This window comes from Arthrobacter sp. RIT-PI-e (assembly GCF_001187915.1).
Lineage (GTDB): Bacteria > Actinomycetota > Actinomycetes > Actinomycetales > Micrococcaceae > Arthrobacter_D.
The window spans coordinates 56,711-113,217 of sequence record NZ_LGIU01000033.1 but is presented as its reverse complement, the minus strand read 5'-3'; the positions used below and the strand labels follow the sequence as shown (position 1 = coordinate 113,217).

Genomic DNA, 56,507 nt, shown 5'->3' with positions numbered 1-56,507 from the left:
GCGGAGCCCGCGGAGGGATCGAGGACGTCCTCGCGGCGGTCGGGGGCGGGTGCGCCGTCGTCGGCCGATCCGGAGGACGGTCCGCCGGCGGTGGATCCCGTGGCGTCGTCGGGGTGGGACGAGCCGTCCGAGGTGGTGCCGTCCGCACCCACGGGTGCTCGGCCCACGAACTCCGGTTCCTTCTCCTCGGGTGGGACGGGGGAGGCGGGGCCGAGCGGATGGTCCGCAGGCAGTGCCGCGCCGCCCGGGTTTCCCGCGCTGCTCGAGTCCATCATGATGCTCTCCGTCCGGTGGGTCTGCTGGGGTCCAGGGCGAGCCTGCCGCATGCCGCCCGCGCTGTCCAGCCCCATAAGTGCGGGTGCGGACGGCGTGTCCCGAACGGTGAACTAAGTATGCTTAGGGTATGGGCCCGATGACGACGCCCCTTACAAGGAGGTAGGACGATGGCTGGATACTTCAAGCTGGTCGATGCGCACGACGACGGATTCCGTGTGAAGCTGACCGCCCCCGACGGCACGCTCGTCGCGGTCTCCACCTTCTTCGCCTCGAAGGCGGAGGCGATCGCCGGGATCGAGCTCATCCGCGAGATCGCCGGCACCGGCCCGATCGTGGACCACAGTCGCGTGGAGGCCCCGAAGCAGGATGAGCAGCTGTTCGGGCTGCGGGGCGCATCGGAGCGTGCCGGGGACGTGGTCCAGGACGCCTGATGCACCGACACGACGTCGGCTCGGTGTACCACTGTATACAGTGATGTGGAGGGTGGAATAGGATGGGACCATTCCACAACCTCTCTGAAGGGAGCCGACGTCATGACGACTGCGGACTCATTCGGCGCGAAGGGCGTACTCGATGTCGCCGGTGCCGAGTACGAAATTTTCAGGCTCAGTGCGGTCGAGGGTGCCGAGAACCTGCCGTTCAGCCTCAAGGTCCTGCTGGAGAACCTGCTCCGCACCGAGGACGGCGCGAACATCACCGCCGACCACGTCCGGGCCCTCGCCCAGTGGGATGCCGCCGCGGAACCCGACACCGAGATCCAGTTCACCCCCGCACGCGTGATCATGCAGGACTTCACCGGTGTCCCCTGCGTGGTCGACCTCGCAACGATGCGTGAGGCCGTCGCTGACCTCGGTGGCGACCCCAAGCGCGTGAACCCCCTGGCGCCTGCCGAGATGGTCATCGACCACTCCGTGCAGATCGACGCCTTCGGCAACGCCGGCGCCCTCGAGCGCAACATGGAGATCGAGTACCAGCGCAACGGCGAGCGGTACCAGTTCCTCCGCTGGGGCCAGACGGCCTTCGACGACTTCAAGGTTGTCCCGCCGGGCATGGGGATCGTGCACCAGGTGAACCTCGAGTACCTGGCCCGCACGGTCATGACCCGCGAGGTCGACGGCGCACTGCGCGCCTACCCCGACACGTGCGTGGGCACCGACTCGCACACCACCATGGTCAACGGCCTCGGGGTGCTCGGCTGGGGTGTGGGTGGCATCGAGGCCGAGGCCGCCATGCTCGGCCAGCCCGTCTCCATGCTGATCCCGCGCGTGGTGGGCTTCAAGCTCACCGGTGACATCCCCGCCGGCGCCACCGCCACGGACGTGGTGCTCACCATCACCCAGATGCTGCGCAAGCACGGCGTGGTGGGCAAGTTCGTCGAGTTCTACGGCGAGGGCGTGGCCTCCGTGCCGCTCGCGAACCGCGCGACCATCGGCAACATGAGCCCCGAGTTCGGCTCCACCGCCGCGATGTTCCCCATCGACGACGTCACGCTCGACTACCTGCGCCTCACGGGCCGCCCCGCCGAGAACGTGGCGCTCGTGGAGACCTACGCGAAGGAGCAGGGCCTCTGGCACGACCCCTCGCGCGAGATCCGGTTCTCCGAGTACCTCGAACTGGACCTCTCCACCGTGGTGTCCTCGATCGCCGGGCCGAAGCGGCCCCAGGACCGCGTGGAGCTCAGCAAGGCCAAGAGCCAGTTCCGCGAGGACCTGCGCAACTACTCCGACGACCCCGATCTCGGGTTCGCGCCCGGCGCCACCGTGGACGAGTCCTCGCAGGAGAGCTTCCCGGCGTCGGACTCCCCGAGCTTCACCCCGGGCACCACGGCGTCCGTGACGGGCGAGAACGAGGAGCCCCGCGAGACCGTCGACGACGCCGCCCCCGCACGCACGCGCCCGTCCAGGAAGGTCAGCGTGAGCATGGGCGACGGCCGCGAGTTCGAGCTGGACCACGGTGCGGTCAGCATCGCGTCCATCACCTCGTGCACCAACACGTCCAACCCCTCCGTGATGCTCGCCGCCGCCGTGCTGGCGCGCAACGCCGTGGAGAAGGGCCTCGTGTCCAAGCCGTGGGTCAAGACCTCCGTGGCCCCGGGCTCCAAGGTGGTCACCGACTACTACGAGAAGTCGGGACTGATCCCGTACCTGGAGAAGCTCGGCTTCTACACGGTGGGCTACGGCTGCGCCACCTGCATCGGCAACTCGGGTCCGCTCGAGGACGAGATCTCGCAGGCCATCCAGGACAACGACCTCGCCGTCACCGCCGTCCTGTCCGGCAACCGCAACTTCGAGGGCCGGATCAACCCGGACGTGAAGATGAACTACCTGGCCTCGCCTCCCCTGGTGGTGGCCTACGCACTGGCCGGCACCATGGACTTCGACTTCGACTCCGAGCCGCTCGGCCAGGACGAGGCGGGCAAGGACATCTTCCTGGCCGACATCTGGCCCAACCCGGTGGAGGTCCAGCAGGTCATCGACGCCTCGATCGACGAGGACATGTTCACCTCGAGCTACCGCACCATCTTCGAGGGCGACGAGCGCTGGCAGTCCCTGCCCACGCCCGACGGCGACACCTTCGCCTGGGACGCGGAGTCCACGTATGTGCGGAAGCCCCCGTACTTCGAGGGCATGCAGCGCGAGGCGAGCCCCGTGGAGGACATCGACGGCGCACGCGTGCTGCTGAAGCTCGGCGACTCGGTCACCACCGACCACATCTCGCCCGCGGGATCGTTCAAGTCGGACACCCCGGCCGGGCGCTACCTCACCGAGAAGGGCGTGCAGCGCAAGGACTTCAACTCCTACGGCTCCCGCCGTGGGAACCACGAGGTCATGATCCGCGGCACGTTCGCGAACATCCGCATCAAGAACCAGCTCCTCGACGGCGTCGAGGGCGGGTTCACGCGTGACTTCTCGCAGGCGGATACGCCGCAGGCGGCCGTGTACGACGCCGCGGAGAACTACCGCGCCGCCGGTACGCCGCTGGTGGTCCTCGCCGGCAAGGAGTACGGCTCCGGGTCCTCGCGTGACTGGGCCGCCAAGGGCACCGCGCTGCTCGGCGTCAAGGCCGTGGTGGCGGAGAGCTACGAGCGCATCCACCGCTCCAACCTGATCGGCATGGGCGTGCTGCCCCTGCAGTACCCGCAGGGCCAGAACGCCGAGAGCCTCGGTCTCACCGGTACGGAGACCTTCTCCGTCAGCGGTGTCACCGAGCTCAACGAGGGCCGCACGCCGGGCACGCTCCACGTGACCGCGACCCCGGCCGACGGCGGTGCACCGGTGGAGTTCGACGCCGTCCTGCGCATCGACACCCCGGGCGAGGCGGACTACTACCGCAACGGCGGCATCCTGCAGTACGTGCTGCGTCAGCTCGCCGCCTGACGAGCAGCGGGTACGGGCCGGGAGCGAGCGCTCCCGGCCCGTACCTCCCGCGGGGTCCCGACCCCGCGCCAGACATCCGACACCCGGGAGGAGGTGCCATGGCCGAGTCCGTCGATCATCCGACGCGCGTGGACGGCGACACCATCTTCCGGGCGCTGCGCGGTGAGATCCTCGCCGGCGTCCACCCGCCGGGCACCGCCCTCCGGGAGGTGGTCATCTCGGAGCGTTTCGGGGTGTCCCGTACCCCCGTGCGCGAGGCGCTCAGCAGACTGCAGCACGAGCGGTTGCTCGAGCGCGCCGCACGAGGTCTGCAGGTGCCGCAGATCGACCCGCAGCAGGTCATCCAGATCTACGACCTGCGGGTCATGCTGGAGGAGGAGGCCGCAGGCCAGGCCGCCCTCAACCGGGGCGACGCCGATCTCATGCGCCTGGAGGCGCTCCTGGAACGGGACCGCGCCGTGGTGGACCCCGAGGACACCGTGCGCGTCACCAACAACCTCGAGTTCCACACCTCGCTCTGGGCCGCTGCCCGGAACCCGATCCTGATGGATCTGCTGCAGCGGCTCTCCACCCACCTCATCCACACCCCGCGCTCCACCCTGTCCGTGGGCAACCGCTGGCAGGAGGTGCTCGGGGAGCACGAGGCGCTGATCAGTGCCATCGCCGAGCGGCGCAGCGATGACGCCCGTGCACTGGCCCGCACCCACATGGAGACCGCGCGCACGCTGCGGCTGCAGCTGCTCCGCACCAGCGCGGCGGGCTGAGCGGTGGTCCCCGCCGGCAGCCGCCTCCTGCTCGACGTCGACACCGGGATCGACGACGCCGTGGCCCTGATGTACCTGCTGGCCACCCCCGGCGTCGGCATCGAGGCCATCACCTGCACCGCGGGGAACGTCGGCGCGCAGCAGGTGGCGATCAACAACCTGGCGCTCCTGGACCTCTGCTCCTACGCAGGGGTGGAGGTGGCGGTGGGCAGCGAGGTCCCGCTGGAGGTGCCCCTGGTCACCACGGAGGAGACGCACGGCGACCAGGGGATCGGCTACGCCGTCCTGCCGACGCCGCGGGGACACGTGTCCGGCCGGCACGCCGTCGACGTCTGGGTGGAGGCCGTGCGGAGCCACCCGGGGCAGATCACCGGCCTGGTCACCGGTCCGCTCACCAATCTGGCGCTGGCCATCCGCGCCGAGCCACGGCTCCCGCTGCTGCTGAAGGGCCTCGTGATCATGGGCGGTGCCTTCCACCACCCGGGCAACACCACGCCCGTGGCCGAGTGGAACACGCACGTGGACCCGCACGCGGCCAAGGAGGTCTACGCGGCCTACGAGGGGCTCCCCGTGGAGAAACTGCCCGTGGTGTGCGCGCTGGAGACCACCGAGCGCATCGAGTGCACGCCGAGCCACGTCGACGCGGTGTCGCGCGCCGCCGGGGCGGGCCCGGAACTCCTCGCGACGGACCAGCCCGAGGGCACGCGGAGTGCCAACGGGAACGCGGTGATCGCCTGCCTGTCCGACGCCCTGCGCTTCTACATGGAGTTCCACCGGCTCCACGACCAGGGGTACATCGCGCACCTCCACGACCTGTTCGCTGCGATGGTGGCCACCGGGGAGGCCCAGGTGCAGGAACGGCTCGCCACCGTGGACGTGGAGACGGACTCCGCCCTCACGTTCGGCCAGACCGTCGCCGACGTCGCCGGCATGTGGAAGCGTGCACCGAACGCCCGGATCGTGACCGGCAACGATCCCGCCGCGGTGTTCGAGCTCATGGTCCGGCGGCTCGCCGCTCTGGCGAGGACGCACGGGTGACACCATGCGCCGCCGACCCCGCGGGCACCGGCTGCCGCAGGCAGGGCCGCCGCTACACTGGTGCTGCCCGCAGTGCTGCGCGGCCTGCGCCGAGGTGACATGAAGCGCGTACACCGCCGTCGCGCCCAAGGAGCACCGTGAGTTCACCCCTGACCCTCGCCCCCGGGCCCGCCACGCAGCGTCCCCGGCGTGTGCTCCTGGCGCTCGGCGGTACCCTCATCCTCGCCACGTACCTGTTCCTCGTGGTCCTCCAGCCCGCCGAGATCGCCGGGGGCGTGGGCAGCACGGCGTCGCTCGTGTCCCTCTTCGGCTTCCTGGGCGGCGGAGCGCTGCTGGTCGCCGGGATCCTGCCCACGCTGAGCACCAGCTCGCTGGTGGTCATGCCGCTCGGGATCGCCCTGAACATCGCGATCGGGCAGATCGCGGGCTCCCTCGGGATGCAGATCTACCTCGACGCGATCGGCACCGTGCTCGTCGCCGTCCTCGCCGGTCCCGCGGCAGGGGCCGCCACCGGGGCACTGAGCAACGCCGTCTGGGGGCTCTTCAACCCCTTCGCACTGCCGTTCGCCGCCGGCGCCGCGCTGATCGGTCTCCTCGCGGGACTCGCCGCGAAGTACGGCGCCTTCCGCAGGGTGTACCTCGCGCCGGTCGCCGGGCTGGTGATCGGTGCCATCGGCGGGATCGTGGCCGCACCGGTGGCGGTGTTCATGTTCGGGGCGGCGGGTACCGTGGGCACCAACGCGATCATCGCCGCGTTCCGGTCCATGGGGGACGTGCTGCTCGTGGCCGCCACCAAGCAGGGGCTGCTCTCCGACTCCCTGGACAAGATCGTGGTGTTCGTCCTGGTGGCGCTGATCGTCTACGCCCTGCCGCAGCGTGCCGTGCGCCAGTTCCCCTTCGCACGGAACCACCGCGTGCTGGGCGCCAGGTCGGCCGCCGTGGCCCCTGGGCCGACGCCGTCGGGCCCCGTCACCGCGACGCCGCCGCGCGGGGATGCCGCTCCCGACGCCTGAGCGTCGACGACGACGATGCCGCGCCGCCGGACCCTCGATCCCCTGACCGAGTTGCTCGCAGCGGTGCTGCTCGTGGTCCTCGTGCTCGTGGTGAACCGCTGGGAGTTCTCACTCGGCGTCCTGGCCCTGGTGGTGCTGCCCGCCGTCCTGCTGTCCGGGAAGCCGCGGCAGATCGGTGTGGCACTCGCCGTGGTGGCCGGCCCGCTCCTGATCTCCTCACTGCTGCTCCACGGCCTGTTCTTCCCCGAGGGCGTCTCCGTACTGGCGACCCTCGGCCCGGCCCGCGTGACGTGGGAGGGGCTCACCTTCGCGACGATGATGGGGCTGCGCATGGCCGTGTTCACCGGCGTGCTGCTCACCGCGGCCATGACCCTGGACATCCCGCAGCTCCTCGCGGCCATGACGCATCGTGGGTGGGACCGGAAGCTCGTGTTCGTGATCGGCTCCGCCCTCGGACTCATTCCCCATGTGGCGCTCCGGGCCGGGCAGATCACGCGTGCCCAGCAGTCCCGCGGACTCGTGGTGGGGCGCAGCCCGCTCTCCCGTCTCCGCGCCCTGCTGGCCGTCACCACACCCCTGGTGATCGGATTGCTCACCGATGCCTCCGAGCGCACCTCCATGCTGGAGGCCCGCGGGTTCTCCTCGTCCGGGGCTCGCACGAGCTACCTCACCGACACCGACACCACCGGCCAGCGTGCGACGCGGTGGGTGATGACCGGCGTCGTCCTGGTGTTCTCGGTGGTGTGGCTGGTGGTCACATGATGCGTCTGGAGTGCCATGCCTACGCCTACGACGACGGCGGTGCGCCCGCACTGGCGGATCTCACGTGCGAGGTGCGCGCGGGGGAGTACGTGGTGGTGGCCGGGGCGTCCGGGTCCGGGAAGACCACGCTGGCGCGGCTCCTCGCGGGACGGACCGGAGGCGACGCCGGTGCCGTGTTCCGCGGGACCCTCACCCTGGCGGATGAGATGCTCCTCTTCTCCGGGAACCCCGACGACCCGCGGATCGACCCCGCCGCGTGGAGCGCCGTCGTGGCGTACGTAGCGCAGGGCGCGGTGGGTCAGCTCTCCATGATGTCCGCGACCGTGGCCGAGGAGATCGCCTTCGGGCCCTCCAACCGTGGTGTCCCCACGGGCGAGCTGGTCCGGCTGGTGGGGGAGGTCGCCGGCGCCCTAGGCCTCAGGGACCTGCTGCACCGGGATCCCCGGCGCCTCTCGGGCGGTCAGCTGCAGCGCACCGTGATCGCGGCGGCGATGATGCAGCGTTCGCGGTTCCTCGTGCTCGACGAACCCTTCCAGGGTCTCGACGACACCGCCGCGGCGGACGTGGCCGCAGCCCTCGACGCACTGCGGGCGGGAGGCACGGGCGTGGTGGTGTGCGAGCCGATGCTGCCGCGATCCGCACCCGACGGCGCCCGGGTACTGGGGTTGGAGGGCGGCAGGGTGGTCCACGAGGGTCCGCTGGCCGAGGCCCTCACGGCCGGGTTGGGGCGCTTCGGGATCGGCACGGCGGGGGGGTCCCCCCGTTTGGTGGCCGGAACCGAGGCCGTCGGCGGGGGCCGTCCCGGGCCGGGCGGATCCCGAGGATCCGTGCAGGTGCCGGGTGTCACCGCAGCCGGGTCCCGGGAGCTGGTCTCGGTGCGGGATGTCCGGTGCCGGTACCGCTCCGCTTCGAAACGTCCCACGTCGGGCCGCTCCACTTCACGCCGTGATTCGTCGAAGCGCGCATTCTCACGCCGAAACCCCGATTGCCGCGCCGCTTCGCGCCGAGGTGATGCCTCCAGCGCCGATGACCACGGCGCCGATACGATGGGGGACGGACTCCGGGGCGTGGACCTGAGCGTCGTCGCAGGTGAGATCGTGGCGGTCACCGGGGCCAACGGCTCGGGCAAGTCCACCCTGCTCCAGCTGCTGAACGGTCTGCTCCGGGCTGACTCCGGTTCCGTCACGGTGGACGGGACACTCATCACGCGTCAGGCCACGGGTGCGCTCGCGCGCCACGTCGGCTTCCTCTTCCAGGACACGGACCAGCAGCTCTTCGAGCGGACCGTGCTGCGCGAGGTGTCCTACGGCCCTCGAATCACCGGGGCGGGGAAGGCGGAGGCGCTGCAGCGGGCGTCGGACGCACTCGAGCGGGTGGGTCTCGGTGAGTTCGGCGGCAGCCATCCGTACGAACTCGGCTTCGTCCAGCGCCGGTTGGTGGCCCTGGCCTCGATCATGGCCGTCGGGGCTCCCGTGTGGGTGCTGGACGAACCGACGGCCGGCCTGGACGCGGCCACGCGGGATCTGCTGGCCGGACTGCTCCTGCAGCATGCGGCGGGCAGTGGTGCGGTGGTGCTGGCCACGCACGACGCCGCCTTCGCCCGGTCCGTCGCGTCCTGGACCGTGCGGCTGGTGGGCGGACGGCTCGAGCAGATCGACGCCGGGTGATCTCTTCCGGTGGACACCGCGCCGACCCGCCCGGGTGGGTTCGACGGGATGGGTCCGACGGGGTGGCAGTGCGTCCACAGGCTGAATGGGTGCCGGCTCATCCCGGGGTTGTGCCGGCGAATGAATATCCGGTTCCTCGGACCCGTCTGCAGAACCTGCAGGTCGCGGGGAGGATCGCGGCAGGGCCATGGGCAATGACCCTGGATGGCGCTGAGTGATCGCTCGGTGCGTATCGGCGATGGTGAAGCGGCCGCACGTCAGGGACATTCGATGCGCTACTCGATGATCTGTGCCTGGGGTAGTGCTGCCAGGAAGCGACGACGTGATCTTCTTCCGGGGTGCACGATGACAGTGCGTGCTGCGACGAGTGCAAGAGGCAGGTCGCTCGCGGAGTCCGTGTAGAAGGTTGCGTCCTGGATCGGGATACCCGCTGCTCGAAGGCTGTGGATCTTCTGCGTTCCGACGTTGTGGAGCAGAAGACGAGGAACTCGTTTCACGAAGGAGATGCGTGATGCGACCAGTTCGACCTCGGAAAGCTCACATGCTTCGAGGAGTCCTTCGACGAGGTGCTGCTCCGATGCTGTGACGACGATGACGCGCGATGATTCCCGGGCATCGCGGCAGAGCTGTACCAGGTCCGCCCTGACGAACGAGGGTCGACCGGCCAGCTGCCGTCCTTCGGTGACGGCGAGAGCGCGGTACTCGGGTTCACCCAATCCGGCGAAGGTCACACGGACGGCGAGTCTGTTGGCTCGTGCGGCCAGTTCACGGTGGGATCCGGCGATCAGGGCGACGGCGTAGAGGGGCAGGACGGCGAGGAGACGGAAGGGTTTGTATTTCAGACGACGGGTGATCAGTGCGGCCATCGTGTCCTTGGTGGTGAGGACGCCGTCGAGGTCGAACAAAGTCACATCCGTTTGTTGCTCCATGATCGGAACCTACCGCAGTATCCAGGAGTGCCTCGAGGCCGTCAGCGATACCGACTCACCGCGTCGACCGTTCGAGAGATTCTGGTCTCAGGTCTCAGGTCTCAGGTCTCAGGTCGAGTGCCCTGGTGCTTCTCCCGGTCCGGGGTCGGCTGACGACCCCTTCATCTCTGCCGAGGTGGCGGGACGGGCCCACTGAGCCTTGGGCCACGGATTTCCCTGCTGGGTATCGGAGGTCTCTTGACCTCGAGGAGCGAGGACGGTCACAGGGCGGTCGGTCTCTACCGGGGTGATCTGGAACCCTCATGTCCGAGGAGGCGTTCTTCGAGCTGCGCCCGGACATCAGGCCATTCCGTCGTCGTGATCCCGAAGTACGCGGTGTCACTCACGGTTCCGTCCGCCGCTATCCGGTGGGACCTGAGGATGCCTTCCGGGCGTGCTCCGAGGCGTTGGATCGCACGTGCGCTCCGGGTATTACGGACATCGCAGCGCAATCCCACCCGGTTCACGTGCAGTTCCTCGAACGCATGGGTGAGCAGCAGCAGTTTCGTCGCCGGGTTCGTCCGTCCACCCCAGAACTGTCGGCCGTACCAGGTCGAGCCGATCTCGATGCGCCTCTGGGACGGGACGAAGTCGTAGAACGTGGTCGAGCCCACCGGTTCGCCGGTCGCGGTGTCGCGGACCGTGAACGCCATCCGCCCAGGGTCGGCGATCACCACCCGAAGACGGGCGGTGAACTCGTCGACCGAGGCAGGCCAGGATGACGGCATGCCGGCCCACAGGTCCTCGTCCGTCAGTTCCCAGAGTGAGGGCGCATCGTCCTCGGTCGACGGGTCGAGGCGGACAAGAGGACCGGAAAGAGAGATCGCGTGCTGCGCCATGACTCGAGGGTAGTGTCGCAGCCCCGTGCCATGGACTCCTCAGCGGGGGTGAAGTACTCGATGGCAGTGCCATCGGGGTCCCCGAACCTGACAACAATTCTGTGCTCGCAGGGGGTACCGCCGGGAAGTGCGAAATGTACGATCGCGTCAGGGTTCTCCAGCCACGGCACCCACACGTCCCGACCGGACAGAGTCGCCGTAGCGTTTGGTATCTCCTTGAGGGTGTCAGCCTCCGGAGGGGGAGGAGTGCCGTTGCTTGAGGGCAGCAGTCCATGACAGGCGATCAGGGCTACAGCCGCTGCTGATCCGGTGAGGAAGCGGGTGCGTCTGGAAAGTGACGGTCGACCGGGGTTTCGGGACGTAGCGGCCCATCATCTTCGGCTTCGAGGTCAACGATCCGCACCTCACTGTCCTGGTTCATGTTCTGCTCCGGCCGTTCTCCACCTTTTCTCCTCCCGCTGATCTGAAGCGCATCGAGTAGAACAGATCCGGTGAACATCCAGGTGCTTGTCTTCGCCTCCAGAACAAGCACGCTGCGGAGTGCTGACTATGGCGGCCTCGTTCACACCCATGGGGCAGGGTGAGATCCATCGGTCGTCGCGGTTCACGTTCTCGCTGACATGGCCACCTGTCATGGTCGTGCCGGCGGAGCGGTGTCTATTTCTCGTCTGGTTCAGATGTCGGCGTGCCGAGACTCCACGGTTCTTCGGGTTCTGTTGACTCCGCAGCTTGAACGGTGTCGACCTCCCACTGCTCGGAGGCCTCTGTCAGTGGAAGACGGACAGGATTCTGATTCCCTTCATCACTGATTTCCGGGTAGGTCGGCGGCACGTTCTCGGCACTGGTCATGCGCTGATCGTACTCATCCCAGGGTAGGTACGCTGCAGGATCACCAGCGGGACGCCGAACAGCACAGGACTGCTGCGGTCAAGTCCCTGGTGGTGGTGTAGCGGTCGGTGATCCTTTTTCATTTCAGGCGCTGAGCTCGAGGTCAGTGTCGGTGGTCGCCGCTTTCCCGGTGTCGGTGATGAGAGTGGGACGGCTCTTGGTGAGGATGTCGAGGCCGAGGTAGCGGCGGCCTTCGGCCCATTCATCGGTTTGCTTAGCCAGGACGGCTCTGACCAGGCGAATGATCGCGTCCCTGGATGAAGAAGCTTCTCGAGGACGCCGACGACGGGGATGCCGCGCTGGTGTAGTGAGCCGACCGTCTCGAACGGCATCGATCCGGAGACCCCGCGGCCCGGTTGATGCTGGACATGCTCGTGACCCTCGCACGGCACGATTGAGCCCGCGTCGATGCCCGCGTTCTCGCCGTCAGGCAGGCCGGGACCTGCTCCGGACAGCCGTCCATGACCCCGACCACACCCCTGCGATGATCGCCGAGAAGCTCGGCATCGTTGTCGATGCCCGCGCAGAGATCGAACGGTCGAGGATGCAGCACCGCTTGTCGGCTGGTGCAGAGCCACCCCGGATCGACAAGCACGAGCAGCCGACGAAGCGCCGGTGCCTTGGCCTCGGGTCCCGTCCTGGGGTGGGCGGGCGACGGGGAAGGAGACTTGCTTTATATCTCTACCGTGGAGATACTCGGTCATGGCCACTTTGCACACTCCTCAGAACTCTTCCTCAGCTCCCGACACGGCCGGTCCCGGGTCGGACAGGCTCCGTCAGGTCGTCGTCACGGTGAGCGAAATCGTCAGTCTCCTCGGGCCGCTCATCGGGTTCGGGCTCGTCGGCTCGCAGGTGAACGAGTCCTCGGGCGGTGACCTCTCCTCGGACGCGACACTGATCGCGCCGGGAGGACCTGCCTTCTCCATCTGGTCGGTGATCTACCTCGGGTTGTTCGTCTACACGATCCTCCAGTGGCTCCCGTCCCGTGCACGCGACCCCCGGATCCGGGCCACGGGCTGGCTGGCGGCACTGTCCATGCTCCTGAACGCGGCATGGCTGGTCGTGACGCAGCAGGGGTGGATCTGGGTGAGCGTGCTCGTCATCATCGCGCTACTGGCCACCCTCGTGCAGCTGGTCCGGCGGCTCGCCGATCGACCGGCACCCAGCTCCGTGGTGGACCGGATCGTGGTGGACGGGACCTTCGGCCTCTACCTCGGCTGGGTGGCTGTCGCAACCGCGGCGAACATCGCTGCCGCCCTCGTCTCCTCGGGCGTGGCGGCGACGGGCTCCGGCGCGGAGTGGGCGTCCGCGGCGTTGGTCCTCCTCCTGGCCGGCGCCCTCACCCTCCTGCAGTCCCGGGTGGGCGGACGGTGGGCGGTCACCGCGGCGTCGGTCTGGGGGCTGGCGTGGATCGCCGTGGCACGGCTCTCCGACCAGCCGGAGTCCACCGTCGTCGCCGTCGCGGCGGTGGTGGCTGCGCTGCTCGTCCCGAGCGTCACCGCCGTCGTCGGTTCCCGCCGGCGGTCCCGGTCACCCCGGACCGACAACGCCTGATCCCGCCGGGAGATGGTAGAGCACGTCGGGGGATGAGGAAGGAGCCCGTCCTCGACGCGTCCGCGATTCCCCCGGATGTCCGACGAGGCATCTAGGGTGAGGTCATGGACAGCTTGCACGAGAGGCACCGCACCGTCCGCTCCGACGGAGCCGATCTGGCCGTGTTCGAGTACGGCCGGGAACCCGCGCCGGGTACACCCACCATCCTCTTCCTCCACGGCTACCCCGACGACCACCGGGTCTTCCTCCCCGTGATGAAGGAGCTCGCCGCCACCCACCACCTGGTGGCCTTCGACACGCGGAACGCCGGGCGGTCCGCTCCCCGCGACGGTGCGGGCTTCACGCTCACCGAGCTGGTGGACGACGTCGTCGCCGTGCTGGAGAGCATCGACGCCCCCGACGGCGTCCGGCTCGTGGGCCACGACTGGGGCTCGATCCAGGGGTGGGCCGTGGTCCAGGACGCGCGGACCGACGGCCGGATCACGGACTGGACCAGTATCTCCGGACCGGATCTGCGGCACTTCTCGCGGTGGTTGCGTGGACGCCTGAGGACGCCGCGGCTGGTGCGGCAGGGAGTGGGCCAGGTGCTGCGCAGCTGGTACGTGGGTGCGTTCCAGCTCCCGGTGCTCCCCGAGCTGGCCTGGAGGTACGGGCTGACCCGCCGTTACGAGCTGGGTGCACGGCGCAACGTCGGCGCGGACCCGGTCCGTGGGCTCGCGCTCTACAGGGCCAATATGCTCTCCGGCGCCACGCCGCCCCCTCGCCGGGCGGTGTCCGTCCCCGTGCACGTGATCGTCCCCCTGAAGGACCCGTTCCTCTCACCCCACCTCGTGGACGGTCTCGGGGAGTGGGTGGAGGACCTCACGGTGACCACCGTCCCCGGGAGCCACTGGTGGATCGCCGCGCGGCCCCGCGCCTTCGCGGAACTGCTGGTTCCGGCGCTGCGGGACGACGGCGACGCCGCCTGACCGGGAGCCCTGCCGGTGGCCGCCCACGATGGGGCCGGCCGTACCGCCCACCGTTCCGAGGGGCCTCAGTGCGGTGCGGGGACACCTGCTCCGACGGGTCTCAGGCCTCCAGCAGGCCGCGGATGTCCTCCGCGGTGAGCGCGGAGCTGAACACGGCGTCGTCGTCCATCACGGACGTGAACAGCTTGGCCTTCTGCTCCTTGAGCTTCATGACCTTCTCCTCGATGGTGCCCTGGGACACCATCCGGTACACCATCACGTTCTTCGTCTGGCCGATGCGGTGGGTACGGTCCACGGCCTGCGCCTCCGAGGCCGGGTTCCACCAGGGGTCCAGCAGGAAGCAGTAGTCGGCCTCGGTGAGGTTCAGGCCGAAGCCTCCGGCCTTCAGGCTGATGAGGAACACGGGGGCGCGCCCCTCCTTGAAGGAGTCGATCACCTCACCCCGGCTGCGGGTGGAGCCGTCGAGGTAGGCGTACTCGATCCCGCGGGCGTCCAGCTGCTCGGCGGCCTTCTTCAGGTAGGACGTGAACTGGCTGAACACCAGGGCCCGGTGCCCCTCGGCGAGGATGCCGTCGAGGTTCTCGAACAGGACCTCGAGCTTCGCCGACGGCACGCCCTTGTGCTCGGGGTCCACGAGGGAGGCATCCAGGCTCAGCATCCGCAGCAGGGTCAGTGACCTGAACACGATCATGCGGTTCCGGTTCATGTCCTCGATCAGGCCGAGGAGCTTCTGCCGCTCGCGCTGCAGGTAGGTCTCGTAGATGCGCCGGTGCTCCGGGTGGAGCTCCACCTCGAGCACCTGCTCCTGCTTGGGCGGCAGGTCCGAGGCCACGGCCTCCTTGGTGCGGCGCATCATGAGGGGGCGGATGCGCTTGCGCAGCCGGATCAGGGGGCGGTTGTCCCCGATCTTCTCGATCGGGGTGCGGTAGTCCTCGGTGAACTTCCGGGCGGACGGGAAGAGCCCCGGGGCCACGATGTCGAACAGGGACCACAGCTCCATGAGGTTGTTCTCCATGGGCGTGCCGGTGATCGCGAGCTTGAACGGGGCGTCGAAGTCCTTGGCCGCCTGGTGCACCTTGGAGGCGCGGTTCTTCACGAACTGCGCCTCGTCCAGCACCAGCCCGGACCACGGGAGGTCCTGGTAGGCGGGGAAGTCCAGCCGGAAGAGCGTGTAGGAGGTGATCACCAGATCGGCGTCGCCGATCTGCTCCTGCAGGGGTACGCCGGAGGCGCCCTGCGTGTCCGTCACGGCCACCACCTTCAGCCCCGGGGCGAAGCGGTGCGCCTCCTTGGCCCAGTTGGGCACCACCGAGGTGGGGGCCACCACCAGGAACGGGGCCTCGAGCTCCGTGGTCTCCTTCGCGTGGGTCACCAGGGCCAGGGCCTGGAGCGTCTTGCCGAGACCCATGTCATCGGCGAGGATCCCGCCCAGCTGGTGGCGCCACAGGAAGGCGAGCCAGTTGAAGCCCTCGGCCTGGTAGGGCCGCATGCTCGCCACCAGACCGGCCGGGGGTGGTGTGGCACCGACGTCGGTGACCTCGAGCAGCCCGCTGACGGCGTCGCGCCAGGACTGTGCCTGCTCGGTCTCGTCCGCGAGGTCCTCGAAGTCCTCCCACAGTCCCGCCTGGTAGCGGCTGATCTGCAGGGTGGCCCCGGGCTCCCACTCGCTGAGGGCGCGGGCCTCCTCGATGAGGTCGCGCAGCTGGTCGAAGACCGGTTGCGCGAGGGAGAGGTAGGTGTTGTCCACGAGCTTGAGCTTCTTGGCTCCCTGCGCCAGGGCCCGGAAGATCGAGTCGAACGGGATGGTGCGCCCGCTCACCGTGACCAGCACTCCGAGATCGAACCAGTCGCGGTTCTCCGTGTCCACGGTGCTGATGTGCAGGGTCGGTGTCTCGGTGAGCTCCCGGTAGTCCGGCTGCTCGCCGATCACCTGGACCTCCACGCTGGGAAGCTCCTTCAGCTGCGGCAGGACCTCCTCCACGAACTCCACGGCCGCCATGTCCTCCAGCCGCACGGCTTTCAGCGGACGTGGTCCGAGGGTCCTGCGCACGCTCGCGGCGAGGGCGTCCTCGGCATCGGAGTCCCGGTAGCCGTCGTCGCTCCCGGGGCCGCCCCGCCGGAAGGCCCTGCGCTGCACCGAGTCTCCCAGGGTGTAGTCGAAGAACCAGTCGAGGAGGACGTCGCCGTCCTGACCGTAGGTCGTGGTGAGCACGAGGACCGGGGGCTGGACCTCCGGCAGCTCGACGCTGCCGTCGCTGCTCTCCACCTCCAGGGACTGCCGGAGCCTGGGGTAGTACTCCTGCAGGAAGAGGGAGGTCTCCTCCTCGGGGATCGTGACGGTGCGCCCTCGCTGCAGGAGCTCGATGTCCTTGGGCGTCATGCGCCGGGCGGTCGGGGCGAGCGTGATGGCATCCCCCGGGGCCACGGTGTAGATGCCGTGGGTGCTGATCACGTGGGCGGTGTCCGCGGGGTGTGCCCGGCCGTCGATGTCCAGCGCCGGGTTCAGCTGCAGCGTGCCGTCAGCGGCCGCCGTGGCGTCGAGCTTGAGCACGGCCCGGGTGGCGAGGTCGATGGTCACCGACTTCCGGGAGCCCACGAACTCGATCCCCAGGCGCTGGGCCTCGTCCAGGAGCTGCCAGAGCAGCGGGTTGCTGAAGTCGTCCAGGTACAGCCAGGAATCGTTGTTGCCGAAGTAGTTGACCCCGGTGCCGCGGTGCAGTGCGGGGAACTGGGAGAACCAGCGGTGCTGTTCGGCGTCGAGCTTCAGCCCGTACGTCTGGTAGCTGATGCTGCCCCAGGACAGGTTGTTCTTGATCCACTTGCCCTTGCCGTTCTGACTGACCGGCCGCACGCCGAGGCGTGTGTTGAGGGTGCGCTGCCCCTGACGCTCGGCTGCGGAACCCCAGCGCTGCACCGCGACCTCGGGGGTCCGCAGCTCGAACTGGAGACCGAGCCGGGTGAGCTGCGCCGGTGCGCCCGCGGCGTCGTCGTCCGCCTCGAGGAGCTCCGTGAGGGACGCCTGCCAGCCCTCCGGGACCGTGGTCCGCGGCGCCGGACGCGCACCGAGCTCGCGTTCGTGCTGCGCCAGCAGGTTCTCGGTGTTGCTCTGCAGTGCCGTGGCGGCCACGTGCTTGCAGTCCGCCCCTACCGGGCAGCTGCAGAAGTTCTCGAGCGGCCGGAAACGGCCGTCACCCTTCACGCCGAGGCGGAGCTTGGTCCGGTAGTCCGCCGGCGCGGTCCCGCGGACCTTGCCGGTCAGGACCTTCGAGGTGCCGTCCCAGCTCAGGGAACTGACGGCGCCGTCCTTCGCGTAGGTCTGGCCCCGCTGGAAGGCGACCCCACCCACGATCCGGATGATGTCGGTGACATCGACCATGGGGTGGCTGGATTCGGGCATAATTCCATGCTCTCACGGGGCGGTGACGCCGGACCGCAACAGGTGGTCCTCACGACGACGGCCACCCGGGCGTCGCTCACCAGGAGCAGACCACCGACCGCCGATCAGCCGTGCCGCACCTGCTCCAGCCGCCGCTGCACGGCCTCGAGCTCGTCGCTGAGCGCCTGGAGCCGCTCGGAGTTCTGCTCCACGCTGAGCGCCCGGACCAGGACGTCCTGGCGCTCGCGGAGCTCGGTCTCGGTGGGTCCTGCTGCGGAGGGGGTCGCATCGCTGTCGGTCATGGACCCAGTCAAGCAGAGCGGGCGCCGCGCACGGGAGATGGTGACGGTGCTGCGGACCTCCCCGCGGAAATAGATGTGCCCGGGCAACCGTTCTGACAGGGGCCCCGCAGCACACCCCGCCGTGACGGCCGGAAATTGAGAGGTGCACCCATGACCATCCCCCTGTCCATCCTGGACCTCGCGCAGGTAGCCGAGGGCTCCACCCCGGCAGAGACCTTCGCCTCCAGCGTCTCGCTGGCCCAGCACGCGGAGACGTGGGGGTACCGGCGCATCTGGTACGCCGAGCACCACAACATGGGGAGCATCGCCTCCTCCGCCACGAGCGTGCTCGTGGCCCACGTGGCGGCGCACACCTCCCGGATCCGCCTCGGCGCCGGCGGCGTGATGCTGCCGAACCACTCACCGCTGACCATCGCCGAGCAGTTCGGCACCCTGGAGAGCCTGCACCCCGGGCGGATCGACCTCGGACTGGGCCGCGCCCCGGGCAGCGACCAGGTGACGGCGCGGGCGCTGCGCCGGGACCCGATGTCCGCCGACAGCTTCCCGCAGGACGTCCTGGAGCTGCAGGGCTATCTCACCGGTAACACCCGCGTGCCCGGGGTCCAGGCCACGCCGGGCAGGGGTACCGACGTCCCGCTGTACATCCTTGGGTCCTCGCTGTTCGGCGCCCGGCTCGCGGCTACACTGGGACTGCCGTTCGCCTTCGCCTCCCACTTCGCGCCGCAGGCGCTGCAGGACGCCGCGGCGATCTACCGCCGCGAGTTCAAGCCCTCCGAGCAGGCGGAGAAGCCCCACCTGATCGCCGGCGTCAACGTGATCGCCGCGGACAGCGCGGAGGATGCGCACCACGAGTTCCACGAGGCCATGCTGCGCCGGGTCACCCTCCTGCTCGGGCGGGGACAGACCTTCACCCGCGAGGAGTCCCAGGCCATCCTCGCCTCACCGGGCGGGCAGCAGCTGGCCGACATGGCACGCTACAGCGCCGTGGGCACCCCGGACGTCGTCCGCGACTACCTGGAGCGCTTCGCCGCGCAGGTCGGGGCGGACGAACTCATCGTCGCCACGCAGGCCGAGAGCACCGAGTCCTGGCTGCATTCCTTCGGGTTGCTGGCCGGTGCGATGCTCCCCGTGAGCGCCTGATCGGGGTCCGATCCAAGTTCGTTGCCCATCCTGCTTGCCATTACCCTCCTCGGGCTGGTTAAGTGGGGGGTGGTTGTAGTGTTGCGCATTTGTATTTCGCGCGGTTTAGCCCTCGCGGGACAAACCCGTCTCTGAAAAAGCGGACAAGCACGCCGCGACTGGGGCGTTCCGAAAGTCGGAACGCGTCTGAATTTCAGAAGGATGAATAAAAATGGCAACAGGTACCGTGAAGTGGTTCAACGCTGAAAAGGGCTTTGGATTCATTGCTCCCGACGACGGAAGCGCAGACGTGTTCGCACACTTCTCCGCCATCAATGCAAGCGGCTACCGCTCGCTTGATGAGAACCAGAAGGTCAGCTTCGACACCGAGCAGGGCCCCAAGGGTCCTCAGGCGTCGAACATCCAGCCCCTCTAGGGTTCGGATCTTCCTCTAGATCTTTTCGAGAGAACAGGTCGGACTTCGGTCCGGCCTGTTTTTCGTTGTCCGGGTGTCCCCGCTCGCCATCGCGCCGATGGAGCTAGGATCGGGGCACCGGACCGTGGCCAAGGCCACGGACCGGTGTGCGCGCGGAAGGACCGCGAGCACGGTACGCGGTAGTCGACGAGGAAGGAGCCCACCATGAGCTTCATGGACAAGGCGAAGAACAAGGCCGAGGAGCTGTCCGGCAAGGCCAAGGAGGCCGTCGGCAACGCGACGGACAACCAGGAACTCAAGGCCGAGGGCCAGGCGGACCAGGGCGCAGCCACCACGCGTCAGGCCGGCGAGAACGTCAAGGACGCCGCCGGGAACGTCAAGGACGCGTTCAAGGGCAAGTAGTCCCGAGGACCGTCCCGCAGGGCCCCGCACCCCTCGGTGCGGGGCCCTGCGGTGTTCGTGGCAGGGTGCTTCCGGGCCGGGTGAGCGCTCGCCGCATCGGCTCCCGTGCGGCTTCTTCCCGTCTCTGGGCACTTCTTCCCGGCGTGTCCCGCCCCGACACGCCCACAGGCGCCGGAACGCGTACGGGAAGCCGCCCGACGTCGTCCGTGCGTTGGGCCGCCCCGCGCGTGTCTGGAAGAATCGGGGGACACCCACGAGCAGGAGCCACCCATGAACCCCCGCACGCTGTTCCGCATCGTCGCTGTCGCGGAAGCGGTGACCTGGGCCTTCCTGCTCCTCGGCATGTTCCTCAAGTACGTCACCCGCACCACCGAGGACCTGGTGCCCCCGGCCGGCGCCGTCCACGGGTTCGTGTTTCTGTGCTTCGTGGTGGTCACGGTGTTCATCTGGATCAACCAGCGGTGGTCGGTGACCACCGGACTCCTGGGCCTGGCTTCCGCCGTGCTGCCGTTCGCCACCGTCCCGTACGAGCGGTGGATCGAGCGGCGCGGCATGCTCTCCGGCACCTGGCGGCTGGCCCCCGGCGCCGAGGCGCCGCGGAACGCCGTCGAGCAGGTCCAGGCCTGGGTGCTCCGGAGCCCGCTCTCGGCGCTGTTCGTCGCCATCATCTCGGTGTCCACGGTGTTCGCCGCACTGCTCCTCGTGGGCCCACCCGATTTCTCGAACTGAAGGACGCCCCGTGTCAGATCTCAGTGGAACCTCCGACGACGAGCGGTTCTTCCTCCACAGCGGACGCCGCTGGCGGAAGACCGACCCGTCCCTGCCCGAGGACGTGAAGGCGCAGCTCATGTCCCACCTCGGGCGCGGGCGCTCCGGGGTGCGCAACAGTGCCAAGGGCGACGACGGCGCAGCGCTCCCGCGCGCACGGCGGACGGTGCAGCTGGCCAAGGAGGGTCTCGGCGAGCGGGGTACGCCCTGGTGGGAGCAGTCCGCGGCCGAACGCACCGCACGGTGGACCACGGCGCTGGAGGAACTCGACGGGATGCAGGCGCTCCGTCGGGGCGGTGCGTCGAGGAAGGGTCCCGCCGGTGCCTGAGCCGGCGACCTTGCCGACGACCGGGAACCTCCGTACCGAGATCCTGAGCATCGCCGAGCGGCGGGGGAGGGACAAGACGTCGTGCCCCTCGGAGGCGGCGCGCAGCATCGGGGCCGACGCGTGGCGGGGGCCCATGCCGGCTGCGCGCCGGATCGCCTTCGGCCCGGCGGACGGGGGCGTGGTCCAGGGGACGCAGCACGGGGGGCCGGGGGAGCGGGGTGCCCGCGGCCCCGTCCGCAGCCGCGGGTGGACCCCCCCGCCGGCGGCCTCAGCAGCCGGCCCCGCTCCGCGCGTGCCGGCTCCCGCCGCGCCGCAGGCCCTCCTGGAGGTCCTGCGGCGCGGTGTCACGGAGGGTGGGCTCTGGGTGAGGTCCCGACGTAGAGGTGCTACCGCCGCACGAGCTCCGGGTGGTGGAGCTCGGTGACGTCCGGGTGCGCCCGGGCCCGTCCCTTGAGCATGTTGGAGCCGTAGGAGGACAGCATGGGGTTCTCGGGATCGTCCGAGATACCGCGTGCCGCGGACCTCAGCTCCTCGGAGAGGGGTACGGGCTCGATCACGGCGTCCAGGCGCGGTGACCAGAAGAACGGGATCGCGTACCGGTCCACGCCGGGCGCCGGTGCGGTGACGCGGTGGATGGTGGCGGCGAGGTAGCCCTCGGTGGCCACCTCGAGCATCTCCCCGAGGTTCACCACGAGTGCCCCCGGGACGGGGGTGACGGGCACCCAGTCGGAGGCTCCGTGGGGGAGCACCTCAAGACCTCCCACCTGGTCCTGCAGCAGCAGCGTCACGAACCCGTAGTCCGCGTGGGCGCCGACACCCTGCGAGCCGGCGTCCTCCACGACGCCGCCCACGTAGTGCACCAGCTTGGCCATCCACGCAGGGGTCCCCTCGAAGGGTTCGGTGAAGTAGTCCTCCGGCAGGTCCAGGGCGACGCCGATCGCGGAGAGCAGCTCCGCGCCCACGCCGGACATCAGCTCGGCCCACACCATGGCCTGCTCCTCGAGCTGCGGGAGCGTCTCCCGCGGCCACAGGTTGGGCCCCTGCAGGAGCCAGTAGGGCTCGTCCGCCGGGTGGTCGGTGCGCGGTGCGCGTTCGGGGGAGAAGTCGATCTGCTCGCGGGAGTCCGGCCGGCCGCGCGTGATCTCCGTACCGAGCCCGGCGTAGCCGCGGAAGTGCGGGGAGAGCCGGTTGTGCAGAGCGAGGCGGTCCTGGAGCGGGAGGTCGAAGAACCGGCGCGTGATGTCGAAGAGGTCATCCACCTGGGTGGGGGCGGCGCCGTAGTTGACGACGTGGAAGAAGCCGACGGTGTGGGCGGCGTTGCGCAGTTCCTCGATGAAGCCGGGGGTGAAGGAGCCATCGACGGAGCGTGCGGTACTGAGGTCAAGGGTGGGAATCGATCCCGGAGGTTGCTGCATCTGCAGGAGACTACGCCCGTGCAAATGAGGTCCATGTCTTTGCATTACGCCGTGTTGCGGCGCCCTTCGTCGGAGCTCCGGCCCCCGATCCCCGCCAGCGCGTACACCACCCGGAGGCCGCCGTCGATCCCGCGCCAGTGGCGCCGCAGTGCATCCTGGCCGGCGCTGCGCACCACTGCGCGCAGCACGACGGCTATCAGCACGACGTCGTCCGCGTATCCGATGACGGGCAGGAAGTCCGGTACGAGATCGATCGGGAGCACGAGGTAGACCACGAGCCCCAGGAGCAGGATGCGTACCCGCCGGCGGAGGGAGCCGTCCGCGGCGAGTCGGCGGACGAGCCGGAGGATGTCCGGCCCGAGGCGCAGGCCGTCCTTCAGCGAGATGACCGTCGGGATGGCGCCGTGCGTACACCGCGAGACCGGCGAGGAAGAGCGCGTAGGTGAGTGCGATCGCGGCGACGACCTGGAGGGCGGGGTGCCAGTCCATGACGATCACAGGTTCACGGAGCCAAGGCCGCGTGCAGCACGGCCGCGATGCTCCCGGCCACCTGGTCCTCGCTGACGGCCTCCGGGTCCGCCGCGCACTCCACGGCCATGCCGTTGACGGTGGCCAGCAGGACGGTCGCGAAGACCGTGTAGTGCTCGGGGTCCGAGGGGGCGCCGAAGGCGCCGGCCCGCTCGGCCAGGGTGGCGGCGAGCAGGGTACGCCGTGTGCGCCGGTCCTCCCGGAACACGTCCCCGACCTCCGGGTCACGGCCGGCCTGGAGTGCGAACTCGACCACGAGCGTGTGCCAGCGCTGCTCGCGGATGACATTGCGGGCCAGGTAGCGGGCCGCGTGCTGGACGGTCTCCTCGAGCGTGGTCAGTTCCTCGACCTGGGCGAGGACGTCCGCGGCGGTGTCGGCCAGGCGCTCGCCCAGCAGGGTGGCGAACAGCTCCTGCTTCGAGCCGAAGTTCGAGTAGACCGCGCCCTTGGTGTACCCGGCGCGCTCGGCGATGGCGTCGAGTCTCGCGGCGACGTAGCCGATCTCCTCGAACACCTCGCGGGCGGCGGCGAGCAGCCCGGCGCGGACGTCCTCGCGTCGCGGACGACGCCGGGGGCTGCCCGCCGTCGTCGTGGTCCTGTCGGGGATGTGCGGTGTCATGAAGCCTCCTGCAGTTACGATACCATTGGTATTGAATACTCGAAGTATTGAAATTGAGGATCGCCATGGACACCCCCTCCCCGCCGCAGCAGGACCCCGCACTCTCCGTGGACGACCTCACCCTCCGCGCGGGGAAGCGGACCATCTTCGAGGACGTCACGTTCGACGTCCCCGGCGGGTCGCTCGCGGTCCTCGCGGGAGCGTCGGGCAGCGGCAAGACCGCGCTGGCGCTCGCCCTGGCGGGACGCCTGGACGTCACGACGGGGCGCGCCACCGTGCTCGGTCAGGACCTCCCACGGCGGGCCGGGAGGGTCCGGCGCCGGGTCGGCTTCACGGGGAACAGCACCGTGGTACCGCTGGACGAGACCCTGACCGTCAAGCACCACGTGGCGGACGCCGTCCGGCTCGCGGGCCCGTGGTGGGATCTCTCCGCGACCTCCGCCCGCGTGGATGCGGCCATCTCGGCCGCCAACGACCTCGGAGCCGCGCTCGAGGGCGTGTTCGGCGCGGACGGGGCAGCGGCCCAGTTCGCACGGGCCCGCCTGCGCCGGACCGAGCTGGCGCGCGATGCCTCTCCCACGGCGCGCTTCGCCCTGGGCCTGGTCCTCGCGCTCCTGGCGGCCCCGGACGTCCTGGTGGTGGGCGACGTGGCCCAGCTCCGCACCGCCGCCGAACGCCGTGCCGCGTGGGCCGCACTGCTCACCGTGGGACGCCTGCGGGACGACGACGGGGCCGACCCCCTGCCCGTCGTCGCCACCTGCCAGGACTGGCAGGAACTGGACGAACTCCTCGATCCGGGCCACCGCCCCGGTGTCCTGCCGCTGCGCCCCGTCCCCGTCCACGCGCTCGACGCCGTGACCCCGACGCACCCGGCGCCCGCGGACGGTGCAACCCCCGACCCTCTCCCAGCCCCCGAAATCAGGTAACCCGTGTTCTCCCTGCTCCGCACGGAACTCTCCCGCTTCCGCATCACCCTGAAGTCCAGGGCCGCCCTGCTGGTCATCGCCATCATCCCCGCGCTCTACGGCGGGCTGTCCCTCGCCGCGACCGGGGACCCCACCGGGCACCTGGACCGGCCCCCGGCCGCCGGCGTCCACGGGGACCCGCCCGCCACCAGCACCGGACCGGACGGCACCGAACGGACCGTCGCGGCGGGCGCGGAGCTGACGGACACCCTGATCGCCTCCGGCGACGCCGGGTTCACCTGGGTGGCGGTGGACGAGGAGGACGCCGTGGCAGGCCTCGCCGACGGCACGTACGCGGCCACCATGACGATCCCCGCCGACTTCTCCGGCACACTCACCTCGATGGGGGGCGAGGATCCGGCACGGGCGATGCTCGACATCACCACCGATGACGCCAACAGCTACATCGTGGGGCAGGTGGGCAACACCGTGGCCGCCACGCTGCAGCGGCAGGCGCGCTCGAGCGCCACGGAGGACACCCTCGACAGCATCTACCTGGGCTTCTCCTCCCTGCACGGCAAGCTCGTGGATGCGGGCAACGGTGCCGGTGAGATCGCCGACGGTGCACAGCGCGCCGACGAGGGCACGGCCTCCCTCGTGGTGGGGCTCGGCGATCTGGTGGCCGGGGCGGACGCCGCGGCCACGGGCAGCGCCCAGGTGGCCGGCGGTGCCCCCGGCCCCACCGCCGGGGCCGGGGACCCCGCCGCAGGCCTGACCCAGCTCGACCCCCCTCCCGCCGCCCTGGTGCCGCAGACCCGGCAACTCGCCGGCGGAGCGGCGGCGGCCGCCACGGGCGGGACCACGGCGGCGGATGCCGCCACCCGGCTGGCCGCCGGCACGCCGACCGGGGCCGACGGCGCCGCACAGCTCGCCCCCCCCGCGGCGCAGCGCCCCACCGGCGCGCGGGCGGCGGCGGACGGCGGCGTGCAGGTGGGCGACGGCGCCGGCGCCCTGTCCAGCGGGGCCGCTACGCTGCAGACCGGGGCCGACCAGGCCGCCACCGGTTCGCGCACCGTGGCCGACGGGCTGGCAGGGCTCAGCGCCGGGTACGCGACACTGACGGCCGCCGAGCGGCTCGCGGCCCGGCGGCGGCCCGCGGCCGCGGCGGGCGCGGCGGCGGCCGGCGGCGGGCTGGTGGCCGCGGGGGCGGGGCCCCTCGCCGCCTCGGCGTCGGAGCTCGCCTCGGGTGCTGCGGCCGCCTCCGCCGGCGTCTCCACCGCCGCCGACGGCGCGGACACCCTGGCAGCGGGGGCGGGAACCCTGGCCGCCGGTGCGGAGGATGCCGCCGCCGGTGCGGGCACCCTCTCGCAGGGCAGCGCCGATCTCGCCGCCGGGCTCGCCGGGGTGCAGGCCGGCACGGCGACGCTCGCACAGAACACGCCCGCCCTCCGGGACGGCATCGTCTCCGCGGAGGACGGCGCGTCCACGCTGGCCACGGGTGCCTCGACGCTCAGTTCCGGTGCCCAGCAGGTGGCCGGGGGAGCGGCGTCCCTCGCGGACGGCTCCGGGCAGGCGTACGACGGCGCCACCTCCCTGGAGAGCGGGCTCGGGACGCTGACCAGCGGTTCGCAGGACCTCGCGCAGCAGCTGCAGGACGGCGCCGGGCAGGTCCCCGACCACGACGACGCGCAGCGCTCCGCGCTCACCGACGTCGGGAGTTCCCCGGTGTCCGTGGAACGCACGCACGCCAACGCGGTGCATGCCTACGGGGAGGGCATGGCGCCCTACTTCATCCCGCTCGCGCTGTGGGTGGGCGGGATCGTCACCTACACGGTGCTCCGCGCCGTCTCCCCGCGGGCGCTCGCCTCCACGGCGGCGTCCTGGCGGGTGTCGCTCGCAGGGTACCTGCAGGGTGCACTGTTCGCCGTGCTGCAGGCCCTGGTGCTGCTCGGGATCCTGGTGGCCGCGGTGGGTCTGCGCACGCCGCACCCGGTGGGGCTCCTCGCCTTCACGGTCCTGGTGGCCCTCGTGTTCACCGCCATCCACCAGGGGCTCGTGGCCTACTTCGGGGGTGTGGGCAGGCTCGTGGCCCTGGTGCTGCTGATGCTGCAGCTCACCTCCGCCGGTGGCACCTACCCGGTGGCCACCTCGCCCGGTTTCTTCCAGTTCCTCAGCCCGCTGCTGCCCATGACGCACGCGGTCACAGGGCTCCGGCACCTCATCGCGGGCGGCGATCTCGGCGTCGTCTGGGTCTCGGCGGCGGAGCTGATGGTGTTCTTCGTCCTTGCCGCGGCGCTCTCCTTGTACGCCTCGCACCGCAACCGCACGTGGTCGATGGAGAGACTGCACCCCAGCCTGTCCATCTGACGCGTGCCTGCACGCGCTCGCCGGAGCTTATAGGTTGGAGGGGTACCCGCAGGAGCACGTCCTACCCGGAAGGCACCATCCCATGATCTTCATCGTCGTCAAGTTCAACGTGAAGCCCGAGTGGAGCGATCGCTGGATCGATCTGACCCGCGACTTCACGGAGGCCACCCGGCAGGAGCCCGGCAACCTGTGGTTCGACTGGTCGCGCAGCGTCGAGGACCCCAACCGCTTCGTGCTCATCGAGGCGTTCCAGGACGACGCCGCCGAGGCGCACGTCAACAGCGACCACTTCTCCAAGGCGATGAACGACATGCCCCAGGCGCTCGTGGAGACCCCGGAGATCATCAGCGAGCGGATCGCCGCCGAGGGCTGGGGCCGTATGGGCGAGCTGACGGTCGAGTAGCGGTCCCATAGCGGCAGGGATGGTGACGGGGATCTGGAGACCGCCGGTGTGTCAGGCGGCGGTCCCCGCTCGTGCGTTCACCGGCAGCGCCTGCTCGAGCGTGTAGTCGTCCTCGAAGCGCGTGCCCAGGTGGAACCGCTTGGTGCCCACGATCCGGAAGCCGCTCTTCGTGTAGAAGCGGAGGGCCCTGGCGTTCTCTTGGTTCACCCCGAGCCAGATGCCCGGCAGCCCCGACTGCGCGGCCAAGTCGAGGGTCGCGGTCATGAGGGTGGCCGCGGAGCCGCGTCCGTGGTGGTCGGGGTGCACGTAGAACTTGCTGAGCTCCACCACGGGGGAGTGCGAGAGGGCGGCGAGCACCTCGGTGTCCGTGGGCTGATCCAGGACCACCATGCTGTACCCCATGATCCTGCCGTCCTCCCGGAGGCACAGGATGGTGCGCCCGGGCGCGGCGATCTGCGCCTCGAACCGTCCGGTGGAGAGCTCGGTCCCGATGTGCTGCCGGATGTCCTCGGGCAGTGAGCCCGGCGGGCAGGCGAGCGGGAAGGTGATGGCCGCGCATTCGGCGAGCGCCGCGGCGTCGTCGATCGTGGCCTCCGAGATGAGAAGAGTCATGGTTCCCACCCTAGATCGAGGAGCCCGGTGGGACGACGAAGGGCGGCGGGGTCCGGACACCTGGTCCGCACACCCACCGCCCTCCGTCGTCCGCGCCGGAGCTACCGGTCAGTCGAAGACGGGCTCACCGTTCCGGGTGAGCTGCCAGTTCTCCACGAAGAAGTCGGCCGGGTCGATCGTGCCCCGGGCCGTCAGGTAGTCGATGAGCAGCTGGCGGATCTCGGTGGTCTGGTTCACCAGCACCGGGGCGGTGGCGATGTGCGGGAAGTTCCCGCCACCGGACTGCCGGTAGTTGTTGGTGGCCACGGCGAAGCGCTGCGCGGGGTCGATCGGCGCGCCGTCGTAGCTCAGGTCCACGATGCGCTCACCCACCGGGCGGCTGATGTCGATGTCGTAGGAGACACCGGACATCATGTCGTAGTTGTAGTCCGGTGTTCCTCCGGCGTTGGTCAGGGTTGCCGGGTCCACCGGAGCACCGGGAGCGGTCTGGGCGAAGTACCGGGCCGAGTACTCGAGGTAGTCCTTGACCTCGGCGCCGGTCAGCTCCACGCCGAAGAGCGTGTTCGGGAAGACGTAGAGGCCGGCCATGTCGCGGATGGTCACGGGACCCTCGGGGATCACCGCCGCCCGGTTGAACGGGGCCACGATCGCGAGGACCGGGAGATCGGCCTGCGGTGTGCCCTGCAGGGCGTTGCGGACCGCCCCCGCCTGCACCTCGTTGACGAAGTCCATGACGGCGGTGTCACGGAAGCGCGAATCGGCGGCGGACATGGTCTCGGTCGCAGTGCCGATGGCCGTGTTCACGTAGTCGATGGTCCGCTGGTGCTGGTCCTTCACCAGAGCGGAGATCTTCGGGTCGGCGGGCACGGTGTTGGCGTTCCGCAGTTCGGAGGAGGCCGAGGTGACGTCCCACTGGCCGCGGACCTTGGTCAGCTCGAAGTCCATCACGGAGAGCCGCTGGCCCCAGTTCTTGGGTTCGGTCAGGAGGACCTGGTCCCCGGTCTGCCGGTTGGTGACGAAGCGCTCCGGGATCTCCTGGTGCTCGTGCCCGGCGAGAATCGCGTCGATGCCCGGGACCTGCTCGGCCAACACCGTGGAGGCGTTCTCGAGCGGCAGGGTGTCACCGTAGGAGGAGGTGCCGGAGGGGCCGGAGTGCGAACTGACGATCACCACGTCGGCGCCCGCCTGTCTCATGCGCGGCACGTACTTCTGCGCCTGCTCCACGATGCCCTCGAAACGGAGTTCGCCCTCCACGTTGTTCTTGTCCCAGATGGCGCTGCCCGGGGTGGTGAGCCCGAGGATGCCCACGCGGATCGGCTTCTGGCCCTTCAGCTTCACGGTCTTGATCACGTAGGGGTCGAAGGCCGGCTTGCCGCTCTTCCACGTCACGGCGTTGGCGCCGAGCATCGGGAAGTCCAGTTGGTCCTCGAAGGCACGCAGCAGGGGGAGCCCGTAGTTGAACTCGTGGTTGCCCACGGTGGTGGAATCGAAGCCGACGGCGTTCATGGCCGCGGCCATCGGGTGGATCTCGCCGGTCTCGGTGATCGGCTCCACGTTGGCGAAGAAATCGGTCAGGGACGTGCCCTGGATGGTGTCGCCGTTGTCGATCAGCAGCGTGGAACCGGGGGTGCGCTCGGCGCGCACCTGGTTCACCAGGGTGGAGATCTTGGCGAGACCGACGTCGTTGCCCGCGGCGTCGTCGTACTCCGCGTTCGTGAAGTAGTCCCAGTTCTCGATGTACCCGTGGAGGTCGCTGGTGCCCATCACGGTGACGGTGACCGGTGCGTCCTTGGGTCCCTTGGCTCCGCCGGGAGCGGCGAAGGCCGCGGGTGCGAGTCCGAGTGCTGCGACGCAGCTGATGGCAACCACCCCGAACGCGCGGCGGTGTCCTCGTGCGAGGTTGTACGGCATGGTGGATCAACTCCTGTAGGGATGCGAGGAAGCCAGAGTATCCGTGATGGGTGACACACTGATGACGGCCGTCTTGCTCGGGATGAACTGTGCGGGGCCGGCCCAGCCGTACACGTCCCGGGCCGTCGGTCCGGTGGATCGACGTCAGGAAGGACCACGATGGCCCCGCACGCAGAGTGCCCGAGCGCCTACACGGAGGACGTCCTCGGACCGGACTACGAGGCCCGGACGCTTCCCCTGCGTCCGGATCAGGAGGGCGACGTCGTGGCCACCCTCGTACGACTCCGGGACTCGGGCACCTCCCGGCGCGCGGTGCTCTACGTGCACGGTTTCGTGGACTACTTCTTCCAGGGGCACCTCGCCGATGCCTGGCAGCAGGCCGGGTTCGACTTCTACGCCCTGGACCTCCGGAAGTACGGACGGTCCCTGCGGGAGCACCAGACCCCCAACTACATCACCTCGCTCGAGGAGTACCACGAGGAACTGGACGAGGCGGCGCGGATCATCCGGGACGAGGAGGGCCACGACGTCCTCGTGGTCATGGGGCACTCGACGGGCGGCCTGATCATCTCCCTGTGGGCACATCACCGGAGGGGTGCCGGGATCGTGGACGCCCTGGTGCTGAACAGTCCGTGGTTCGATCTCAACGCCAACCTGTTCCAGCGCACCCTCGGTACCGCCGCCGTCCACCGGCTGGGTACGCTCCGCCCCCGCGCGGTGGTGAGCAGGCTCGGCACCGCCTACGGGCGGTACCTGCACGGGGAATCGGGTGGGGAGTGGGACTACGACCTCGCCTGGAAACCCCACGCCGGCTTCCCGGTGGTGGCAGGCTGGCTGCGCGCCGTCCGCAGCGGCCATGCGGAACTGAGGCGCGGACTCGCCATCGACTGCCCGGTGCTGGTGGCCTGCTCGGAGGCCACCTCGAACGCCGCGAAGGAGCCCGGGCGGATCTCCTCCACGGACGTGGTGCTCGACGTGGAGCACATCGCCGGGCGGGCACCGAAGCTGGGCGGGCTCGTGACCGTGGCCCGGATCGAGGGCGGCATCCACGACCTCACCCTCTCGCCCGAACCCGCCCGCTCCGCGTTCTTCGACGAGCTGAGCCGCTGGGTCGGGGCCTACGTACCGGCCGGCGTCGACCCCCAGCGGTGATCACCGTCCGTCGGATGCAGGCGGACCACGACGTCGGTATTCGCGCGCTCGCAGCGTTGCGGGTCGCATGGGTGGCGGAGACCACCGGACGATACCCCGCAGGCCGCGATAGCAAGTAGGCTTACTGTCTGGCGACCACGTCAGACGACCGATGGTGAATCGGCGGACAGTTCATCAGCCAGGGAGAAGTCATGAACCCCCAGAAGTACACCCTCACCCGTGTGGGAATCCTCGCCACCGCCGCTCTGCTGCTCGCAGGGTGTTCAGCCGACACGGACACCGGCATCGACGCCGGACCCGCGGTGACGGATGACGCCACCCCCAGTCCTACGGCGGGAGGGGTGACGCCGTCGAGCACCGGGACCCCGACCTCCTCCGGTACGCCCTCGGGATCCGCTTCCTCGAGTGCCTCCTCCTCGGCGAGCGCATCGTCATCCGCCTCCGCGAGCTCGTCCTCCTCGGCTTCCTCGAGCGCGTCGGCGTCGGGCACTGCGTCGGCGTCGGCGGGTGCCTCCGTGTCCCTGGTGGCGGGCGCGGAGTACCAGATCACGAGCACCGGTCAGGTGGTGTCGGTCGAGTGCGACGGCGGTGGGGACGTCCACATCGAGGCCGACGAGGTGGAACTGACCCTCAGTGGGGACTGCGAGGACATCGAGGTGGACGGGGACGAGAACTCGATCACCGGCGAGGACGCCGCGTCGCTCGACATCGAAGGCGACAGCAACTCCGCGACCCTCGAATCTGTGGGCGAGGTGAGGGTCGAGGGGGATGAGAACTCGGCCTCGGTCGAGGACGCCGGCGCCATCAACGTCGAGGGCGACAACAACAGCATCACGTACGTGTCCGGGAACCCGGTCATCGCGAACGAGGGCAACAACTCGATCTCGATCGGCTGACCCGCCGTGGGCGTCCCGCTCCCTCGGGGCGGTACGCCCGCCTCCGGGCGTCCGAAGGTGCCCGTATCTCACGTGGATGTGCAGGTGTAAAGACCCGCCTCAGTCCCTCCTCGGAGTATGACGCGCGTCATACCACGGGAGAGGATGAGGAGAGCGAGGGAGCTGGCAGCAGCAGCTCCCCGGAGGGGTCCGGAAGGGCCCCGGTCGAACCATCACGAGTCCTGTCCGGGCTCGTCCACCCGCACCCGAAGGACACGAATCCCATGAACAAGATGCGCTTCCTGGCAGTCCCAGCCCTCGCCATCGGCGCCGTCGCCCTGGCCGGAACCCCGGCGATGGCCGCGGACGGTACCTGGTCCTCGACGCTCGGCCAGCTCAACGGCACCACGGGTACCGGAACGGTCACCCTCGACGTCGTCGGTGACCAGGCCACGATCGACCTGCAGGTGTCCGGCCTCGCCGAGACCTTCATGGACGCCCCCTACCCGCACGTCCAGCACATCCACGGTGGATCCGCAGGCGTCTGCCCCACCACCGCCAATGACACGAACGGTGACGGGATCATCAGCGTCACCGAGAGCGCCACCAGCTACGGGGACATCGTCTCCACCATCACCACCTCGGGACCCACCACCCCGGCGGAGGCGTTGAACCTCCAGCTGGGCGGACAGGGTGGGACGTACTCCATCCAGCGCACCTTCACCGTCGACGCCGCGACGCAGCAGGCACTCGACAACGGCACCGCGGTGTTCAACGTGCACGGGCTGGACCCGGCCACCACGCCTGCCACGGCCGAGGCGTTCAACGCACCCAGCGACCTCGACCCCGCACTCCCGCTCGGCGCCACCTCGCCGGCCCTGTGCGGCACGCTGGTGAAGACGCAGATGGGTGCGGTCCCGTCAGGCGGAGCCGACACCGGTGTGGCCACTACCTCCGGCTCGAGCTCCATCGGCATGATCGCCCTCGGTGGCGGGCTTGCCCTCGCCGCGGCGGCAGGCGGCGTGTACGCGGTGCGCCGGACGTCCGCGAAGGCGTAGCGCCTACCGGGTAGGAGCCCGGCCCACGTGCTCGTTGCTCAGGATGAGCCCTTCGGAAGCCCTGAAGGTTCTCAGGAAGATTGACACGGCGGTTGTCGGAAGTGTGAGAACGCTCCCGGCAACCGCTTCGTCGTGAGTACGCATTTCTCCGGGTGACAGCACGCCCGTGCGCACGATGTTCAGGAGCAGGAACTCACCGGCACATCGATGCGGAGGTCCGGAAAGCTGTTCGTTACGCTCGACCGATGGGTGAGGAACTGATTTTTCGTCTCGTGACGGCCGTGGTCATGGGAGGCTCCGGTGTGTTGATCCTCCGGATGGCCAGAGCGGCTGCCACCGGCAAACTCGGCCGGAACCAGGTGGCGGGGATTCGAACCCCGTCCACTCTCGTCAGCGACGAGGCGTGGACCGTGGCCCATCAGCGGGCCGAGGGTCCTACCCGGTGGGCGGGATGGTGCGCGATCGCCGGAGGAGCTTCGGCGCTCCTGCCGTTCTCGCTCCCGGTCATGGTGCTGTGCGGCCTGGTCCTGGCCAGCTGCCTGGGAATGCTGGCCTTCGTCCTGTACGGGGCGTCCGTCGGCGGGAAGGCGGCTCGCGCCCTCACCGACGGTACTTGAGGTCCGCACAGCTCACTCGCGGTAGGCGTGACCGATCGTGGTCGCGTCCTGCTTCCGGAACTCCGCCCGCTCCCGCTTGGCGACGAGCACGTCGTTGCGGAGGGAGACCAGGAGCAGCGCGAGCGGGAGGAACATCATCAGGTACCAGGGGCCCCACGAGAAGATCAGGGAAAGGGTGGACAGGATCATCAGAATGCCGAGAGCCGTCCGCCAGAAATTCATCGCCCCACCCTAACGCACCGTCGATTCCGGGTCGGGGTGGCAGGTGCACTTCGCCCCGCAGCGCGGGCATGACGCGGATCGAGGAGTGAGGCGCATCGAGCACCCGTTCCGCCGAGGGTGGAAACCCGTGCTTTCCGGTACACCTACTGGAAGTCTCGTGCCATGAGAATCCTGGTCCTGGGTGGAACCGCATGGCTCGGACACACGATCGCCGCAGCTTCAGTCCGCGGCGGCCATCAGGTGACCTGCCTCGCGCGCGGAACCGGTGTTCCCCCGGGTGTCCGTCTCGTCCGGGCCGACCGCGACCAGGATTCCGCGCTCGCGGAAGTCGCGACGGAGCGCTGGGACGCGGTGATCGACGTCGCCCGGCAGCCCGCCCATGTGCGGCGTGCGGTCCGCGATCTCCGCGATACGGCGGACCGTTATCTCTTCGTGTCGACGGGTAACGTCTATGCGTCCCAGGCGGAGATCGGTGCCGACGAGGACGCGGAGCTGCTCCCGCCCCTGAGCACCGAGGTGATGGAAGCGCCGGAGGATTACGGGCCCGCCAAGGTGGCATGTGAGAACGCGGTCATCGAGGGGTTCGGCCCCGAACGGTCGGTCATCGCCCGCGCAGGTCTGATCGGTGGACCGGGCGATCCTTCCGGACGCACGAGTTACTGGGTGCAGCGGTTCGCGTCCCCCTCGAACGACGCCGGTGCGGTTCTGGTACCGCACGCCCCGCACTTCCCCACCGCACTGATCGACGTGCGTGATCTGGCGGAGTGGCTGCTCCTCCTCGCAGGTGGACATCACGGCGGGATCTTCAACGCCTTCGGTGCCTCCATCCCGTTCCCCGAGCACATCGACATCGCACGGGTTGTCACCGGACATACCGGGCCTGTGGTCGCGGTCCCCGAGCGGTGGCTCCTGGAGCAGGGGGGGCGGCAGTGGTCGGGCGAGCGGTCACTGCCCCTCTGGCTCGTGGACCGGGACTGGTACGGCATGAACGCTCGGTCCACCACCCGTGCGATCGCCGCCGGGCTCCGCCTGCGCCCCCTCCGGGAAACACTCGCCGATACGGCCGCCCAGGATCTCCCAGGGGTGCACGGGCCCCTCGACGCCGGTCTCACGGACGACGAGGAGAGATCACTCCTGGACACGTTCGCAGGCTGAGGTCAGCCTGCGTCGATCTCCTTCAGGAACGCACGCACGAGGGCGTCGAAGTCCTCCTCCCGCTCGATCTGCGGCATGTGACCGCAGCGCTCGAACAGGTGGAACTGCGCATGGGGGAACACGGTGCGCGCATGCTCCAGGTGCGAGGCCGGGAGGACGCGGTCCTCGTCCCCCCACACCACGAGGGTGGGTTTCCGCTGGGCGGCCACGGTCCTGAGCAGGCGTGTACGCCACCGCCGGCGTACACCACGGAAGGTGCCGAGGTGCCGGGCCACGGCGAGCAGGACGTCGTCGTACCCCGGATTCCGGCCCACCTCCTGTGCGTGGTCGAGGCGCTCCTCGGTGACGAACTTCTTGTCGTAGAACAGTGCCCGTTCGGTCCGGTAGGCGGCTTTCCGCGACTTGTCCTTCATGAAGTGGCGACCGAGGGGCCGGACGGCGAGGACGCGCAGGGCCACGGTGACCTCCTGGCCGAAACCCGCGCTGTTGACGAGCACCAGGCTGCGGACCCGCTGGGGTTCCAGGGTGCTGATGGTCATGGCCACGGCGCCACCGAGGGAGTTGCCCACCACGTGCAGCGGGCGGTGCTCGCCGAGGGTGTCGAGGAACGCGATGACGAAGCGGGCCAGGCTTTCCATCGAGTACTTTCCCGGGGTGCGTTCGGACAGGCCGAAGCCGGGGAGATCCACGCTGATCACGCGGTGATCCGGTGCCAGCCGCCCGTACAGGCCCTCCCAGTCCTCGAGACTCCGGCCGATGCCGTGGATGAGGAGCACCGGCTGCCCCGTCCTCTGCCCGGTGTCCCGGTAGCGGGCGCGGATGCCGTCCACCCGCAGGCAGGCGGTGGTGTTGGTCCCGGTAGGCTGCGGAGCATCCGCGGCCCGTTCGGTACCGCTACGGACGTCACTCATCGACGCAGTTTCCCGGCCATCCGGGCGAGGCGTGTGGCACGGCGTTCCAGGGTGCCGAAGGACATCGGGACCAACCGGGTGACGATGTCGGGGATCACGGCACTCATGCCGATCAGCAGGCGGGGCCTGCGCGCCTTGACGGCCTCGAGCATCATCTCCGCCGCGCGGTCCGCGGGGAAGGTGAGGAGCTTGTTGAAGTCCTCCTTGGCCTTCGTCACGTCGGCGCCGCTGAGGTTCCCGCCGATTCGGGCGTTGGACGCGATGTTGGTACGGATGCCGCCCGGGTGCACGGTGGTGGTGGCGATCCCGCGGGGGCGGAGCTCGGCGCGGAGTGCCTCGGTGAACCCGCGGAGCGCGAACTTGCTGGAGGAGTACGCCGTCTGCCCGGCCGGACCCACCAGGCCGAACACGCTGGAGACGTTGACGATGTGCCCGCCCGGCGCGATCCTCGGCAGCAGGTGATGGGTGAGCATCACGGGTGCGAAGAAGTTGATCGCCATCACCCAGTCGAAGTCGGCCATGTCGATCTGGTCGAAGCGCCCGCCGAGCGCCACCCCGGCGTTGTTGATCAGCAGGTCGATGCGGTCCGTGGTCCCCAGCAGATCGGCGGCGAGCTTCTCGACGGCGTCCCGCTCCGAGAGGTCGGCCACGAACGTGGTGACGCGGCTGTCCGGACGGGTGGCGCGGATGGAGGCGGCGACGGCGTCGAGGCGCTCGGCGTCCCGGTCCACGATCAGCAGGTGGCTCCCTCGTTCCGCGAGTCCCCGGGCCAGGTGCTCGCCCATGCCACCGGCGGCTCCCGTGACGACGGCGGTGGCGCCTGCGAACTGGAAGGGCTGGATGCTCATGCGTGGATCTCCTCGAGGTCGGGGGCGGGGATGCTCGTGGGTGGCGGCGGGGCGTCGAAGACCATGTTCCTCGCGAGGTTGCCGTGCAGGGCGCTCGGTGCGTCCAGCAGGTAGTTCTGCCGCATGGTCCACGGCTGCCGGTCCCCCTGCTTCGGGAAGGCCGAGACGGCCCGCTGCACGTAGCCGGAGGTCAGGTCGAGGATGGGGCGGGACCTCATGCCCTCCTCCACCGTCGGGGCGCCGTAGCGGTGCCCGTGCCGGTCCAGGTATTTCACGAACCGGCACACGTAGCGGGAGCTGAGGTCCGCCCGCAGGGTCCACGAGGCGTTGGTGTACCCGACGCAGAGCGCCAGATTGGGTACACCGCTGACCATCAGCCCCCGGTACACCCAGGAGTCACCGAGCTGCACGGGGCGTCCGTCCACGCTGAAGGTGGCGCCTCCCAGGGGCAGCATGGAGAGCCCGGTGGCCGTGACGACGACGTCGGCCTCGACCTCCTTGCCGGAGGCTAGCCGGACACCGTGCGGGGTGAACGTCTCGATGGTGTCCGTGACCACGGAGGCGGAACCGGACTTCAGTGCCTTGAAGAAATCGGCGCTGGGGGCCACGCAGAGGCGCTGGTCCCACGGGTTGTAGGCGGGTACGAAGTTCTCCTGCACGCTCTGCTCGTCGCCGAGGATCCGCGTGGTCTGCTCGCGGATGAACTTCTTGGCGAACTCCGGGCGCCGGCGGCACAACTGGTAGAAGGCCTGGGTGAACAGGATGTTCTTGGCGCGGGCCACGTGGTGGGCAGGGCCCGCGGGGAGCCGCCTGCGGGCGGCGTCGGAGAACTTGTCGCGGCTCGGGACGGCCGTGATGTAGGTGGGGGAGCGCTGCAGCATGGTGACGTGGGCGGCGTCCTTCGCCATGTTCGGCAGCAGCGTGACGGCGGTGGCGCCGCTGCCCACGATCACCACGCGCTTGCCCGTGTAGTCCAGGTCCTCGGGCCAGAACTGCGGGCGGACCACCTGCCCCTCGAAGTTCCCGATCCCGGCCAGGGCGGGCTCGTGGCCGTGCTCGTAGTTGTAGTAGCCGCTGCAGAGGTACAGGAAACCACAGGTGAGGGAGCGGCGCTCCGTCCCGCCGTCGTCGTCCGTGACCTCCAGGTCGAGCGTCCACCGGGCGTCCGCGGAGGACCACGCGGCGGCGATGAGCTTGGTGGAGAACCGGATGCGTTCGCGGATGCGGGGGTCCTCGGCGGTCTCGCGGATGTAGCGGAGGATCGAGGAGCCGTCCGCGATGGCCTTGGCCTCGGTCCAGGGACGGAACGGGTAGCCGAGGGTGAACATGTCGCTGTCGGAGCGGACGCCGGGGTAGCGGAAGAGGTCCCAGGTGCCGCCGATCGCGGTCCGGGCCTCGAGGACGGCGAAGCTCTTGTCCTTCAGTTCGGTGGAGACCCGGTACGCGGCGCCGATGCCGGAGAGCCCGGCGCCCACGATGACGACGTCGAGGTGTTCTGGGGAGGAGGTCATACCTCCATTCTTCCCCGCAACCAAGAACCACGCTTGACTTCGCACGACAACTATTTACCCTTGGACGACATGAGCTCGATCATCCGCTCCGCCGGTCTGCGTGGCTTCCGCGCGGTGGTGGAGCAGTACGACGGCGACGCCGAGGCACTCGCGGCCCGGCACCACGTGCCGCCCGAGGCCCTGGACGGCGACGACGTCCTCGTCTCCGACGTCGCCGTGGCGAGGCTCCTCGAAGGGGCGGCGCGGGAACTGCCCTGCCCGGACCTCGGCCTGCGGATGTCGGAGCACCAGGACATCGGGATCCTCGGCCCGCTCGCCGTCGCCGTGCAGAACTCCCCGACGGTGGGGGCGGCCCTGGAGTGTGCGTCCCAGTTCCTCTTCCTGCACAGCCCCGTGCTCCGGGTGGCGGTGGTCGCGGACCCGGAGGGGCGGCCCGGGGAGGTGGGGATCCGGTACGGCTCCGCCACCGGCCCGCCACCGCGGCAGGCCACCGACGCCATCCTCGCGTTCTCGCACCGGATGATGCGCTTCCTCGTGGGTGGACCCTACGGACTCCACTCGGTGCACCTGTCCCACACCCCGAAGGCGCCGGCCGCGCGCTATACCGAGGTCTTCGGGGCGGAGGTGCGCTTCGACCAGCCGGCCTCGCTGCTGCGCGTGCCCAGGAGTCTGCTGGACCGCCCGCTCGCCGAGGTGGACGACACCCTCCGCGAACTCGCCCTCGGGTACCTGCGGACCCACTTCCCCGAGCCCGGGCGGGTGGTGGCGCCGCAGGTACGCGCCGCCGTCGAGCGCGTCCTCGGGACCTCACCCGTGCGCATCGACACGGTGGCGGGACTGCTCGGTGTCCATCCGCGCACGCTGCAGCGCCGGCTCGCCACGGAGGGGGCGTCCTTCGAGGCGCTGCTCGACGACGTCCGCCGCGAGACGGCCCTGAGGCTCCTGCGGCACTCGGATCTGCCGCTGCAGCAGGTGGCCGGGCTGGTGGGGCTCTCCGAGCAGTCGGCCCTCACGCGCTGCGTGCGCCGCTGGTGCGGGGCCACGCCGCGTGACGTTCGGGCACGTACGCAGGGGCACACGGGGGCCGGGCGGTCCGAAGTCAACGCAGTACCGGAATCCGCGGATCGTTGAAGGGGGCGGGCAGAAGTGCTAGAGCTTGGAGGAGCGTTGCCGGTCCCGACCGGCGGCCACACCCGCAGCCGACCGGAGGAGACACGATGGCAACGCCCGACGACGAAGAGCGCACCCTCAGTGAATGGAGCCGCACCCTGGCGCAGGCCCTGCAGGTCCTCGACCTCGAGGTGGATCACCCGCGGATCGTGGAGCTCGCCCGACGCTCGTCCGGGCACACCTCGCCGAATGCCGGTGCGATCAGCGCCTTCATGGTGGGGTACGCCGCAGGGTCGGTGACCACGGACGGTCGCGAGGAGGCGAGCGCCGCGGTGGAGAAGGCGGCGAAGACCGTGCTGACGATCATCCACAAGGACGAGGAGACCCAGGAGGAGGAGGGCTGGACCGGCACGGCGCAGTAGCCGGTACCGGCCCCACCCGATGAGCGTGGGGGTTGACGCGGATCGCGTCAGCCCTCACGCGCCTCGCTCCCTGGTTCCGCGTTCGTCGCGTCGTCCGTGGCAGCGGTGTCGCGCAGTGCCTGCCGTCGGTCCAGTTCCTCGCGCAGGTCGTGGTGCTGCCCCTCCGTCTCGGGATCGGTCTCGCCGTCGGCGATGTACTGACTGTCCCGTGAGCGGTGGTTCCTGCTGTTGAGGATGTCGAGGTCGTCCCGGTCGATCATGGTCAGGTCCTCGGGGAAATCCTCGCCGGGGTCCAATCTGCTGGTGTCGCTCATGCCCTGCCTCGCTCATGCACTGGTCATCCGATCGTCCCGTTGCTTGAGACGAGATCGACAGTACCGTAACCGCACCATTTCCCCGGTGGACCGATCAGGCGGTGGATGTGCTCCTGGATCCGAGGTGCGCAAGGGTCCGGGGAAGCACGACGGCGACGAGCACGGCCGCCGTGAGGCCGAGCCCCGAGTACCCCAGCAGCACCAGCGCGGGCCCCGCGAGCGCACCACCCGCAGCTCCGGCAAGATTCATCAGCAGGTCCGACGTGCCCTGGACGGGTGCGCGTTCCGCGACGTCCACGGCGCCCGCGAGCAGCGCCGAGGCGGAGACCACGCTCGCGGACCAGCCCAGACCGAGCAGTACCAGGCTCGCGGTCACCCAGGCCTCGGACCCTGATCCCTGCCAGGCGATGAGCAGCGCGGTGAGCAGGAGGACCTGACCGCACAGGATGCCCCGCGCGGGGCCGGCGCGGTCGGCGATCCAGCCGAACAGCGGTGACAGCGCGTACATCCCGGCCACGTGCAGGCTGATCGTCAGTCCCACCACGGACAGGCCAGCCCCGTGGTCGTGCAGGTGTACCGGTGTCATGGACATCAGGGACACCATCGCCGCGTGAGCGACCATGAGGGTCACCACGGCGAACCGGGCTCCTCGATTGCGACCGAGGATCGTCAGGCCGCGCCGCTCCCCGGGAGGCGGGGTGTTGCCGGGGTCACCGGATGCCCGGTGCCGCAGCGCGGTCAGGAGGGGATCCGGCCGCAGCCCCACTGAGTAGACGAGGGCCGCTGCGAGCGGCGCCGCCACGGTGAACACGAAACCGCCGCTGAGCGCCGGGATGCCGCGGCCCCCGGCGACGAGCGGGCCCGGCTCGAAGAGATTGGGCCCGAGGACGGCGCCGATGGTGGTGGACCACACCACGAGGGAGAGGCTCCGTCCGCGGGTCGCCCCGGTGGCGAGGTCCGTGGCGGCGAACCGCGCCTGGAGACCGGTCGCCGAACCGGAGCCCAGCAGCACGAGGGCCACCAGCAGGAGCGGGAACAGCGAGAGGGAGGCCGCGATGATGGCGAGCAACGCCCCGCAGCAGGCGACGGCGGAACCTGTGGCGAGCGAGACCCGGCGGCCCCGGCGCTGGGCGAGACCCGCCAACGGCACGGCGGCGGCTGCAGCGCCGAGCGTCGCCATGGTCGCGGCCATGCCGGACCACGCACCGGAACCCGAGATCTCGGCCGCGAGCAGGGCGCCGAGGGAGAGTGTGGCCCCCGCGCCGAGCCCGCCGAGGACCTGGGCCGCCACGAGGGCCCGCACCACGCGCCGCTGGACGGCGTCCATCGCAGGGGTGCCCGTCACCTACGGGGTCAGGCGTCGACCGTCTCCCGCTCCCCGGACGGCGTGCGCCCCGGGAAACCGTCGGGCTCCGGCTGCTGCTCCGTCGCCACGGAATCGTACTCCGCGGGCGCCGTGTGGTTGCTCGGCTCGAAGCGCACGATGATCTGCTTGGAGATCGGCGTGTTGCTGCCCTGCGCCACCCGGTCCAGCGGGACGAGCACGTTCGCCTCGGGGTAGTAGGCGGCGGCGCACCCGCGGGCGGTCGGGTAGGAGACCACGCGGAAGGCGCGCAGCACACGGTCCACGCCGTCGTCGTAGACGCCGTGGACGTCCACGTTCTGACCGTCCTTCAGACCCAGCTCGCTGATGTCCTCGGGATTGATGAACACCACGTGGCGGCCCTTCTTGATGCCGCGGTAGCGGTCGTTGAAGCCGTAGATGGTGGTGTTCCACTGGTCGTGCGAGCGCAGCGACTGGAGGATCAGCGTGCCCTCGGGGCGCTCCAGGTACTCGAGGTCGTTGACGGTCAGCACGGCCTTGCCCGTGGGGGTGTTGAAGGTGCGTGAGTCGCGCGGGCCGTTGGGCAGCACGAACCCGCCCTCCTGACGGATCTTCGTGTTGTAGTCCTCGCAGCCCTCGACCACGCGGGAGATGTGCTCGCGGATGAGGTCGTAGTCGTGCTCGAACGCCTCCCAGTCGGCATCGATCCTCCCGTCGATCGTGGCACGGGCGAGACGGCTGATGATGGCCACCTCCGAGAGCAGGTTCTCGGACACGGGTTCCACGCTGCCCCACGAGGGGTGCACGGCGCAGACGGTGTCCTCCACCGAGACGAACTGCACGCCGGTGGCCTGGCGGTCGATCTCCGTGCGACCCCTGCAGGGCAGGATGAGCGCCTCCTTGCCGGTGACGAGGTGCGAGCGGTTCAGCTTGATGGAGATCTGCACGGTCATGTCCGTGTTCTCGAACGCCTTCTCGGCCACCTGGGTGTCCGAGATCGCCGAGACCAGGTTCCCGCCGAGGGCCACGAACGCCTTGATCTCGCCGTCGCGCATCCGCTTGATGGTCTCCACGGCATCGGCGCCGTGCTCACGCGGCGGCTCGAAGCCGAACTCCTTGCCCAGGGCGTCCATGAACACGGGGGGCATCTGCTCCCAGATGCCCATGGTGCGGTCGCCCTGCACGTTGCTGTGCCCGCGGATGGGGGAGGCGCCGGCGCCGGGCTTGCCCATGTTGCCGCGCAGGAGCAGGAGGTTGATCATCTCCTTGATGGTGGCCACACCCTTCTTCTGCTGGGTGATGCCCATGGCCCAGGTGATGATCACCTTGTCGGCGGCGATGTACCGCGCGGCGAGCTCGTCGATCTCCTCCGAGCGCAGTCCCGTGGCCTCGAGGATGGTGTCCTCGTCCAGCTTCAGGAGGTAGCTCCGCAGCTCGTCGAGGCCCTCGCAGTACTCGTCCAGGAATGCCTGGTCCAGCACGGTCCCGGGGTTCCTGGCCTCGGCCTCGAAGACGCGCTTGGACACACCCTGGAGCAGGGCCATGTCGCCGCCGAGCCGCACCTGGATGAACTGGTCGGCCATCTCGGTGCCCTTGCCGGCGACACCGCTGACGGTCTGCGGGTTCTTGTAGCGCTTGAGGGCTGCCTCGGGCAGCGGGTTCACGGCCACGATCTGGCCGCCGGTGTGCTTGCAGGCCTCGAGCTCGGTGAGCATGCGCGGGTGGTTGGTGCCCGGGTTCTGGCCCATGACGATGATGAGGTCGGCGTCGGCGTAGTCGTCGAAGGTGACGGTCGCCTTGCCGATGCCGATGGTCTGCCCCATGGCCCAGCCGGAGGACTCGTGGCACATGTTGGAGCAGTCGGGGAGGTTGTTGGTGCCGAAGCCGCGGCTGAACAGCTGGTACAGGAAGGCGGACTCGTTGGAGGTGCGGCCGCTCGTGTAGAAGGCGGCCTCGTCCGGCGAGTCCAGGCTCTTCAGCTTGTCCCCGACGATCGTGAACGCCTCGTCCCAGCCGATGGGACGGTAGTGGTCCTCACCGGCGGGCTTGTACACGGGTTCGGTGAGTCGGCCCTGCATGCCCAGCCAGTACTCCGAGCGGTTCTTCAGCTCGGTGATGGAGTTCTCCGCCCAGAAGTCGGAGTCGATGACCACGGGCGCGGCCTCCCACGTCACGGCCTTCGCACCGTTCTCGCAGAACTCGAAGGTCTTGCGTTTGTGCGGGTCCGGCCAGGCGCAGCTCGGGCAGTCGAAGCCGTCCTTCTGGTTCATCTTCAGCACGGTCTTCAGGGTGCGCTCCACCCCCATGTGCTCGATCGCCGGCTTCATGGAGTGGTACACGCCGGGAACGCCCGCCGCCCAGTCCTTCGGCCGGTCCTGCACCTTGAGGTCCTTCTCGTCGGCTTCCTCTACACGGGGCTGCTTCTGCTTCATGGCGAACGTCCTCTTCCATCGCCCGGTGCGGGCACTGATCGGCGGGTGCGGTTGTCCCTGTGTATCAGGCCTAACAGGGAGGCAGCTCGAACCGCAAGTGTTCCCGGGCCGGGTGCGGCTCCTTGACGCGGTGTGCGGGTGCGCAGCCCGCGCCGGTGGGACCGTGTGTTCCGGGTTTCGGGGACGACGTCGTCCTCTTTGGTTAGTTGACCTAACGAAATGATGGGCGTACGGTTACTTAGAGCAACGAAGTAAAAGTGGAACGGGAGCACGCGGATGTCGGTAGCACAGCAGACGGCTGCGGAGTTGGTGCACAACATCTTCGACCTGCAGCGCGCCCTGCGCGGGATCACCGCTGCGGGGACGAAGTACTCGGACCTCGGTCCGGCCCACACCGGTGTGCTGTTCTACATCGGCGACGGTGCCCCGATGCGCGCATCGGCGCTCGCCACGAAGCTGGGGATCGGTCCCTCGGCCCTCAGCAGACAGCTCGCGGATCTCGAACAGCTGGGATTCGTGGTCCGTAGCCCCGACCCCCTCGACGGACGTGCGTGCCTGCTCTCCCTCTCGGACGAGGGGGGTGCCTACCTCACCGAGACGTACGAGCGCCGGGCCGAGACGCTGAGGGGCATCCTCGCCGACTGGACCGAGGGTGAGGCCGAAGCGGCGTCGTCCACGGTGCAGCACCTCGCCGCGGCCCTCAGGGCGGCACCATCCGCCCCGGGTGCCGGGTACCCCCATCCGGACCCGCGACCACCCCGCACCCACCAGAACAGTACGGGCAACGACGGCCGTCACCACCCGGACCACGAGTCCAGAACCACGAAGGAAGAACGCTGATGGCCATCCAGACATCACGGGCGGAGGACGCCCAGGCGCCCGAACGCCCCATCGCGGCGCCCACGCCGTCGCACGGGGGCAACGAGCCCATGAGTCACAAGCAGATCCTGCAGGCGCTGACCGGTCTGCTGGCCGGTCTGTTCACCGCGATCCTCAGCAGCACGATCGTGGCCAACGCCCTGCCCACCATCATGAGCGACCTCAACGGTTCGCAGACCGACTTCGCGTGGGTGATCACGGCCGCGCTGCTGGCCAATGCCGCCACCACACCCATCTGGGGCAAGTTCGCCGACCTCTTCGACAAGAAGGCGCTCGTACAGATCAGCATCGTGATCTTCGTGCTGGGATCCGTGCTGGCAGGGTTCGCGCAGACCATCCCGGTACTGCTCACGGCTCGCGTGATCCAGGGTGTGGCGATGGGTGGGCTGACCGCCCTGGCGCAGGCCATCATCGGCACCATCATCGCCCCGCGTGAGCGCGGCCGGTACTCCGGGTACATGGGTGGCGTCATGGCCGTCGCCACGGCGGGTGGACCGCTGCTCGGCGGGTTCATCGTCGACTCGCCCCTCGGCTGGCGCTGGACCTTCTTCGTCTGCGTGCCGCTCGCGATCATCGCGCTGGTACTGCTCCAGCTCACCCTCAAGCTGCCGGACACCCGCCGCAAGGCACGCGTGGACTGGCTCGGCTCCATCCTGCTGACGGCCGGCGTGAGCCTCCTGCTCATCTGGGTCTCCTTCGCGGGCAAGGAGGGCTACTACGCCTGGTTCTCCACGGAGACGCTCCTGATGGTGGGTGGCAGCGCGATCCTCCTCGCGCTCCTGCTGGTGGTCGAGTCGAAGGTGGCCGAGCCCATCATCCCGCTGAAGATCATCTCCCAGCGCACCACGGCGCTCGCGATCATCGCCTCCGTGGCCGTCGGTATCGCACTCTTCGCCACCTCGAGCTACCTCGGCCAGTACTACCAGGTGGCACGCGGCGCCACCCCCCCCGCGGCCGGCCTGCTGACGTTGCCCATGATCGGCGGGAACCTGCTCGGCTCCATCGGCGCCGGTCTGCTGGTCACCAAGTACGGCAAGTGGAAGCGCTTCATCGTGGCGGGGTCCCTGCTCCTCATCACAGGGCTCGGTCTCGCCGGTACCATCGACCACCTCACCCAGCTCTGGGTGGTGGGCACCTACACCTTCGTCTTCGGTCTGGGTCTCGGCCTGATGCTGCAGAACCTCGTCCTCGCGGTGCAGAACACCGTGGCCGTCCGGGACATCGGCTCGGCCAGCGCGTCCGTGGCCTTCTTCCGCACGCTCGGTGGTGCCGCCGGTGTGGCCGTGCGCGGCGCGCTCCTCGGCGCCCAGGTGCAGAACAAGGCCACGGAGGGCCTCGCCGCCGCCGGCGCCCCCACCACCGGTGGTGCGTCCGGCGGGTCGCTCGACCTCGTGAACCTGCCCGCACCGATCGCCGAGATCGTCCGTGCCGCGTACGGCGACAGCACGGCCCTGATCTTCCTGATCACGGCCGGCGTCGCGCTGGTGGCACTGGTCTGCGTGCTCTTCATCAAGGAGACCCCGCTGCGGCGCACGGTGGACTTCGCCCAGGCTGCGCCCACCGGGCCTGCGGCGTCCATGTCGCCGGCAGCCACCGGTGGCCTGCCCGCCGTCAGGGGAGCGCAGGGCACGTCCGAGGGTCCCACGGCGGAGGCCCCGGATGCCGCCGAGGAGGACGTCCTCGCGACCCGGCCGTCCCACGGCCGGCACAGCGCGGGCCCCGTGGTGATCCGGAAGTCGGACGCCGCTGAGCTGAAGCGTGAGCTGGAGGCGCTCGAGGGGTCCGCCCCGGAGCGCGGAGCGCCCACCGACTGATCATCGGGAGCGCGTTCACGGGCAGGCCGTCGGAGGGATCCGGCGGCCTGTTCGCGTCTGTGCGCCCCGACCGTCCGGGTGGGGCATCTGCCCGGTCACGTCAGCCAGTACGGCCGCCACCGGTGAACGCGGACGCGGCGAGAGAGCATCCCGTGGTGCCGACGCTCCGACGGAGGATGTGCCCGCGATAGCTCACCACGACCTCGAGCGGGGTGTCGCGGGCGGTGAGCGTGGCGGTGACCAGTTCCCCGTTCCTCCAGTCGAGGTCCACGAGGACGCCGGGCCGTGCGAGGAGACCCCGCACCCTCCCGGTCGCCAGCTCGGGGGGAAGAGCCGGCAGGAGCGCGATCCGCCCCTCGTGGCTCTGCACCAGCGTCTCGGCGAGCGCGGCGACGAAACCGAGGTTGCCGTCGAGCTGGAACGGGGGATGCGCCGCGAACAAGTTCGGGTAGAGGCCGCCGGCGAAGGGCCCGCTCACGCTGCCCGCCGGGCGGAACTGGAGCCGCAGGAGGTCGGAGACCTTGTCCGGACGTCCGAGCCGCGCCCAGAGGGCGAGTTTCCAGGCGAGGGACCACCCGGTGGAATCGTCGCCCCGGTCCAGGAGCGACCGCGTGGCCGCAGCCCGGTGCTCCTCGTCGAAGGGGACCGAGCCGGGGTAGAGGGAGTAGAGGGGACTGAGGGGCCGGTGGCGGCGATCCACGGCCACAGGGTCGTCGGACCACTCGCGGATGCCCCCGTCCGCGCCTACCGGGGGAACGGACGGCAGGGCGTCGATCCGCTCCGCGACCTCCCTCACCACCGGGTCCGAGGAGCAGCCGAGAGCCGCTGCGGTGTCGAGGACGGTACGGAAGAGCTCGTGCAGCAGTGAGAGATCCATCGTGCTCGACGTGCCCAGTGAGGCGGGACGGCCGTCCGGCAGGAGGAACCTGTTCTCCGGCGAGGTCGACGGGCTCGTCCCCCAGACGGGAGCTCCCCCCTCAGGAGCGGGGAGCTCCACCATCCAGTCGAGGGCGAACTCCGCTGCTCCCCGGATGATCGGCCAGGCCCGCGGCAACAGGTCCCGGTCACCGAACCGGATGCGCTCGGTGAGGTGACGCACGAGCCAGGGGCCGGCCATCGGCCAGAAGGCCCAGGAGGGATCCCCGTGGCCGCCACCCACCGGGGAACTGTAGGCCCAGGCGTCCGAGTTGTGGTGCACCACCCAGCCGCGCGCTCCGTACAGGCGCCGCGCGGTGTCCCGCCCGGCGACGGACAGGCTCTCGATGAGATCGAGCAGCGGTTCCGCCGTCTCCGGCAGCTGCGCCACATCGGCCGACCAGTAGTTCATCTGCAGGTTGATGTTGGTGGTGTAGTTGGAGCTCCACGGCGGTTGCATGCTGTTGTTCCAGATGCCCTGCAGGGTGGCCGGCAATCCACCGGGTCGTGACGACGAGACGAGCAGGTACCGGCCGACGTCGAACAGGAGTGCGGCCAGTGACGGGTCGGCGGCGAGGGGGCCTTCAGGGTGCTCGGCGGCACGCGTGATCCGCACGTCCGTCGGGGTGTCGTCGTCCTGCGGTCCGAGGTCCAGGCCCACCCTGTCCGCCAGGCGCCGGTAGTCCTCGATGTGCGCCGCCAGGACGCGGTCCGATCCTGCGAGGACGGCGGCGACGACGCGGGAGGACGCCCGGGCCGCAGCGTCCGTGGCCGTGCCGGCGGGCGCGAGGGGCGGGCCCCGGTCCGCGGTGGCGGTCGCGGTGACCACCACGACGCGTGGCCCCCCCTCCGGCGTCCGCGCCCTCACCGTGCGCGTCACGACGGCCGCCTCGAGGCTCGCACCGGGGACGTCGCTCCAGCTCACCGGCGGGCGGGTGGGTTCGTGGCCGGGGGCGACGTCGGAGGGCAGACGCAGGAGCAGGGTGCCGCCGGTCCGTCCGACGGCCCGCAGGGGGCTGGTGAGCGAGACCTCGACCACGGCGCCCGGGGGGAGGCCGTCGATGACGTGCATGAGCACCCCGTGCGGGCAGGAGGCCACGGTGCGCTGGGTCAGTGGCCCGGAGCGGACGGTGTGGACGGCGTCGTCGAGGTCCAGCACGCGCCGGTACGTCCCCGGGGAGGCGCCCGGGGGAAGGCGCAGCTCGAGGGTGCCCAGGGGGAGGAACGCCTGCGTGTAATCGGACTGCAGTGCGATGACGGCCGCCTCGGCGTCGATCGGGCGCCCTCCCGCGAGGTGGGCCCGGGCGCCGGCGACGAGGTCCCGGGCCGTCCCCGTGTCCGGGCCACGCTGGAGCCGCTCGCTCCGCGGACCGCCTGACCAGGCCGTCTCGTCGTTGAGGTCGAAGCGCGGCGCGGAGGCGTCCCCCCAGCACATCGCCCCGAGTGCCCCGTTGCCGAGCGGGAGCGCCTCGAGCCAGGCGGTGGCCGGCGCCGGGTAGGAGAGGATCGTCAAGGGCCGGCCCCGGCTCCCGCCGGTCCTCCCGGAGCCGTGCACGGTGACGGGTACATTCGGGCTCCTCCCAGGACGTCGTCGGCATCCGGGCACACCGGGCGCGGATGCCCGACATGCCCCAGGAGCATTTTGTAGTGCGGTGCAACAAATGGTCAAGAGGTGATAGAACAAGCCCATGGCCACCACCGACCTCCCCCTCGACGTCCTGCGCTCCTATGCCCCCGATGTGCTGGAACCGGAAGACTTCGACGACTTCTGGGCCACCACGCTCCAGGAGTCGCGACGCGCCGATGCCGGTCACTCACTGACACCCGTGACCACCCCGATCACGGGCGTCAGGATCGAGGACCTGACCTTCTCCGGATTCGGCGGCGAGCCGGTCAGGGCCTGGGTGACCAGACCGGTCGGGGACACCGGCCCCTTGCCGGCGGTGATCGAGTTCCAGGGCTACAACGGCGGGCGCGGGCTCGCCGGCGGGCGCCCGCAGTGGGGCGCGCGCGGGGGCGCGCCCGTGTTCATGGACACCCGGGGGCAGGGCAGCGGCTGGGGAGGAGGCGGGGACACCCCCGCCCCCCACGGCTCGGGTCCCGCCGTGGCAGGGTTCATGACCCGGGGGATCCAGGACCCCGCCGGCTACTACTACCGCCGTCTCTTCACGGACGCCGTGCGGCTCGTGGATCTCGTGAAGACCCTCGAGGGCGTCGACGCCGCCCGGATCTCGCTCACCGGCGGGAGCCGGGGTGGCGGGATCGCGATCGCCGCGTCTGCGTTGTCGGGGGGCGTCCGGGCCGTCATGCCCGACGTACCGTTCCTGTGCCACTTCCGCCGCGCGGTGGAGGCCACGCCACAGGAGCCGTTCACCGAGATCACCCGGTACCTCTCCGTGCACCGCGAGCGCGAGGAGAGGGTCTTCGAGACCCTGAGCTACTTCGACGGGGTGAACTTCGCGAAGCGCATCGGCGTGCCCGCCTACTTCTCCGTGGCCCTCATGGACGACGTGGTGCTGCCCTCCACGGTCTTCGCCGCCTACAACCGGGTACCGAGCACCGAGAAGTCCATGGAGGTCTACGCCTTCAACGGGCATGAGGGCGGCCAGTTCCTGCAGTGGACCCGCCAGGCCGCGTGGTTGGCGGGTCTCCTTGGCTGAGCGCGGGGGAGAGGCGATGCGTGGGCGTGTCCTCGCGGGTACCGGGATCTCGTTGACCGAACTCGGGTTCGGTGCCGCGGGTCTCGGCAACATGTTCCACCCGGTCTCCGACGAGCAGGCGGCGGAGACGCTGACCGCGGCCTGGGAGTGCGGTGTCCGGTACTTCGACACCGCACCCCACTACGGGCTGGGTCTCTCCGAGCGGCGCGTCGGGGCGGCGCTCGCCGAGCACCATCGCGAGGACTTCGTCATCTCCACCAAGGTGGGGCGCCTGCTCGTCCCACGCCGGCCGGCGACGGCACGGGACGACGACATCTTCGCCGTCCCCGGGGACCTGCGACGGGAATGGGACTTCTCCCGCGACGGTGTGCTCCGCTCCATCGAGGCGAGCCTGGAACGGCTGGGTCTGGATCGCCTCGACATCGTCCACGTCCACGACCCGGAGGTCAGCGGCATCCCGGACGCGGCTGTCACCGCTGCGGCGGCCCTCGTGGAACTCCGCGACGAGGGCGTGGTCGGCGCGGTGGGCATCGGGTCGAACGACGCCGGTGCCGTGGCGGACCTGCTGCGCACCACGGACATCGACACCGCCATGCTCGCCGGGCGCTACACCCTGCTCGACCGGGCGGCATCCGATGCCGTGTTCGAGGCCGCGGCCGGACGCAGCATCGTCGCCGCCGCGGTCTTCAACTCCGGTCTCCTCTCCCGGGCCCGGCCCCCCTCCGGGGCCACCTACGACTACGCGCCGGCCCCCGCGGATCTGATCGAGCGGGCCGGGCTGCTGGCGGCCGTCGTCGCGGCGCACGGGCGCACGTTGCCCGCGGCGGCGCTCGCGTTCCCCCTGAGGAACACGCAGGTCGCCGCCGTCGTCGTGGGGATGCGCACACCGGACGAGGTCCGGGAGAACGCGGATCGCGTGCTGCGGACCTGGCCCGATCGGATGTGGAGGGACCTCGAACACCGGCAGGGGTGACGGTCACGCCGACCCCGCGGGGCCGCCACCCTGCCGGTGCGCGCCTCAGCCCAGCCGGATCCGGCTGACGACCACGCCGCCCCGCAGCGCGAGCCGCAGGTCCCGTACGTCGTCGACGGCGCCGAGGTCCAGCGGGACGCGCAGCTCCCCGCCGAACTCGGAGGGCAGCGTGCAGCTCCCGACGGCGATCCACGTCCCACCGTGTCCGGGCACCTCGAGGCGGACGGTGCAGCCGCTGCCGGGGTGGGTCGACGCGCTGGACACCACGTCCACCACGGCGTCGCCCACCGCACCCGTAGGGAGATCGGCCCAGTTCCGGTAGATCGCCCATGCAGGACGCGACGGCACGGCGGGGGCGACGGCGGTACCCGTCAGCGGCGGCGCGGCCACCAGGGCGAGGTTCCCGCAGGCGTCGAAGCCCTCGGCGCGGAACCACCGCCCGCTCCGGCGTGGAGCGCTGCCGGGTCCGCCCAGCTCCACCGGGACGGAGAGCGGGAGGTCCTCCGCGGACGCCCCGACCAGGATCCTGTACGCACCCGGTTCCACCACCATCCGCTCCTCGACCACGCTGTAGGTCGCGAGGCGCTCCAGCGGGACGGTGATCGTCACCGCCGTCGACCCGCCGGCCGGGACGGTGGCGCGCCGGTGGCCCACGAGGAGGCGCCGGGGGAAGTCGAGGACGTGCCCGGGAGCCGTCGCGTACGCCTGGACCAGTTCGACGGCCGGCCGGTTCCCGGCGTTGTGGATCTCGACGGTGATCTCCATGAGCCCCGTCGTCCCCGTCCCGGTGGTGCCCGGCATCAGCTCCAAGTCCACCGATCGGTAGCGGACGTCCCCGTAGGTGAGCCCGTGCCCCAGCGGGTAGAGCGGCTCGGCGCCGCTGTACAGGGAGGTGGCGCGTGGGGTGATGATGTCGTAGTCCAGGATGTCGGCCAGGTCCTCGTCGCGGCCGTACCAGGTCTGGGGCAGCCGCCCGCTCGGTTCGACGTCGCCGCTGAGGACGTCCGCCACGCCGTTGCCGATCTCCTGCCCGCCGTGGGCGGTCCACACGATGGAGGGGGTGTCCGCCAGCGCCCCCAGCGCGTACGGGTAGGAGGACACGACGAGCAGGACGGTCCGGGGGTTGGCCTCCCGGACGAGGCGCACCAGCTCCTGGTCGGCGTGGGGAAGCTCCAGCGTGGTCCGGTCCAGGGTCTCCCTGCCCCCGAGGTGGGGTTCGTTGCCCACCACCACCACGGCCGTGCCTGCTGCTCGCGAGGCCCTCAGTGCCGCCTCGTGGCCGGAGGTGAGCGTCCTGAGCACGAACCGCTCCGCGGTACCGGCGTCCGGCACCAGGGCGGCGCTGCCCGTCCCGGTCTCGATCCGCAGCCATCGTCCGCTCGCCACGTGGTGGAGGGCCACGGTGCCGTCCGCGGCGTGGTCCAGGCGGAAGGTCTCCTGGACCACCCAGCCCCCGACCCGCTCGGCGGCAGCCCGCAGGTAGCCGTCACCGGTGTGCGTGACGAACTTCCCGGTGGACGCCGAGCGGAGGGTGACCTCACCTCCGCCCCAGTCCTCGAGGACGAAGGACTCGGCCGGGCCGGGTGACGGGATGGTGGCGACGAGGACGGCGTCCTCGCTCCCGCCCAGGTAGCCTCCGGTCCGGACGCTCCGCAGCGCCACGACGTCCCTGCCCTCCTCCACGACGACGCCGCTCCCCGGCACATCGCCGTACCGGCGGAAGAGCCCTTCAGCGATGCTCACCTCGTGCTGCAGGGTCCCGCTGTACCAGTCGCTCATGACCCGGGAGCCCAGGGTGCCGATCACGGCGATCGTGCCCGGCGTGGCGCCCAGGGGCAGGAGCGGGCAGGCGGGATCGTTCCGCAGGACCACCACCGCCTTCGCGGCGGCCTCCCGGGCCAGCTCCACGTGGGCCGGTGCCCCGACGGTGTCCGCCCCGATGGACGCGTGAGGGTCCTGGTCCGGTGTGAACTCCCCGGTCCGGGCCCGTAGGAGGAGCAGGCGCAGGACCGCCCGGTCGACGTCGCCCTCGTCGATGAGCCCTCCCTCGAGCGCCTCGGTGAGGAAGGCGATCGACGGCGCCGCGTCCGCGCCGTCGTCCGTGAAGCTGTCGACGCCCGCGCGGAGTGCTGCGGCGTAGGCGGTGGCGCCGTCCGGGAAGTACTTCTCGGCGCGGAAGAGCGATCCCGGGGCGCCGGCATCGGTGACGATCGTCAGGTGCTCCCCGTTGCGCCAGCGCCTCAGCTGGGAACCCACCAGGTCGGAGACGTGCGCGGGCCGGCCGTTGACGAGGTTGTAGGAGAGCATGACCGCGCCCACGACGCCGTCCTCGATGGGCGACCGGTACGCCGGGAGCTCGTACTCGTGGAGGACCCTCGGGCCGAGTCCGCTCGAGGTCACGTTGCGGTCCACCTCGTTGTTGTACCCGAGGAAGTGCTTGAGCGTGGGGACGGTCAGCCAGGTCGCGGGATCCTCACCCCTCAGCCCCCGGCAGTAGGCTCCGGCGAGCTGGGCGGTGAGGTGGGGATCCTCGGAGAACCCCTCCTCGTTGCGCCCCCAGAGCGGGTGTCGCAGCGGATTCACCACCGGCGCCCACACGTTGAGGTCCACCCCCGGCAGGGTGGCCTTCTTCGCGCGGAGTTCACGGCCCGTGGCGGTGCCGAGCCGCTCGATCAGGTCCGGGTCCCAGGTGGCCGCCATGCCCACCGGCTGGGGGAACACGGTGGCGGGACCGAGCCAGGCGACACCGTGGGCCGCCTCCGCGCCGGTGTGGAACGCCTTCAGCCCCAGCTCGGGTATCGCCGGCGCGTGCTGGTGCAGCATGGCGATCTTCTGCTCCAGGGTCAGGGACCCGAGGATCGCCTCGGCGACGGGGAGCTCGTGGACAGCAGGGTGGGTGGTGGGGTCGCCGTCGGCGGTACTCCGGGGTGGGGTGGAAGGCACGGGAATCCTGTCGGTCGGTCGAATCGTCGTTGCCGGGGCACGGGCGCCGCCGGCCGCCGTCGTGTGAGCCACGGCACATCCGGGTCTTGTCGGCGAGGTGTGCTTAGCCTACGCTGTAGCCAATCGAAGCGCTTCGACGATCCGTCGGGAAGTCGCTCGTCCCTGATTTCCACGAAGGAGTGCTGATCATGCTCGGTTCACCCCGCGGCCAGGCGAAGCGCCGCACCGGTACGGCAACCCATCCGCTCGACGAGGCGACGTCGGGGTTCAGCCGCCGCTCGTTCCTCGGGGTCCTCAGCGGGGCGGTGTTCCTCGCAGCGGCTCCCGCGACGCTCACCGCCTGCTCCGGGGCATCCACACCCCAGGCCACCACCGCGGGGGGCATGACGGAGGCGCTGGACAAGATCGTCCCGACCTACAAGCCGCTCGAGCTCGTCACACCCGACATCGCCTCGGTGAACGGGTCCACGCCGGGCTTCACCACCATTCCCTCCCTCGTGAAGTCGGTCACGGAGGCCCCGGGGAGCGGTGGCACGTACACGGCCATGACCCCGGCCTGGTGGGCGGTGCCGCCGGGCCTGCCGCGGAACAGCTACTACGCGCAGGTCAACGAACAGCTCGGCGCCACGATCGAGTTCCAGGTCAACGACGGCAACGCCTACGCGGACAAGGTGCAGACGGTGCTCGCCTCGCCGAAGGACGTCCCGGACTGGATGGTCATCCCCGGGTGGAACCTCCCTCCGCGTTTCGGGCAGGCCGCGTCGGGCGTGTTCCAGGACCTCGCGGAGTTCATCGCGGGCGACAAGGTCCTCAAGTACCCGAACCTCGCCAACATCCCGACGGCGGCGTGGAAGATGGGCTGCTTCGAAGGGGGTCTGTACGGACTTCCGTACCCCGGCGCCCTGATCTCCGACGCCATCTTCTACAGGGCGGACCTCTTCGAGGAGCTGGGTGTGCAGCCCCCGACGTCGGCGGACGAGTACCGCGCCGTCGCCAAGGAACTCACCGACGAGTCCAAGAACCGGTGGGGTTCCGAGGACGTGTGGAACGGTGCCCAGATCATGTTCGGCGTGGTGCCGAAGTGGAAGCAGGAGGGTGACCAGCTCAAGCACAGGTTCGAGACGGAGGAGTACCGGGCCGCCCTGGAATGGACGGCGCAGCTCTTCGCGGACGGCTCGGTCCACCCCGACGCCGTGGCGGGCAACGCCCAGCAGGCGAAGCCGCGCTTCGAGTCCGGCGCCACGCTCATGACGACGGACGGCACGGGATCCTGGCACGAGGCCCTGGCCCGCACGCTGCCCTCGAACCCCCGGTTCGACATGCAGCCCCTGGACTACTTCGCCCCGGACGGTGGCACACCCACACTGTTCCGTGCCCAGCCCGCGGCCATCTTCAGCTTCATCAAGAAGGCCGACCCCGCGAAGGTGGAGGAGATGCTGGCGCTGGCCAACTTCATGGCTGCCCCGTTCGGGACCGAGGAGAACGCGCTCATCGTCAACGGTGTGGAAGGCGTGCACTACACCCGCGACGAGCAGGGAGTCCCCCGGGCCACCGCCAAGGGCACGGAGGAGGTCACGAGCACCTACGCCTTCCTGGTGAACAGCCCGATCGTGAACTCGATGGTGCAGTACCCCGGACTGGTGCAGGCGCAGTCCGAGTGGGAAGCGCGGCAGGCCCCGAACGTCGTGGAGGACGTCTTCTTCGGCATGCAGATCCAGGAGCCCCCCAAGTTCGCGTCCCTGGGTACCCCGTTCGACGACCTCGCGAAGGACATCATCCGCGGGCGCAGGACCATGGCCGACCTCGACGCCGAACTGGCCTCGTGGAAGAGCAAGGGCGGCGAGGAGCTCCGGGAGTTCTACGCCGGGTTCCTGGCGTAGGGGGCACGATGGCCACGGGGACGGAGAGCGAGCACGGCTCGCGACAGCAGGGCGGACCCACGCTCACCACGTCGTCGACCGCTCCGGCGTCGGCGGCGGCACCACCGACGACGACGCCGCGGCCGGATGCCGCACGACGGTCCGTCGGGTCGGTGACGGCGCGTCCGCGGTTGAGGGCGAACCGACGGGTACGGTTCAGGCGGGATCGGTCCCTCGTGCTGATGACCCTGCCCGCGGTGGCACTCCTCGGGGTCTTCGCCTACGTCCCCATGCTGGGGAACGTGGTGGCGTTCCAGGACTACTCGCCCTACGTGGGGATCCCCGGAAGCCCGTTCGTGGGGTTCGAGAACTTCACGAGGGTCCTGGCGGACCCCGACTTCTGGCACGCCGTCACGAACACGCTGGTCATCACCGCCTTCCAGCTCGTGTTCTTCTTCCCGATCCCCATCGCTCTCGCGATACTGCTCAACTCACTGGTCAGCCCTCGGCTGCGGTCCGCGATCCAGGCCGTGGTCTATCTGCCGCACTTCTTCTCCTGGGTCCTCGTGGTGTCCGTCTTCCAGCAGATATTCGGCGGGGCAGGGCTGCTCAACCAGTCCCTCCGCGCCAACGGCTGGCAGGCCGTGGACATCATGACGAATCCGGACACCTTCCTGTTCCTCCTGACGTCCCAGGCCATCTGGAAGGACGCCGGCTGGGGGATCATCGTCTTCCTCGCCGCACTCAGCGCCATCGACCCCGCACAGTACGAGGCGGCGGCCGTGGACGGCGCGGGCAGGTGGAAGCGGACGTGGCACATCACCCTCCCGGGGTTGCGCAGCGTGATCGTGCTGCTGCTGATCCTCCGGCTGGGGGACTCCCTGACCGTCGGTTTCGAGCAGCTGATC

General features: G+C 70.1%; 52 protein-coding genes and 1 pseudogene (2 of these 53 running past the window's edge). 31 read left to right on the top strand and 22 right to left on the bottom strand.

What is annotated here, in order from left to right; translation table 11 throughout:
• Window positions 1-275, bottom strand: the 5' portion of a protein-coding gene (locus AC792_RS01925; protein ID WP_049828893.1) for a hypothetical protein. Its footprint begins 169 nt before the window's first position; 275 of the gene's 444 nt are visible here — the first part of the coding sequence; the start codon lies at window positions 273-275; its stop codon lies off the left edge, out of view.
• Window positions 276-443: 168 nt separating this feature from the next.
• Here AC792_RS01925 and AC792_RS01920 point away from each other — a divergent pair, with 168 nt between their 5' ends.
• The 7 genes from AC792_RS01920 (at window position 444) to AC792_RS01890 (ending at window position 8,897) form a co-directional block, all read left to right on the top strand.
• A complete protein-coding gene (locus AC792_RS01920) occupies window positions 444-707 on the top strand; it encodes a YegP family protein (protein ID WP_049828892.1) in 264 nt (87 codons plus the stop codon).
• Between the two features lie 102 nt (window positions 708-809).
• Window positions 810-3,653, top strand: coding sequence for an aconitate hydratase (locus AC792_RS01915; protein WP_049828891.1), 2,844 nt, complete (start codon window positions 810-812; stop codon window positions 3,651-3,653).
• Window positions 3,654-3,751: 98 nt separating this feature from the next.
• Window positions 3,752-4,417: a GntR family transcriptional regulator gene (locus tag AC792_RS01910; RefSeq protein ID WP_049828890.1), complete on the top strand. Its 666-nt coding sequence runs from the start codon at window positions 3,752-3,754 to the stop codon at window positions 4,415-4,417.
• Window positions 4,418-4,420: 3 nt separating this feature from the next.
• Window positions 4,421-5,455 carry a nucleoside hydrolase gene (locus AC792_RS01905; protein ID WP_082177272.1) on the top strand — a complete coding sequence of 345 codons (1,035 nt, stop codon included), beginning with the start codon at window positions 4,421-4,423 and terminating at the stop codon, window positions 5,453-5,455.
• 137 nt (window positions 5,456-5,592) lie between these two features.
• Window positions 5,593-6,468 carry a hypothetical protein gene (locus AC792_RS01900; RefSeq protein WP_049828889.1) on the top strand — a complete coding sequence of 292 codons (876 nt, stop codon included), beginning with the start codon at window positions 5,593-5,595 and terminating at the stop codon, window positions 6,466-6,468.
• Window positions 6,469-6,483: 15 nt separating this feature from the next.
• Window positions 6,484-7,230 (top strand): energy-coupling factor transporter transmembrane component T, encoded by a 747-nt coding sequence (locus AC792_RS01895; RefSeq protein ID WP_049828888.1) that lies wholly within the window; start codon window positions 6,484-6,486, stop codon window positions 7,228-7,230.
• Window positions 7,227-8,897, top strand: coding sequence for an ATP-binding cassette domain-containing protein (locus AC792_RS01890; RefSeq protein ID WP_082177270.1), 1,671 nt, complete (start codon window positions 7,227-7,229; stop codon window positions 8,895-8,897). The genes AC792_RS01895 and AC792_RS01890 overlap by 4 nt, the downstream gene beginning before the upstream one ends.
• Window positions 8,898-9,172: 275 nt before the next feature.
• On the opposite strand, the gene AC792_RS01885 is transcribed toward AC792_RS01890, so the two are convergent.
• The 5 genes and pseudogenes from AC792_RS01885 to AC792_RS16740 all read right to left on the bottom strand — a co-directional run.
• The gene (locus AC792_RS01885; RefSeq protein ID WP_082177268.1) at window positions 9,173-9,826 is read right to left on the bottom strand and encodes an HAD family hydrolase; all 654 of its coding nucleotides are present in this window, start codon (window positions 9,824-9,826) and stop codon (window positions 9,173-9,175) included.
• A gap of 278 nt (window positions 9,827-10,104) precedes the next feature.
• Window positions 10,105-10,704: a GNAT family N-acetyltransferase gene (locus tag AC792_RS01880; RefSeq protein WP_049828885.1), complete on the bottom strand. Its 600-nt coding sequence runs from the start codon at window positions 10,702-10,704 to the stop codon at window positions 10,105-10,107.
• A gap of 289 nt (window positions 10,705-10,993) precedes the next feature.
• Complete coding sequence (locus tag AC792_RS16750; protein WP_152915974.1) at window positions 10,994-11,236, bottom strand: hypothetical protein; 243 nt, start codon at window positions 11,234-11,236, stop codon at window positions 10,994-10,996.
• 125 nt (window positions 11,237-11,361) lie between these two features.
• Window positions 11,362-11,553 carry a hypothetical protein gene (locus AC792_RS16745; protein WP_152915973.1) on the bottom strand — a complete coding sequence of 64 codons (192 nt, stop codon included), beginning with the start codon at window positions 11,551-11,553 and terminating at the stop codon, window positions 11,362-11,364.
• Between the two features lie 123 nt (window positions 11,554-11,676).
• A pseudogene (locus AC792_RS16740) lies at window positions 11,677-11,850 on the bottom strand (IS256 family transposase); the annotation flags it as partial.
• A gap of 534 nt (window positions 11,851-12,384) precedes the next feature.
• Between AC792_RS16740 and AC792_RS01875 the strand changes: the two are divergent.
• Complete coding sequence (locus tag AC792_RS01875) at window positions 12,385-13,146, top strand: tryptophan-rich sensory protein (RefSeq protein ID WP_235436303.1); 762 nt, start codon at window positions 12,385-12,387, stop codon at window positions 13,144-13,146.
• Between the two features lie 104 nt (window positions 13,147-13,250).
• Window positions 13,251-14,114, top strand: a complete 864-nt coding sequence (locus AC792_RS01870; RefSeq protein WP_049828883.1) for an alpha/beta fold hydrolase — start codon at window positions 13,251-13,253, stop codon at window positions 14,112-14,114.
• Between the two features lie 100 nt (window positions 14,115-14,214).
• Here AC792_RS01870 and AC792_RS01865 read toward each other — a convergent pair whose 3' ends face one another.
• The gene (locus AC792_RS01865) at window positions 14,215-17,511 is read right to left on the bottom strand and encodes a DEAD/DEAH box helicase (protein WP_082177265.1); all 3,297 of its coding nucleotides are present in this window, start codon (window positions 17,509-17,511) and stop codon (window positions 14,215-14,217) included.
• A gap of 104 nt (window positions 17,512-17,615) precedes the next feature.
• Window positions 17,616-17,792 carry a hypothetical protein gene (locus AC792_RS17185; protein ID WP_160317591.1) on the bottom strand — a complete coding sequence of 59 codons (177 nt, stop codon included), beginning with the start codon at window positions 17,790-17,792 and terminating at the stop codon, window positions 17,616-17,618.
• A gap of 150 nt (window positions 17,793-17,942) precedes the next feature.
• Here AC792_RS17185 and AC792_RS01860 point away from each other — a divergent pair, with 150 nt between their 5' ends.
• From AC792_RS01860 to AC792_RS18120, 6 genes are all read left to right on the top strand, one after another.
• Window positions 17,943-18,932, top strand: coding sequence for an LLM class flavin-dependent oxidoreductase (locus tag AC792_RS01860; RefSeq protein ID WP_049828881.1), 990 nt, complete (start codon window positions 17,943-17,945; stop codon window positions 18,930-18,932).
• A 211-nt stretch (window positions 18,933-19,143) separates the two neighbouring features.
• On the top strand, window positions 19,144-19,347 hold the full coding sequence (locus tag AC792_RS01855) for a cold-shock protein (RefSeq protein ID WP_026533290.1): 204 nt from the start codon (window positions 19,144-19,146) through the stop codon (window positions 19,345-19,347).
• Between the two features lie 204 nt (window positions 19,348-19,551).
• Window positions 19,552-19,749 (top strand): CsbD family protein, encoded by a 198-nt coding sequence (locus AC792_RS01850; protein WP_049828880.1) that lies wholly within the window; start codon window positions 19,552-19,554, stop codon window positions 19,747-19,749.
• A gap of 270 nt (window positions 19,750-20,019) precedes the next feature.
• Window positions 20,020-20,478 carry a DUF3817 domain-containing protein gene (locus AC792_RS01845; protein WP_049828879.1) on the top strand — a complete coding sequence of 153 codons (459 nt, stop codon included), beginning with the start codon at window positions 20,020-20,022 and terminating at the stop codon, window positions 20,476-20,478.
• Window positions 20,479-20,488: 10 nt separating this feature from the next.
• Window positions 20,489-20,845, top strand: coding sequence for a hypothetical protein (locus AC792_RS01840; RefSeq protein WP_049828878.1), 357 nt, complete (start codon window positions 20,489-20,491; stop codon window positions 20,843-20,845).
• Window positions 20,814-21,269 carry a DUF3253 domain-containing protein gene (locus tag AC792_RS18120; RefSeq protein WP_442853589.1) on the top strand — a complete coding sequence of 152 codons (456 nt, stop codon included), beginning with the start codon at window positions 20,814-20,816 and terminating at the stop codon, window positions 21,267-21,269. The genes AC792_RS01840 and AC792_RS18120 overlap by 32 nt, the downstream gene beginning before the upstream one ends.
• Here the strand turns inward: AC792_RS18120 and AC792_RS01835 are convergent.
• The 3 genes from AC792_RS01835 to AC792_RS01825 all read right to left on the bottom strand — a co-directional run bounded on the left by AC792_RS01835 (window position 21,232) and on the right by AC792_RS01825 (window position 23,407).
• Window positions 21,232-22,260: an isopenicillin N synthase family dioxygenase gene (locus tag AC792_RS01835; protein ID WP_049828877.1), complete on the bottom strand. Its 1,029-nt coding sequence runs from the start codon at window positions 22,258-22,260 to the stop codon at window positions 21,232-21,234. The two genes, AC792_RS18120 and AC792_RS01835, sit on opposite strands and share 38 nt — an antisense overlap.
• A gap of 44 nt (window positions 22,261-22,304) precedes the next feature.
• Complete coding sequence (locus tag AC792_RS17610) at window positions 22,305-22,535, bottom strand: YkvA family protein (RefSeq protein ID WP_235436302.1); 231 nt, start codon at window positions 22,533-22,535, stop codon at window positions 22,305-22,307.
• A 227-nt stretch (window positions 22,536-22,762) separates the two neighbouring features.
• A complete protein-coding gene (locus AC792_RS01825) occupies window positions 22,763-23,407 on the bottom strand; it encodes a TetR/AcrR family transcriptional regulator (protein ID WP_049828876.1) in 645 nt (214 codons plus the stop codon).
• A 65-nt stretch (window positions 23,408-23,472) separates the two neighbouring features.
• Between AC792_RS01825 and AC792_RS01820 the strand changes: the two genes are divergently transcribed.
• The 3 genes from AC792_RS01820 (at window position 23,473) to AC792_RS01810 (ending at window position 27,082) form a co-directional block, all read left to right on the top strand.
• The gene (locus AC792_RS01820; protein WP_049828875.1) at window positions 23,473-24,333 is read left to right on the top strand and encodes an ATP-binding cassette domain-containing protein; all 861 of its coding nucleotides are present in this window, start codon (window positions 23,473-23,475) and stop codon (window positions 24,331-24,333) included.
• 3 nt (window positions 24,334-24,336) lie between these two features.
• Entirely contained in the window at window positions 24,337-26,679 is a 2,343-nt protein-coding gene (locus AC792_RS01815; RefSeq protein WP_049828874.1) for a YhgE/Pip family protein, read from the top strand.
• A gap of 82 nt (window positions 26,680-26,761) precedes the next feature.
• Window positions 26,762-27,082 carry a putative quinol monooxygenase gene (locus tag AC792_RS01810; RefSeq protein ID WP_049828873.1) on the top strand — a complete coding sequence of 107 codons (321 nt, stop codon included), beginning with the start codon at window positions 26,762-26,764 and terminating at the stop codon, window positions 27,080-27,082.
• Window positions 27,083-27,133: 51 nt separating this feature from the next.
• On the opposite strand, the gene AC792_RS01805 is transcribed toward AC792_RS01810, so the two are convergent.
• Window positions 27,134-27,694: a GNAT family N-acetyltransferase gene (locus AC792_RS01805; RefSeq protein WP_049828872.1), complete on the bottom strand. Its 561-nt coding sequence runs from the start codon at window positions 27,692-27,694 to the stop codon at window positions 27,134-27,136.
• A gap of 108 nt (window positions 27,695-27,802) precedes the next feature.
• The gene (locus tag AC792_RS01800) at window positions 27,803-29,605 is read right to left on the bottom strand and encodes a bifunctional metallophosphatase/5'-nucleotidase (RefSeq protein WP_049828871.1); all 1,803 of its coding nucleotides are present in this window, start codon (window positions 29,603-29,605) and stop codon (window positions 27,803-27,805) included.
• A gap of 159 nt (window positions 29,606-29,764) precedes the next feature.
• Between AC792_RS01800 and AC792_RS01795 the strand changes: the two genes are divergently transcribed.
• The 4 genes from AC792_RS01795 (at window position 29,765) to AC792_RS01775 (ending at window position 33,307) form a co-directional block, all read left to right on the top strand.
• Entirely contained in the window at window positions 29,765-30,757 is a 993-nt protein-coding gene (locus AC792_RS01795) for an alpha/beta hydrolase (RefSeq protein WP_049828870.1), read from the top strand.
• Window positions 30,758-30,948: 191 nt separating this feature from the next.
• Window positions 30,949-31,653: a DUF3060 domain-containing protein gene (locus AC792_RS16735; protein ID WP_152915972.1), complete on the top strand. Its 705-nt coding sequence runs from the start codon at window positions 30,949-30,951 to the stop codon at window positions 31,651-31,653.
• A 263-nt stretch (window positions 31,654-31,916) separates the two neighbouring features.
• Window positions 31,917-32,690, top strand: a complete 774-nt coding sequence (locus AC792_RS01780; RefSeq protein ID WP_049828867.1) for a CHRD domain-containing protein — start codon at window positions 31,917-31,919, stop codon at window positions 32,688-32,690.
• Window positions 32,691-32,935: 245 nt separating this feature from the next.
• Window positions 32,936-33,307: an SdpI family protein gene (locus AC792_RS01775; RefSeq protein WP_049828866.1), complete on the top strand. Its 372-nt coding sequence runs from the start codon at window positions 32,936-32,938 to the stop codon at window positions 33,305-33,307.
• 12 nt (window positions 33,308-33,319) lie between these two features.
• Here AC792_RS01775 and AC792_RS16730 read toward each other — a convergent pair whose 3' ends face one another.
• On the bottom strand, window positions 33,320-33,529 hold the full coding sequence (locus AC792_RS16730; protein ID WP_152915971.1) for a hypothetical protein: 210 nt from the start codon (window positions 33,527-33,529) through the stop codon (window positions 33,320-33,322).
• A 162-nt stretch (window positions 33,530-33,691) separates the two neighbouring features.
• Here AC792_RS16730 and AC792_RS01770 point away from each other — a divergent pair, with 162 nt between their 5' ends.
• Window positions 33,692-34,684 carry an NAD-dependent epimerase/dehydratase family protein gene (locus AC792_RS01770; RefSeq protein WP_049828865.1) on the top strand — a complete coding sequence of 331 codons (993 nt, stop codon included), beginning with the start codon at window positions 33,692-33,694 and terminating at the stop codon, window positions 34,682-34,684.
• A gap of 2 nt (window positions 34,685-34,686) precedes the next feature.
• On the opposite strand, the gene AC792_RS01765 is transcribed toward AC792_RS01770, so the two are convergent.
• From AC792_RS01765 to AC792_RS01755, 3 genes are read right to left on the bottom strand one after another with little or no spacing between them, the layout of a single operon-like run.
• A complete protein-coding gene (locus tag AC792_RS01765; protein WP_082177263.1) occupies window positions 34,687-35,595 on the bottom strand; it encodes an alpha/beta fold hydrolase in 909 nt (302 codons plus the stop codon).
• Window positions 35,592-36,443 (bottom strand): SDR family NAD(P)-dependent oxidoreductase, encoded by an 852-nt coding sequence (locus tag AC792_RS01760; RefSeq protein WP_049828864.1) that lies wholly within the window; start codon window positions 36,441-36,443, stop codon window positions 35,592-35,594. The genes AC792_RS01765 and AC792_RS01760 overlap by 4 nt, the downstream gene beginning before the upstream one ends.
• Complete coding sequence (locus AC792_RS01755) at window positions 36,440-37,954, bottom strand: flavin-containing monooxygenase (RefSeq protein WP_049828863.1); 1,515 nt, start codon at window positions 37,952-37,954, stop codon at window positions 36,440-36,442. The genes AC792_RS01760 and AC792_RS01755 overlap by 4 nt, the downstream gene beginning before the upstream one ends.
• A 69-nt stretch (window positions 37,955-38,023) precedes the next feature.
• On the opposite strand from AC792_RS01755, the gene AC792_RS01750 reads away from it, so the two are divergent.
• Window positions 38,024-39,085 carry an AraC family transcriptional regulator gene (locus AC792_RS01750; protein WP_049828938.1) on the top strand — a complete coding sequence of 354 codons (1,062 nt, stop codon included), beginning with the start codon at window positions 38,024-38,026 and terminating at the stop codon, window positions 39,083-39,085.
• 86 nt (window positions 39,086-39,171) lie between these two features.
• Window positions 39,172-39,486, top strand: coding sequence for a DUF6457 domain-containing protein (locus tag AC792_RS01745; RefSeq protein WP_049828862.1), 315 nt, complete (start codon window positions 39,172-39,174; stop codon window positions 39,484-39,486).
• Between the two features lie 47 nt (window positions 39,487-39,533).
• Here AC792_RS01745 and AC792_RS01740 read toward each other — a convergent pair whose 3' ends face one another.
• The 3 genes from AC792_RS01740 to AC792_RS01730 all read right to left on the bottom strand — a co-directional run bounded on the left by AC792_RS01740 (window position 39,534) and on the right by AC792_RS01730 (window position 43,556).
• A complete protein-coding gene (locus tag AC792_RS01740) occupies window positions 39,534-39,800 on the bottom strand; it encodes a hypothetical protein (protein ID WP_049828861.1) in 267 nt (88 codons plus the stop codon).
• A 94-nt stretch (window positions 39,801-39,894) separates the two neighbouring features.
• The gene (locus AC792_RS01735; protein ID WP_235436301.1) at window positions 39,895-41,145 is read right to left on the bottom strand and encodes an MFS transporter; all 1,251 of its coding nucleotides are present in this window, start codon (window positions 41,143-41,145) and stop codon (window positions 39,895-39,897) included.
• Between the two features lie 8 nt (window positions 41,146-41,153).
• Window positions 41,154-43,556 carry an FdhF/YdeP family oxidoreductase gene (locus AC792_RS01730; protein ID WP_082177262.1) on the bottom strand — a complete coding sequence of 801 codons (2,403 nt, stop codon included), beginning with the start codon at window positions 43,554-43,556 and terminating at the stop codon, window positions 41,154-41,156.
• Between the two features lie 276 nt (window positions 43,557-43,832).
• Here AC792_RS01730 and AC792_RS01725 point away from each other — a divergent pair, with 276 nt between their 5' ends.
• Window positions 43,833-44,396: a MarR family winged helix-turn-helix transcriptional regulator gene (locus AC792_RS01725; protein ID WP_082177260.1), complete on the top strand. Its 564-nt coding sequence runs from the start codon at window positions 43,833-43,835 to the stop codon at window positions 44,394-44,396.
• Entirely contained in the window at window positions 44,396-46,249 is a 1,854-nt protein-coding gene (locus AC792_RS01720; protein WP_082177259.1) for an MFS transporter, read from the top strand. Before AC792_RS01725 ends, AC792_RS01720 begins: the two co-directional genes overlap by 1 nt.
• A 100-nt stretch (window positions 46,250-46,349) precedes the next feature.
• On the opposite strand, the gene AC792_RS01715 is transcribed toward AC792_RS01720, so the two are convergent.
• Window positions 46,350-48,677 carry a glycosyl hydrolase family 95 catalytic domain-containing protein gene (locus AC792_RS01715; protein ID WP_049828859.1) on the bottom strand — a complete coding sequence of 776 codons (2,328 nt, stop codon included), beginning with the start codon at window positions 48,675-48,677 and terminating at the stop codon, window positions 46,350-46,352.
• 175 nt (window positions 48,678-48,852) lie between these two features.
• On the opposite strand from AC792_RS01715, the gene AC792_RS01710 reads away from it, so the two are divergent.
• Entirely contained in the window at window positions 48,853-49,824 is a 972-nt protein-coding gene (locus tag AC792_RS01710; RefSeq protein WP_049828858.1) for an acetylxylan esterase, read from the top strand.
• A 16-nt stretch (window positions 49,825-49,840) separates the two neighbouring features.
• Window positions 49,841-50,797: an aldo/keto reductase gene (locus AC792_RS01705; RefSeq protein WP_049828857.1), complete on the top strand. Its 957-nt coding sequence runs from the start codon at window positions 49,841-49,843 to the stop codon at window positions 50,795-50,797.
• 45 nt (window positions 50,798-50,842) lie between these two features.
• On the opposite strand, the gene AC792_RS01700 is transcribed toward AC792_RS01705, so the two are convergent.
• Entirely contained in the window at window positions 50,843-53,740 is a 2,898-nt protein-coding gene (locus AC792_RS01700) for a glycoside hydrolase family 3 C-terminal domain-containing protein (protein WP_235436300.1), read from the bottom strand.
• Between the two features lie 188 nt (window positions 53,741-53,928).
• Between AC792_RS01700 and AC792_RS01695 the strand changes: the two genes are divergently transcribed.
• Together AC792_RS01695 and AC792_RS01690 are read left to right on the top strand one after the other, a co-directional pair.
• Window positions 53,929-55,620: an extracellular solute-binding protein gene (locus tag AC792_RS01695; protein ID WP_049828937.1), complete on the top strand. Its 1,692-nt coding sequence runs from the start codon at window positions 53,929-53,931 to the stop codon at window positions 55,618-55,620.
• Between the two features lie 8 nt (window positions 55,621-55,628).
• Window positions 55,629-56,507, top strand: partial view of an ABC transporter permease gene (locus tag AC792_RS01690; RefSeq protein WP_082177256.1) — the 5' portion only. The gene runs 195 nt beyond the window's last position; the window shows 879 of its 1,074 coding nt (coding positions 1-879); the start codon lies at window positions 55,629-55,631; the stop codon falls past the right edge of the window.

Bases quoted from the DNA above. Each gene is read 5' to 3' on its own strand.
- AC792_RS01895 (WP_049828888.1), top strand. From the start codon at position 6,484: ATGCCGCGCCGCCGGACCCTCGATCCCCTGACCGAGTTGCTCGCAGCG.
- AC792_RS01730 (WP_082177262.1), bottom strand. From the start codon at position 43,556: ATGAAGCAGAAGCAGCCCCGTGTAGAGGAAGCCGACGAGAAGGACCTC.
- AC792_RS01725 (WP_082177260.1), top strand. From the start codon at position 43,833: ATGTCGGTAGCACAGCAGACGGCTGCGGAGTTGGTGCACAACATCTTC.
- AC792_RS01755 (WP_049828863.1), bottom strand. From the start codon at position 37,954: ATGACCTCCTCCCCAGAACACCTCGACGTCGTCATCGTGGGCGCCGGG.
- AC792_RS01770 (WP_049828865.1), top strand. From the start codon at position 33,692: ATGAGAATCCTGGTCCTGGGTGGAACCGCATGGCTCGGACACACGATC.
- AC792_RS01910 (WP_049828890.1), top strand. From the start codon at position 3,752: ATGGCCGAGTCCGTCGATCATCCGACGCGCGTGGACGGCGACACCATC.
- AC792_RS01810 (WP_049828873.1), top strand. From the start codon at position 26,762: ATGATCTTCATCGTCGTCAAGTTCAACGTGAAGCCCGAGTGGAGCGAT.
- AC792_RS01915 (WP_049828891.1), top strand. From the start codon at position 810: ATGACGACTGCGGACTCATTCGGCGCGAAGGGCGTACTCGATGTCGCC.
- AC792_RS01800 (WP_049828871.1), bottom strand. From the start codon at position 29,605: ATGCCGTACAACCTCGCACGAGGACACCGCCGCGCGTTCGGGGTGGTT.
- AC792_RS01695 (WP_049828937.1), top strand. From the start codon at position 53,929: ATGCTCGGTTCACCCCGCGGCCAGGCGAAGCGCCGCACCGGTACGGCA.
- AC792_RS01740 (WP_049828861.1), bottom strand. From the start codon at position 39,800: ATGAGCGACACCAGCAGATTGGACCCCGGCGAGGATTTCCCCGAGGAC.
- AC792_RS01855 (WP_026533290.1), top strand. From the start codon at position 19,144: ATGGCAACAGGTACCGTGAAGTGGTTCAACGCTGAAAAGGGCTTTGGA.
- AC792_RS01845 (WP_049828879.1), top strand. From the start codon at position 20,020: ATGAACCCCCGCACGCTGTTCCGCATCGTCGCTGTCGCGGAAGCGGTG.
- AC792_RS17185 (WP_160317591.1), bottom strand. From the start codon at position 17,792: ATGACCGACAGCGATGCGACCCCCTCCGCAGCAGGACCCACCGAGACC.
- AC792_RS01750 (WP_049828938.1), top strand. From the start codon at position 38,024: ATGAGCTCGATCATCCGCTCCGCCGGTCTGCGTGGCTTCCGCGCGGTG.
- AC792_RS16735 (WP_152915972.1), top strand. From the start codon at position 30,949: ATGAACCCCCAGAAGTACACCCTCACCCGTGTGGGAATCCTCGCCACC.
- AC792_RS01760 (WP_049828864.1), bottom strand. From the start codon at position 36,443: ATGAGCATCCAGCCCTTCCAGTTCGCAGGCGCCACCGCCGTCGTCACG.
- AC792_RS01885 (WP_082177268.1), bottom strand. From the start codon at position 9,826: ATGGAGCAACAAACGGATGTGACTTTGTTCGACCTCGACGGCGTCCTC.
- AC792_RS01710 (WP_049828858.1), top strand. From the start codon at position 48,853: ATGGCCACCACCGACCTCCCCCTCGACGTCCTGCGCTCCTATGCCCCC.
- AC792_RS01850 (WP_049828880.1), top strand. From the start codon at position 19,552: ATGAGCTTCATGGACAAGGCGAAGAACAAGGCCGAGGAGCTGTCCGGC.
- AC792_RS16730 (WP_152915971.1), bottom strand. From the start codon at position 33,529: ATGAATTTCTGGCGGACGGCTCTCGGCATTCTGATGATCCTGTCCACC.
- AC792_RS01920 (WP_049828892.1), top strand. From the start codon at position 444: ATGGCTGGATACTTCAAGCTGGTCGATGCGCACGACGACGGATTCCGT.
- AC792_RS01705 (WP_049828857.1), top strand. From the start codon at position 49,841: ATGCGTGGGCGTGTCCTCGCGGGTACCGGGATCTCGTTGACCGAACTC.
- AC792_RS01765 (WP_082177263.1), bottom strand. From the start codon at position 35,595: ATGAGTGACGTCCGTAGCGGTACCGAACGGGCCGCGGATGCTCCGCAG.
- AC792_RS01865 (WP_082177265.1), bottom strand. From the start codon at position 17,511: ATGCCCGAATCCAGCCACCCCATGGTCGATGTCACCGACATCATCCGG.
- AC792_RS01825 (WP_049828876.1), bottom strand. From the start codon at position 23,407: ATGACACCGCACATCCCCGACAGGACCACGACGACGGCGGGCAGCCCC.
- AC792_RS01780 (WP_049828867.1), top strand. From the start codon at position 31,917: ATGAACAAGATGCGCTTCCTGGCAGTCCCAGCCCTCGCCATCGGCGCC.
- AC792_RS01805 (WP_049828872.1), bottom strand. From the start codon at position 27,694: ATGACTCTTCTCATCTCGGAGGCCACGATCGACGACGCCGCGGCGCTC.
- AC792_RS01890 (WP_082177270.1), top strand. From the start codon at position 7,227: ATGATGCGTCTGGAGTGCCATGCCTACGCCTACGACGACGGCGGTGCG.
- AC792_RS01860 (WP_049828881.1), top strand. From the start codon at position 17,943: ATGACCATCCCCCTGTCCATCCTGGACCTCGCGCAGGTAGCCGAGGGC.
- AC792_RS01795 (WP_049828870.1), top strand. From the start codon at position 29,765: ATGGCCCCGCACGCAGAGTGCCCGAGCGCCTACACGGAGGACGTCCTC.
- AC792_RS01745 (WP_049828862.1), top strand. From the start codon at position 39,172: ATGGCAACGCCCGACGACGAAGAGCGCACCCTCAGTGAATGGAGCCGC.
- AC792_RS01720 (WP_082177259.1), top strand. From the start codon at position 44,396: ATGGCCATCCAGACATCACGGGCGGAGGACGCCCAGGCGCCCGAACGC.
- AC792_RS01880 (WP_049828885.1), bottom strand. From the start codon at position 10,704: ATGGCGCAGCACGCGATCTCTCTTTCCGGTCCTCTTGTCCGCCTCGAC.
- AC792_RS16745 (WP_152915973.1), bottom strand. From the start codon at position 11,553: ATGACCAGTGCCGAGAACGTGCCGCCGACCTACCCGGAAATCAGTGAT.
- AC792_RS01820 (WP_049828875.1), top strand. From the start codon at position 23,473: ATGGACACCCCCTCCCCGCCGCAGCAGGACCCCGCACTCTCCGTGGAC.
- AC792_RS01835 (WP_049828877.1), bottom strand. From the start codon at position 22,260: ATGCAGCAACCTCCGGGATCGATTCCCACCCTTGACCTCAGTACCGCA.
- AC792_RS01870 (WP_049828883.1), top strand. From the start codon at position 13,251: ATGGACAGCTTGCACGAGAGGCACCGCACCGTCCGCTCCGACGGAGCC.
- AC792_RS01775 (WP_049828866.1), top strand. From the start codon at position 32,936: ATGGGTGAGGAACTGATTTTTCGTCTCGTGACGGCCGTGGTCATGGGA.